The following is a 56,790-nucleotide window of genomic DNA, read 5'->3' as shown; positions in this document are numbered from 1 at the left end:
GGGCGCGAGGCAGCCCATGTGCAGGCGTACGGGCGAGCGCTCGGGGGTGGCCCCGCCCGGCCACCCGTAGACCGACATAATGGCCGACGTGTCGACAGCAACCCTGGAGCCGGCGAGCCGTTTTCACGGCCTCCCCAACCGGCCCTCGATGGTCAGCGTGGGGACGATCGTGTGGCTCGCGAGCGAGTTGATGTTCTTCGCCGCTCTCTTCGCCTCATACTTCACGATCCGGGCGGTTTCGCCCGACCTGTGGGCGCAGGAGACGGCCAAACTCAACGTCCCGTTCGCGTTCGTCAACACGACGGTGCTGGTGCTGTCGTCGGTGACCTGCCAGATGGGCGTCTTCGCCGCCGAGCGCGGCCAGGTGGGCCGCGAAGGCGGTGTTCTCAACGCCGCCAAGTGGGGCCTGCGGGAGTGGTTCGTCCTCACCTACCTGATGGGCGCGTTCTTCATCGGTGGTCAGGTGTACGAATACTCCGAGCTCATCGCCGAGGGCGTGACCCTGGCGTCGTCGGGCTACGGCTCGGTCTTCTACCTCACGACGGGCTTCCACGGGCTCCACGTCACGGGCGGGCTGCTGGCGTTCCTGCTGGTACTCGGCCGGACGTTCCTCGCCCGACGGTTCACCCACGAGCAGGCGGTCACCGCGATCGTCGTGTCGTACTACTGGCACTTCGTCGACGTCGTGTGGATCGGACTCTTCGCCACCATCTATCTCATCAAGTAGGGAGCGGGCCGAGGTGCCTTTTGGGGTCCGGGGTCGTCCCCGGGTAGATAGAGCGGGGTTCCGGGGTCGCTCCCGGGCACGTACTGCTGGGGTCCGGGGTCGTCCCCGGACAGAGAAGGCCGGGCTGCGGGGGTTCTCCCGGATCAGCAGCGCCCTGTCAGCGAGGCGGCGGCACCGCTTCGCCGGAATTGTCGTGGTGTTGTTCGCGCTGGGGCTTTTCGGCGGGCTCTACGCCGTGGCCTCGCCGTCGTCGAAGGCCGCCGAGGAGTCCGCCCAATCCACGCAGATCGAGCAGGGGCGGAAGCTCTTCGCGGTCAGCTGCTCGTCTTGCCACGGGCTCAATGCGGAGGGCACCGAACTAGCGCCTACCCTCATAGGTGTGGGTGCCGCCGCCGTCGACTTCCAGGTCGGCACCGGTCGGATGCCGGCGCAGCAGCCTGGGCCGCAGCTGCCGGCGAAGAAGCCTGTCTTCAACGACGAGGAGATCGCCGCGCTGTCGGCCTACGTCGCCTCGCTCGGCCCGGGTCCCGGCATTCCGGCCGCTGATGAGTACGCCACCGAAGACCTCTCCGATGCCGAGATGGCCGAGGGCGGCGAGCTCTTCCGTACCAACTGCGCGTCCTGCCACAACGTCATCGGCAAGGGTGGCGCCCTGACCTGGGGCAAGAACGCGCCCAGCCTCGACGGATCGACCTCGCGGCACATCTACGAAGCCATGCTCACGGGGCCGGCTCAGATGCCGGTGTTCTCCGACGCGGTGATCACGCCGGAGGACAAGAAGAAGATCATCGGCTACCTCGAGGCGGTCGAGAACGAACCCAGCCGGGGCGGCTTCAGCCTCGGCGGTCTGGGACCCGTTTCCGAGGGTCTGGCGGCTTGGCTCGTCGGGATCGGTTCGCTCGTCATCATCGCCGTGTGGATCGCCGCGAAGAGCGCCACCAGCGGCAGCAATGGCAGGGCCAAGTGAAGGGGAACTCAGGCGACATGAGCAGCGATCTCGAGTCCCGCGGCGAGGTCGTGGTGCCCGACGGCGCTGGGGCCGAGGGCGACCCGATCCCCAACCCCGGGGTTCCGCCGCACGAGCCGCGCATCACAGACGTCGACGAAGCAGCCGCCACCCGGGCCGAGCGCCAGATCGCGACGATGTTCGGCCTGGCGGCCCTGCTTGTCCTCGCGTTCGTCGTCGCGTACCTGGTCGTCCCCAAGCAGGCGGCGTTCCTCGGGTTCGGCGCGTCCAACCTCGCGCTCGGCATGACGCTCGGTCTCGCCCTGCTTCTGATCGGGCTCGGCGCGATCCAGTGGGCCCGCCGGCTCATGGACAGCCACGAGATCGTCGAGGAACGGCACCCCGCGCGCTCCTCCGACGAGGACCGCGCCGAAGCGATCGCGACTGTCCGTCTGGGCGGTGCGGAGAGCGGCATCGGCCGGCGCACCATGATCCGGCGTACGCTGATCGGCGCGATGGCCGCTCTCGGCCTCCCGGTGGTCATCCTGCTCGGCGACCTCGGGCCGCTGCCGGGAAGCCGGTCCGCCCACACGATCTGGCGGCGAGGCACCCGCATCGCCAACGACGTGACGTACAAGGTGCTGCGCCCTGAGGACCTCGAGCTCGGCCAACTCGTCAACGCCGTACCGGCCAACCTCGAAGACCTGCCCGAGGGCTCCGAACGCAACAACGCACGGGCGAAGGCCGCGGTGATCCTGGTCCGGATGGAGGAGGGCGACTTCCGTACGCTCCCTGGGCGACGGGACTGGAGCGTCGACGGCATCCTCTGCTACTCCAAGGTCTGCACCCACGTCGGCTGCCCGATCAACCTCTACGAGCAGGTGGCGCGCCAGGTCCTGTGTCCTTGCCACCAGTCGACGTTCGACCTTGCCGACAGCGGAAAGGTCGTCTTCGGCCCGGCTGCCCGGTCTCTGCCACAGCTGCCGATCATGGTCGACTCCGAGGGCTACCTCGTGGCGCAGAGCGACTTCACCGAACCCGTCGGCCCGAGCTACTGGGAGCGCGGATGAGTACCGGCACGACGCCCAAGGCGGTCAGCAAACCGCTGGAGTTCCTCGACGAGCGGGTGGGGCTTGCGAAGCTGGTCAAGAAGGAGCTCCGCAAGGTCTTCCCGGATCACTGGTCGTTCCTGTTGGGCGAGATCGCCCTCTACAGCTTCATCATCCTGCTGCTGTCCGGCACGTTCCTCACCCTGTGGTTCAAGCCGAGCATGCAGGAAGTCGTCTACAACGGCGCCTACGGGCCGCTCCAGGGCGTGCACATGTCCGAGGCGTTCGCGTCGACCGTCCACATCTCGTTCGACGTCCGCGGCGGCCTGCTGATGCGGCAGATCCACCACTGGGCGGCGATGCTGTTCATCGCCGCGATGACGGTCCACATGCTGCGGGTGTTCTTCACCGGTGCCTTCCGCAAACCACGGGAGATCAACTGGCTGATCGGCACCATCCTGCTGCAGCTTGGCCTGATCGAGGGCTTCACCGGCTACTCCCTCCCCGACGACCTGCTGTCCGGCACGGGGCTGCGCTTCGTGGAGGGCCTGATCCGGTCGATCCCGGTGGTCGGCACGTACGTGTCGTTCTTCACGTTCGGTGGTGAGTTCCCCGGCGACACGATCATCCCGAGGTTGTACGGCATCCACATCCTGCTGCTCCCCGGGCTGATCCTCGCGCTCATCGCCCTGCACATCGCGCTGGTGGTCTACCACAAGCACACGCAGTACCCCGGGCCGGGCCGGACCAACAAGAACGTTGTCGGCTACCCCCTGATGCCGGTCTACATGGCGAAGGCCGGTGGCTTCTTCTTCATCGTGTTCGGCGTCACGGCCCTCATGGGCGCGCTGCTCCAGCTCAACCCGGTGTGGAACTACGGGCCCTACAACCCGTCCCAGGTCGGGGCGGGCACCCAACCCGACTGGTACATGGGGTGGGTCGAGGGTGGCCTGCGGATCATGCCCAACTGGGAGACCCACATCGCCGGGTTCACCATCAGCTGGAACATTTTCATCCCGGGCTTCGGCCTGTTGGGACTGCTTGCGATCGTCCTCGCGATCTATCCGTTCATCGAACGCTGGGTGACCGGCGACGCCCGCGAGCACCATGTGCTGGACCGGCCCCGGAACCAGCCGACACGGACCGCCTTCGGGGCCGCGGGGATCACGTTCTACGGCCTGCTCTGGATCGGTGGCGGAAACGACATCATCGCCACCACCTTCCACATCGCGATCAATGACATCACCTGGTTCCTGCGGTTCGCCATCTTCATCGGTCCGGTGATCGCGTTCCTCGTGACGAAGCGGATCTGCATCGGACTACAGCGTCGCGACCGGGAGACACTCCTGCACGGCATGGAGGCTGGCATCATCATGCGGCTCCCGACGGGCGAGTTCATCGAGGTGCACAAGCCGGTCAGCCAGGATGACGCGTTCGTCCTCGCTTCCCACGAACGGCAGGAGCCGATCGAGGTCGGCGACGGCGTGGACGCCAACGGCGTCCAGGCGCCGAACCATCGGTTGCGGCGGCTCCGGGCCCGGGCGTCCCGCTTCTACTTCGGCGATGTCGTACAGAAGCCGACAAAGCCAGAGCTCGAGGCCGGGCATGACCATGAGCACGCACACAACGGCCACCGCGAGGTCAGCAGTCACGAGAGCAGCACCTCAGACCAGAAGCGGTAGGTAGGCCCTCCCAAGGCGCGCAAGAGGCGGCCTGAGCGGGTGTCCTGCAGAGATGGTGGCGGGGTACGCCGTCTCCCGTCTGGTGGTAAGGGATCGACCGCACATCGATGGGCCGGTGTATCCACTCCCGGAACTGGGAGGGCTACACCGGCCCATCGATCTGGTTGCTCCGACTCGGGCTCTCTTGCTCGGTAGCTGTCCGATATCTCTTGCTCGGTAGGTGTTTGGTCCGATCTAATCCGTGACTGTCCACGCCGGCAAACCACGACGCGGGTTCCAGCGTTCTGGTCGTGGTCTGCCCGACGCGTGCCAGGCCGGTGAGTACTCGGCGCGGGGCCTAGCGTCCGGCCTTCTCCTGCTTGGAGCCCGTGGCCGCCTTCACCGGTTGCGGCGCCAGGGCGCTGCCGGCCTTGTAGTCCTTCCAGGAGAAGTTCCAGTCGCCGAAGCCATTGCTCGGCTCCATGGCGCCTCCTTCCGGACTGTGCACCTCCACCGGGTCACCGACGTGCGAGACCCCCCAGAGCCAGCCGGAGTCGGCGCTGTTCATACCGATACATCCGTGGCTGACGTTGGCGCTCCCCTGCGATCCGGTGGACCAGGACGCGGTGTGGAGGAACTCGCCGCTCCAGGTGACCCGGAGGCCCCAGCGCGACAGGAGCCGGTAGTGTTCCGCCGCGCCGATCGCTTCGTTCCTGAACAGGATGTTCTCGCGCTTCTCCAGGATCACCTTGATGCCGTCCCGCGTCCGCCACCCTGGCTTGCCCCCGGTCACGGGAATCGTGCGACGAAGCTTGCCGTCGATGTAGACGCGGGCGTGGTGGTCGGCGAGGTTCACCTTGGTGATGACGGAGTTGGTGATGCTGAACCGCCGCACCTTGTCGTTCACGCCCCAGGCGCCGTTGTCGGCGCGTACGCCTCGCATGTGGGCCTTCACGGTGACCTTGGTGTGCGCCGGCCAGTACGACTTGGGTCGGTAGCGGACTTCCTCGTCGCTGAACCAGTGCCATGAGCCTTCGACCGGCTTCGACGTCTGGACTTCGAGCCGCTTCTCGACCGCCGCCCGGTTGGCTACCGGCTCGTCGAACTTCAGCGTGATCGGCATTGCGACGCCGACACTGCTGCCCTCCAGCGGCATGATGTCGGTGCCGAGTTCCTTCGCCGGCTTGAGCGTGCTGAAGGTCTGGATGACCTCCGTCGGCTCACCCTCGGCATTGAGGGCGGTTACCTCGACCTGGTAGACGGAATCTGCCGCGAGGGCGACGTTGGAGGACCACGCCGTCTTGCGATCGCTCAGCGTGCCCTTGACCTTCGCGCCGTTCGCGGCGGTAACAGCGATCTTGCTGAGCGTGCCACCGCTGACCGTGGCCTTGACCGCAGCGTCGAGCGGGACGTTCACCCGGTTGTCGGCCGGTGCGATCGTGACCTTGGCCGGTGGTGTCGGATCACCCACCTGTGCGGCAACGATGCCGCCCTCAGCAGAGCCTTCTCGCGTCTCGACCGAGCCGCCGCCCGACTGGCAGGCGAACAGCAGGGCTGTGGACATCATGACCGTAAGAAAACCGATGATTCGCGCTGGCGCCGAGCGCCCCCGTACTGCCATCTCGACTCCCCTGTGCCGATGACTTCGCCAAGCCCCGGCAATCCCCTCATGAAGGCACCCTTCGGGTATAAGGACGCCCACCGGCCCTGAGAAGTTGCCCGTCGATCAGTGCAACACAAAAGATTACCCAAACGGAAGGGCCAGCGACGCTTAGTGAGCGTGTTCACCACGGTAATACTCGAAGACCAGGCCCAGGACGGAGACGGTACCAAAGCCGGCACCGATGAGAAAAAGCCACCATCCGAACACGATCCCCAGCACGCAAATGGAAAGCGACAACCCGCAGAAGAGGGGCCACCAACTGTGTGGGCTGAAGAACCCGAGCTCACCGGCACCCTCGGCGATTTCGGCGTCCTTGCGGTCCTCGGGTCGCGGACCGATCCGGCGGGCCGTCAGCAGGGCGTAGAAGGCCACCAGGAGGGCGAGCAGGGTCGTCAGGACAAGCGCACTCGTGCCGGTCGGGTCGTAGGACAGAAACCAGTAGATCGGGGTGACGATGACGAAAAATATCCCGAGGATCGCAAAGATGATGCCTTCGACCTTCACGACCGATCCTCCGGCTTCTGTCCGCTTACTTCCTCGATGTGCTCGCGCCGTCCGGTGTCGTCCGGTGCGTCGACCACATGGTCCCCGCCTTCGAGCGTCGCCACGTCGAGCATCGCGATCTCGGGGTGATGCAGGTCGAACGCCGGGCTGTCCGAGCGGATCCGCGGCATCGACGTGAAGTTGTGCCGAGGCGGCGGGCAGGACGTGGCCCACTCCAGACTGCGCCCCCAGCCCCACGGGTCGTCGACGTCGACGCGGGGGTTCTTGCGCGACTGGATGACGTTGAGCAGGAAGGGCAGCGTCGACATGCCGAGCAGGAACGCACCGACCGTCGACACCATGTTGAGGGTCGTCCAACCGTCTGTGACCATGTAGTCGGCGTATCTACGTGGCATTCCTTCGATACCGAGCCAGTGCTGAATCATGAATGTCAGGTGGAAGCCGACGAACAATGTCCAGAAATGAATCTTTCCAAGGTGTTCGTCAAGCATTCGTCCGGTCATTTTCGGCCACCAGAAATAGAATCCGGCGAACATAGCGAAAACGACTGTGCCGAATACGACGTAATGGAAATGTGCGACCACGAAATAGGTATCGCTGACATGGAAGTCCAGCGGCGGGGCGGCCAGGATCACACCGGTGAGTCCGCCGAAGAGGAAGGTCACCAGGAATCCGATCGACCACAACATCGGCGTCTCGAAACTCAGGGACCCGCGCCACATGGTGCCGATCCAGTTGAAGAACTTGATCCCGGTCGGCACGGCGATGAGGAACGTCATGAACGAGAAGAACGGCAGGTTGACGTTCCCTGTCACGAACATGTGGTGGGCCCACACCGCGACTGAGAGCGCCGCGATGCTGAGCGTGGCGATGATCATGCCGACGTAGCCGAACAACGGCTTGCGGCTGAACACGGGAAGGATCTCGGTGATGATCCCGAAGAACGGCAACGCGATGATGTAGACCTCAGGATGGCCGAAGAACCAGAACAGGTGTTGCCACAACATCGGTCCGCCGCTGGCGGGATCGAAGACGTGCGCGCCGAACTGCCGGTCGGCCTCGAGCATCAGCAGAGCACCGGCGAGAATCGGGAACGCGATCAGCACCAGGATGCTCGTGACCAGGATGTTCCAGGTGAAGATCGGCATCCGGAACATCGTCATCCCAGGCGCCCGCATACAGAAGATCGTGGTGACGAAGTTGACGGCGCCGAGAATCGTGCCGAGACCGGCGATGTAGAGGCCCATCACCCACAGGTCGCCCCCGACGCCCGGCGAGCGCACGGCGTCCGACAGTGGCGCGTATCCGGTCCAGCCGAAGTTGGCGGCTCCACCGGGTGCGAGGAATCCCGAGAGTGTGATCAGCCCGCCGAACAGGAAGAGCCAGTAGCTGAACATGTTCAGCCGCGGGAACGCGACGTCGGGTGATCCGATCTGGAGCGGCATGACGACGTTGGCGAAGCCGACGAAGAGTGGAGTGGCGAACAGCAGCAGCATGATCGTGCCGTGCATGGTGAAGAGCTGGTTGAAGATCTCCTCACCCTTCTCTTCACCGAGGATCTGGACGCCTGGCCGGGCCAGCTCCGATCGCATGATGAGCGCCATCAGCCCGCCCACCAGGAAGAAGGCGAACGACGTGATGAGGTAGAGGTGGCCGATGACCTTGTGGTCGGTGGTCGTCAGCCACGACACGACCATGCTGCCGACCCGACGCTCGTGTTCCGGGGGCGTCACACGCTGGTCCGCCTGCGGGCGGTCACCGAGAATCGTCACTTGCTGGCTCCCTCAGGCTGTCCGGTCTCGACGCCCACCTGGGTCGATGTGTGCGCACCTCCGGTGTTCTCACCGGTCTGGCCCCTGGCCTCGAGTCCCTCGAGGTGCGCGATGTACTCCTCCTTGCTCACCACGTGCACCGTGAAGAGCATCCGGGCGTGGTAGGTGCCACACAGCTCGGCGCACTTGCCGGCGAACGTCCCCTCCTTGGTCGGGGTGAGCTCGAAGTAGTTCTCCTTGCCGGGAATGACGTCGAGCTTGAACAGGAACGCCGGGACGAAGAACGAGTGGATGACGTCCGGCGAGTTGAGCCTGAAGCCGACGGTCTCACCGACCGGGAGGTACAGGTGCGCGTTGCGGTCCGGCGTGCCGGCCTCCCAGACCGTCTCACCGATCTCGGGATTGTCGAGGTAGTTGAAGGTCCAGCCCCACTGTTGGCCGATGACGTTGACCGTGTTCGTCGGCGGCTTGTCCGGGTCGACCTCGAGGATGGCGTTCTGGTCGCGCACCGTGAAGATGAAGAGCACGGCGATGATGACGAACGGCACCGCTGAGTAGAGGATCTCGATCGGCAGGTGGTAGCGGGTCTGGGGCGGGACCGAGTCGTCGCGGCGGCGGTAGGCGATCACCGCCCAGATGATGAGACCCCAGACGATGACACCGACCGCGAGGGCGGCGATCCACGCGCCCTGCCACAGGCTCAGCACGTGGGTGGCCCGGTCGCTTGCCGGCGCCGGGAGGCCACCCCTCTTCCAGGTGTCGATGTCCGTGGCGGAGCACCCGCTTGCGGCGACCGCCACGAGCCCCAGGAGTGACGCCGCGCCGATCCTGCCCAGGACACGGCGCGGTCCACGATCACCAGCGTTCGACCTCACCGGATGCCCTTCTCCCTCTGACCCGAGCTCGCTCTGGACGCGAGCGACGCCACCGGCCCTGCTGAACACGCCCAACTCGGCCGGTACAACCTCGACATAGCAGCGACAGAACCCTACTCGGCGCCTCCTGCGGCCCGGTGAAGCCCCCCGCGCCCCGACGACCCGGCCGTCACACCGGCTCGGGCGTGACAATCGCCGCGGATCGCAGGAGGGGCTCGACCTCCGCCGCCGCCTCGTCGCCGTACGCCTGCGCCAGGCGGGTGAGAAAGGTGTCGGCGGCGAGCTGGTACTCCTGGGGCCCCGTGGTCTCGATCACGTGGGTGGCGAGCAGGCAGCCGACCTGGGCGGCGCGCTCCATCGACAATCCCCACGCGAGGCTGGCCAGGAAGCCTGCCCGGAACCCGTCGCCCACGCCGGTCGGGTCGACCTCGGCCCGCGCGGGTACGCAGGGCACATGCAGCGTCGGCTCACCGGCCCGGTCGATGCGTACGCCCTTCTCTCCCAGGGTGGTGATGCGCACCTGCACCCGGGTGAGGATCTCCGCCGGGCTCCAGCCGCTCTTCTGCTCGGCGAGCGCGGCTTCGTACTCGTTGGTGAACAGGTAGGTCGCTCCGTCGACGAGCGATCGGATCAGCTCGCCGTCGGACCACGCCAGCTGCTGGGAGGGATCCGCCGCGAAGGCGTACCCCCGGTCGCGGCACTCTTCGGTGTGGCGCACCATGGCCGCGGGGTCGTTGGCCCCGATGAGCACCAGGTCGAGGCCACCGACCCGCTCGGCCACCGGGGCGAGTTCGATCTCGCGGGCCTCCGCCATGGCGCCGGCGTAGAAGGTCGCGATCTGTGCCTGGGTGGTGTCGGTCGTACACACGAAGCGGGCCGTGTGCCTGAGCTCGGACACGTGGACGGAGTGGCAGTCGACACCGTGGCGCTCCAACCACGAACGGTAGTCGCCGAAGTCCTGACCGACGGCACCCACGAGCACCGGGCGGAGGCCGAGGCGGGACATCCCGAACGCGATGTTGGGTCCCACGCCGCCGCGCCGCACCTCGAGTTCGTCCGCCAGGAAGGACACCGAGATCTTGTCCAGCTGGTCGGCCACGAGGGAGTCGCGGAACTTGCCGTCGAAGGTCATGAGGTGGTCGGTCGCGATCGATCCGGTCACCGCGATACGCACGGAGAAGTCCCCTTCGGTCTGGCGGGCAGTAGTCGACGCCTGTACGAGGCACCTCTCGACCTCGCCCGCCGCCACGGGGGGCGAGCCGAGATACGCCACCCTACCCAGGCGGACACCCGTGCAGGTGTGACCGACTCCACCCATACCGGTCGCGTCGACGGGTTGGAACCGCTGTCCAGAGCCGGACGTCGGACCCGGGAGGTGTCCCGTCACAGCAGGTTCCGGCGAGGCACCGCCCCGTGATCCGGGAGGCACTGATGGGGACTCGCACCACGGCTATGGCCCGGGCCGCCGCACTCGTGGCCGCCGGCGTCCTGCTCACCGGTTGCGGTGGGACGTCGACGGTCGAGACCGAACCCAAGGCCGATGAGCCCACCGCCACGTCGAATCCGTCGCCCAAGCCGTCCAGGAAGAGCCAGGAGATGCCGCCGGCGAAGCCGCCGGACGACTCCACGTGGACGCCGTTGATCAGGATCGACAAGGTGGAGCGGGACGCCTCGGGCGGCACGCTCACGATCGGCTATACCCTGCCTACTCCCTGTACGCCTGATCTCCGTGAGGCCGAGGTCAGCCAGCGCGACGACGCGGTGACGGTCAAGCTGCACCGTCGCAAACCGCAACCGTCCGACGACAAGCTCGTGTGTACGCAGGTCATCCAGGAGAAGTCCGTCGCCGTCCACCTCGACGAACCCCTCGAGGATCGGCCGGTGGTCGACGGCTCATCGGGCAAGACGGTCAAGGTCACCGGTTGACACGGCCGAGCCGCTGGCCAAAGCCTCAGCCACCGGCGCCCGACCACTCCGGGCCGTCGGGGAAGCCGTAGCGGGCCAGCGCCTCCGGGCGCATCTCGGCCGAGAACCCCGGCGCGGTCGGCACGACGTAGGCACCGCGGCGGACGACCGCGGGTGTCAGAAAGTGCTCGTGCAGATGGTCGGCGAACTCCACCACCCGGTCCGCACGGTCACCACCCACCGCCACCGCGTCGAACGCCGCCAGGTGCTGCACGAGCTCGCAGAGGCCGACGCCACCCGCGTGCGGGCACACCGGTACGCCGAACTTCGCGGCCAGCAGCAGGATCGCGAGGTTCTCGTTGACACCGCCCACCCGGGTCGCGTCGAGCTGGAGAATGTCGACGGCCCCGGCCTGGAGCAGCTGCTTGACGATCACCCGGTTCTGGACGTGCTCCCCCGTCGCGACCTTGGTCGGCGCGATCCCCTCCCGGATGGACTTGTGGCCGAGGATGTCGTCGGGTGAGGTGGGCTCCTCCACCCACCAGAGATCGAACTCCCGTAGCGCGTCGACCCACGACACCGCCTCGGCGACATCCCAGCACTGGTTGGCGTCGACGGCGATCCTGATGTCGTCGCCGACCGCACGGCGGGCGATCGCGAGGCGCCGTCGGTCGTCGTCGAGGTCGCGCCCCACCTTGAGCTTGATCTGGCGGAACCCGTCGGCGACCGCCTGGCGGGCCAGGCGTTCGGCGGTGGCGTCGTCGTAGCCGAGCCAGCCCGGCGTCGTCGTGTAGGCCGGGATACCGTCCGACCGCAGCCGGCGTTCGCGTTCGGCTCGTCCGGGTTCGGCCTTCTTCAACAGGTCGAGCGCTTCGGCCGGGGTGAGGGCGTCGCTGAGGTAGCGCCAGTCGACGAGGGCGACGAGCTCCTCCGGCGTGAGGTCGGCGAGGAGCTTCCAGACCGGCTTGCCGGCCCGCTTGGCGGCAAGATCCCAGACCGCGTTGACGATCGCACCGATCGCCATGTGCATGATCCCCTTCTCGGGGCCGAGCCAGCGGAACTGCGAGTCGCCCACGAGCTCCCGATACACCACGCCGAGGTCGCCGCAGATCTCCTCGACGTCGCGGCCGATGAGAACCGGCGCGAGCGCCTGGATCGCCGCGCACTGGACCTCGTTGCCGCGCCCGATCGTGAAGACGAAGCCGTGACCATGTGGTCCTTCGTCCGTACGGAGGACCACGTAGGCGGCGGAGTAGTCGGGATCGGGGTTCATGGCGTCGGAACCGTGCCAGCCCGCGGAAGTGGGGAACCTCACATCATGGACGTCCACGGCAACGAGTTTGGTCACCCGCTGGCTCCCTTCCTCGGCGGCCCTCGGCGGTTCCGCACATGACCGAATCCGTCTGATGACTATTAGGATCCGAGCGTCAGCTTGCCATGAGGTCGGGCTGGCTCCTACGCCGAGCCGTACCTGGCTCACCAGTTCACAGGTGCGCGTGGTCACTGTCCGCGCGCTGGGAAAGCGATGCGAGGTAGGCATGACGAAGCGGGCAACCGAGCGGCGCACCCTGGGCCGGAGCGGGGTCGAGGTCACAGCGCTGGGACTGGGAACGGCGCCGCTGGGAGGGATGTTCAGCCATGTCGAGGATGCCACCGCGGCTGCGGTCGTGCACGCGGCGCTCGCCGCGGGCCTGACCTATGTCGACACGGCTCCGCTGTACGGCCACGGCATCGCGGAGCGGCGGATCGGCGCGGCACTGGCGGCCGCACCCGTGGCCGATGCCGGCCGCACGAGCTTCGTTCTCTCGACCAAAGTCGGCCGGCTGATTGTGGACAACCCCGACGGTGACTCCGACGGGTTCGTCGACGCTCCTCCGTCGGAGGCGATCTACGACTACTCCCCCGACGCCATCAGACGCTCGCTCGACGAGAGCTTCGACCGGCTGGGGCTGGACTCGGTGGACGTCGTCTACATCCACGACCCCGACGACCACGAGGAGCAGGCGCTGACGGTCGCCTATCCCGTCCTGCACGAGCTGCGGTCGCAGGGAGTCGTCAAGGCGATCGGCGTCGGCATGAACCAGTCCAGGATCCCGACCCGGTTCGTCCTGGAGACCGAGATCGACGCGGTCCTGCTGGCCGGTCGCTACACGCTGCTCGACCAGACCGGGGCGGCCGACGTGCTGCCCGCCTGCCTCGAACGCGGTGTCTCGATCGTCATCGGCGGCGTCTACAACTCCGGGCTGCTGGCCGACCCCCGCCCGGGCGCCACGTTCAACTACACGACGGCACCGCCGGATCTGGTCGCCCGGGCGCAGGAACTCGGCGCGGTCTGCGCACGCCACGACGTACCCCTCAAGGCGGCGGCGATCCAGTACCCGCTCGCGCACCCGGCCGTGGCGTCCATCCTCACCGGCGCCCGGACGGTCGCCGAGCTGGAGGAGAACCTCGCGATGATCGAGTACGACGTCCCTGAGGCGTTGTGGGACGACCTCGCCGCCGTCGGCGCGGTTCGCTACGGCCGGTGACGGCGATGGCGGCTGAGACACTCCGCGTCGACGCGCACCACCACGTCTGGGACCTCGCCGTCCGCGACGAACCCTGGATCGTCGGCGAGGCCATGGCACCGATCCGGCGCAGCTTCGGCCTCGACGACCTCGCGCCGCAGGCGCAGGCCAACGGCATCACGCGGACCGTCCTCGTGCAGACGCTCTCCGACACCGCGGAGACGCGGGACTTCCTCGCACTCGCCCAGACCAGTGAGCTGGTCGGTGCCGTCACAGGTTGGGTCGATCTCACCGCGGCCTCGGTCGCGGACGACCTGGCTGCGCTGCGGGACGCCCCTGGCGGCGGTTACCTGCGGGCGATCCGGCACGGCGTCCAGTCCGAGGAGGACCCGGCATGGCTGTGCCGACCGGACGTCCGCCGCGGCCTCGCCGCCGTCGGTGCCGCGGGACTGCGGTACGAACTGCTGACCATTCCGGTCCAGCTCCCGGCTGCCGTCGCGACGGTCGCCGAGCTGCCCGAGGTGGCGTTCGTTCTCGACCACTGCTCGAAGCCCGAGATCGCCGCCGGGCAGCGAGAGCCGTGGACCACGCAGATCCGCCAGCTCGCGGCCCATCCCCACGTCACCTGCAAACTGTCGGGCCTCGTCACCGAAGCCGACTGGGCGCGCTGGGACGTCGCCACGCTGAAGCCGTACGTCGACGAGGTGCTGGACGCGTTCGGCCCTGAGCGGGTGATGTTCGGATCCGACTGGCCGGTGTGCCTGCTCGCCACGTCGTACTCCGACTGGGTGGCCGCCGCGGAGGAGCTCACGGCGGACCTCACCGCCGACGAGCGCGTGGCCGTCTTCGGCGGCACCGCGCGACGGTTCTATGCGCTCACCTGAGGACGACCGCACCGCCGAAACACTTGTGGTGTTGACTTGCCGCCCATGAGCGAGAGCACCGGGACCTACCGCATCGGCATCGCCGGGATGTCCACCGAGTCGAGCACGTTCGCGCCGCACCGCACGACACTGGCCGACTTCCGCGTCGGCCGTGGCGACGAACTGGCCGACCGCTATCCGTTCCTGACCGACTGGCGGATCCCGGACGGACCGGAGGTCGAGTTCGTCCCGCTGCTCCAGGCGTCCGCGCTGCCGGGCGGTCAGGTGCTCCCTGAGGCGTACGACACGCTCGAGGCTGAGCTGCTCGACCGGCTCCGAGCCGCTCTCGACGAGGGCCCGATGCACGGGTTCTACTTCGACATCCACGGGGCGATGGCGGTGGAGGGACGCCGCGACGCCGAGGCCGGGCTGGCGGCGAAGATCCGTGCCCTGGTGGGCCCTGCGTGCCTGATGTCGGCGTCGATGGACCTCCACGGACAGGTGTCCCGCGAGCTTGCCGGCACCGTCGAACTCCTCACGGCGTACCGCACGGCGCCCCACATCGACTACGTCGAAACCCGCGAGCGCGCGGTCCGCACCCTCGTGCACTGCCTGGTCCAGGACGTCCGACCGGTACGCGCCTGGGTCCGGATCCCGGTCCTGCTCCCCGGCGAGAAGACGAGTACCCGCGTCGAACCCGCACAGTCGATCTACGCCTCGCTCGCCGACGCCGAACGCCGGGACGGCGTGCTCGACGCGTCCCTCTGGGTCGGGTACGCATGGGCCGACGAGCCACGCTCTGCCGCCACCGTCCTCGTGTCGGGCACTGACCGCAGCGCTGTCACCGGTGAGGCCACCCGGCTCGCACAGGCCTGGTGGGACGCCCGGGACGGCTTCGAGTTCTGTGCACCCGCAGGGCCTGCGGACTGGTGCATCGCCCAGGCGTTCGGCTCCGACCGGCGGCCGTTCTTCGTGAGCGACTCCGGTGACAACCCCACCGCAGGAGGGTCGAACGACGTCGCGTGGTTCCTCGGCCAGCTGCTCGCCACGCCTGCCCTGGTTTCCGGCGAGCGGTCGGCGATCTGGGCGAGCTGTGTCGCCTCCGCGGCCGTGCGTACCTGCGTGGATGCCGGCGTCGGTGCCGACGTGGAGGTGCGGGTCGGCGGCGAGTTCGGTGGCAGTGAGTCGGTGCCGCTCGCCGGCCGCGTCGCGCATGTGCAGCGGGACGACCGGACCGGAGGCGACATCGCGGTCGTGCGGACCGGCGGCATCTCGGCCATCCTCACGAGCCGCCGCAAGCCGTTCCACCATGTCGCCGACTTCACCGGCCTCGGCCTCGACCCGGCCACCCACGACCTGACCGCGGTCAAGATCGGCTACCTCCAGCCGGACCTGTACCGGGCGGCCCGAGGGTGGGTGCTGGCGCTGACGCCGGGCGGTGTCAACCAGGACCTGAACGGGCTGGACTACCAGCACGTCCTACGTCCCGTGCATCCGTTGGACGCCGACCTCGCGGAGCCCGACCTCACCCCGGTCCTGTTCGACTGATGATCCCGGACCCGCGCGGCGGCACGGACCTGCGCCGGCCAGCCGATCGGATGCTGCACAAGATCACCCTCGTCACCTAAGGTAGATCATCTATTTCGGCACTGTGACCAGGTGGGCGCGCTCGCGCACCGCGCCGGGACCGGCGGATCCGAGATCCGAGTGGCGGACGGGCAGCGCAGCCTTGTCCCCAGGGGGAGTGGCATGGTCGGACTACGACTGGAACGCCTCACGGTCGTAGGTGTGTGCACGAAGCTGAACCTCCAGGTGCGCGCCGGCAGTGTGCGGGCGGCGGTCGTACGAGACCAACCCTCGGTGGACGTCCTCGCCGACGTGATCGTGGGACTCCACAAGCCGTCCAACGGGCGGGTGTTCGTCGACGACACCGTGGTCAGCCAGCAGCACACCGACCACCGGCGGCATCGCAAACACCGGCTCAACCACCAGCAGAGCAGGCAGTGCGGGATCAGGCTGGTGCCGGCCGACGGCTGGCTCGAGCCGCAGCACACGGTCTTCGACCACATCCTGCAGGCGCAGTGCCCGACGGCGCCTGCGACTGAGGACGCCACGAAGACCGTCCAGGAAACCGTCTCCGCGTTCGGTCTCGAACCCATCGCCGAACGCCGACCGGAGCACCTCACCCCGACCGAACGCCAACTCCTCGGGCTGGCCAGGGCCATGTGCTGGAAGCCCTCCGCCGTCGTACTCGAGGACGCACCCGGACAGCCCACCTGGGACGCGGTCTTCGGGGACCGGCGTCGCCGGGTGCGGCGAACCGAGCACGTGGGCGTGCCCGATCCACCTGTCCCCCACCCCTTCGTGGCCATGCTGATCATCACGACCGACGCCGCGCGTGTACGGCAACTAGACGACGACCCCGTGGGCGTGGAGCCCGGTGGTGTCCGATGAACCCGCGTACGCATGCCGGCGACCGGGACGATGTCAGGTCGGCAGGCCCCCCGGCTCGCCTCAGCCGGCGAGGCCTGTTGCGCACGGCCGGCCTCCTGCCGCTCGCCGGCGGTGGCGCCGGCTGTTCGGCGGGCTATGACCTCGTACGACCGGACTCGGCGGTCCGCGTCGCGGTCGCATGGAGCGCCGCCGAGCTCGTGGCGTTCCGGCGGCTGATCGACCACCTGGACGACCTGCCCGGAATGCGGCCCAAGACGTACGCCGTCGAACCGGTACCGCTCGGCGACGACATCTCGACCGCACTGGCCGCGCGGGGAGCTGGCCGGGTCGACGTGGTCATGCTGCCCATGCCGGGCCTCGTGTGGGAGAACCGTGACGTCCTCGAGCCGCTGCCGAGGGACCTCCTGTCCTACGGCACCGTCGGCGACAACTACGACCTCGTGTGGCGGGACCTGTTGTTCGATCCCGAGGAGGGCAGCGACCCGGCGGCGTACGGTCTGCCCTTCAAGCTCGCCCACGAGTCGCTGGTGTGGTACCGCACCTGCGTGTTCGCGAAGTACGGCCTCGAGCCGCCGGGCACCTGGGAGGAATGGACCGACGTCAACGCCGAGCTCGTACGCCGAGGCGTCGCACCCCTCGCCGTCGCCGCAGCCGACGGGTGGATGCTGACGCTGTTCTTCGAGAACGTCCTGCTGGGGCACTCGCCCTGTGCGTACCGAGGACTCAAGGGCGGGTCACCACGACCGTGGGACCACCCCAAGGTGCGCGACACCCTCGTGTTGCTGGGTCAGATGTGGGGCGCGCCCGGAGCTCTGTCCGGCGGTGTGAAGAAGTCCCTGGTGCAGCAGTTCCCGGACGCCGTGCTCGAGGTGTTCCGGTACCACCGGGCGGCGATGGTGCTCGTCCCCGACTTCGCCGAGCCGTTCGTCCGTGACTTCGGTCGCCCGGAGGGCGACGGGTGTACCGACCACTGGGGAATCTTCGCCTTCCCTCGGGTGGACGCGCCGGATGCACCGCTGATCGCGGGCGGCGACGCGGCAGTGCTGACCCGGGCGGCGGTCGACGACGCGGCCGACCTGATCAGACGCCTGGCTCACCCGTCCGCGCCGGTGAACTGGATCGCGGGCCACGGCGGTTTCATCCCGGCCAACCGCAACACACCGCAGGGCAGCTACACGCCCAAGGTCGGGTCGTTCGCGCGGCAGCTGCACGAACGGCCCTATCAGTTCGACCTCTCGGACCAGATCGGCGCCATCGGTGGCCGCGAAGGACTGTGGAGGGTCCTGCAGGACTTGCTCGCCGAGGTAGGCAACGGCCACGCCGACCTGGCGCCGGCGGCCGCCGACCGGGCGATCGAACGGCTGATCGCCCTCGAGGACGAAGCCGGAGGACCCGACGTCGACCAGACGTCGCTGCACCTCAGGCGCCGCGCAGCGGCTGCGGCCATCGACGAGTGCATGGACCTCCAGGGTTTCTGATGGCGATCGTGTCGCATCGCGACCTCCGGCTGGAGGTCACCAGCCGCCCCATGAGCGGGCCGCTGGTGCCCGGCCGGCCGCCGGTCAAGGTCCTCGACTACGTCCTCGCCATCCCCGCGGCAATGGTCCTCGTCCTGCTCATCGTGCCCATGCTCGTGACCGTCGTCCAGGCGTTCGACGCCGACCGGTTCGGGTTCGGAAACTTCGCCGCCGTCCTCGGCGATACCGACGCACTCCGCGCCCTGTGGCACACGGCCCTCTGGATCGTCACCGCCCTGGCGTTGGTGGTGGTGAGCTTCGGCATCGCCATGCTCAGCAGGGCGGTCGACCGCTGGTGGCTGGCGTTCATGGGCGTCATCGTCCTGCCGTTCGGCGCCTCGGCCGTCGCCTCCGGCGCTGCCTTCCGGCTGATGTTCGATCCCGTCCCCGAGCGCGGGCTGGCAAGCGCGCTGGTGTTCGAGATCTTCGACCGGACACCGGTCTGGCTCGGCCCCGGTCTGATCTGGTTCGTACTCGTCTCGTCCTTCTGTTGGACGTGGCTGGGCTTCGCGGTGTCACTGTTCCGGGCGGGGCTCCGGGCAAGTCCCGAAGGGGTCATCCGCCGGGCGCGTGTCGAGGGGGCGGGCCGGCTCCGGCAGCTGAGCATCCGGGTGCAGATGCTCTGGCCAGTCGGGGCCACGATCATGCTGACGTTGGTGGCGGCGGCGGTCCGGCTGTTCGACCTCGTACTCGTCGCCACGCCCGGACCCATGCAGGACGACGTCGACACGGTGGCCGTCCACTGGTGGCGCCTCACGGCGAAGCCGTTGGAGGACCAGGGGCAACCCGCCGCTCTCGCGGTGATCCTGTTCGCCATGCTCGGCGTCGTGGCGCTCGTGCTCAGCCACGCCATGGGCCGGCCACGCAACGTATCGACAAGCCCGCCGCACTGGTGGCGGGAACGCGGTCGCGAGTCCGACGTACGCACCCGCGGCTGGAGCATCGTGGTCGGCAGCGGCATCTGCGTCCTCTGGGCGCTTCCGGTCATCTCCCTGGTCGCCACGGCACTTCGAGACCCGATCGACGCCGGGTCGACGGGCTGGTGGCGACGGGGCACGGAGGGCCTGTCGCTGCGGTCGCTCGAGATCTCCGCGCCCGGGCTCGTCGACTCGCTGTCGACCACGCTGACTGTCGCCCTCGGCGCCACCGTCCTGGTGGTCGGAACGGGAGTCTTCGCCGCCCGTGCCTTGGCTTTGAGCACCCGGCCCCGGCTGGCCCGGGTCGTCGTCGCCGCGCTCACTCTGCTCGCCGTCGCGCCGGTGCAGATGTACGCCGTACCGCTTCGCGAGGCCTTCACGGCATTGAGCCTCGCCGGCTCCGACTTCTCGTTGATCTTCGTCCACGCCGCAGCTGCCCTGCCGCTGGCGATCCTCATCCTTCGTGCGGCGCTCATCGCCGCGCCGGACAGCCCGGAGGTGGACGCCCTGCGCGGTCAGACACGTGCGGTCACCGCCGCAACCCGGCTCTGGGCCAACGCCGGACGCGCTGTGGTCGCCGTGGCGGTGATCGAGTTCGTCCAGGTCTGGAACGACTTCATCATCGCCCTGCTGGTGAGCGGACCGGGCTCCAGCCCGCTCACGCTCGTGCTCTGGGGTGAGGCGCGGCAGTTCGGCACGTCTGCCGGGACGGTTGCCGCCAGCGCTGCGGTGTCGGCCGTGGTCCCGGTCGTCGTCCTGCTCGCCACCTGGCGCCGGTGGGTGGTGCCGGGCCTCACCGGAGGTGTCCTTCGATGAGCGGACCAGACGACACCGCACCCGGCGGTCCGGCCGGCCCCGGCCGGCCGCCTGGCCCCGATCCCGGCCATGCGGCGGCGGCTGGCGGTGGCGCGGGAGCGCCGCCCTCCGGATCGGCGGCGTCACGCCTGGGCTTCCCCGACGCCGAATCGCCCAGAGAACCGGGCGCGGGCGTTCCCGCGCCCGTCGGGCAGGCACCGATCACACCGGCACCCATCACACCGGCACCGGTCGGGCAGGCACCGATCACGCCGGCACCGCCACCAGCCGCGCCACCCGCCGCCAAGATCGACGTCGAACCCCGGTGGGGTCCGGTCCGCAACGCCGCCGTCCTGGCCACGACGACGGTCGGCCTCTTCCTTCTGAGCGTTCTCTCCGACGCCCTCGGCAACATCCTCAGCGACCTGCGCTACGTCCTGGGCGTCGGTGGACTCTTCACCATCCTCTGGCTGACCCGGCGGGTGTTGGAGCGCAACCGGAACCGCTACCGCGACCTCGACAGCGACCTGGTGGCGCCCGGACCACCCCTGCGACCTGCGTGGTTTCGTACCCCCGCACCGCTCGCAGGCCGTGACAGCGACGTCTATCGGGGACTCGACATCGTCTGCCGCCGCGGTCTGCTCGCGGTGACAGGGCTCCCGGGCATCGGGAGCTCAGCCGTCGCCGAGGCTGTCGTCGCGGAACTCGTCGAGCGTGGCTACGTCGATGCCGCCGACACCGCGCCGTTCGACCTGCGTGGCTGGTCCACCCGATCTCCCGACGACGCACCGACGATCGCCGGGCGGCTCCTGTCGATGTTCGGTGCGGCCGAGCCGGCAAGCGGCGAGCCCCAGATCCTCGCCGACGCGGCCCTGCGGCTCCGTGACGAGCTGTCACGACGGCCCGCGGTCCTCTTCCTGGACAACGTCATCGACGCCGGCCAGGTCACCTGGCTCGTCGATCAGTGGACCACCGACGGCAGCCATCCGTACCTCGTCGTGGCCGGTCGGCCCACCATCGGCGCCGCGTTCCCCGCCGACTGTGTGGTGGCGCTCGGAGAGCTGGACGTCTCGAGCATGCGCACCGTCTGGTCCGCAGAACAACCACGGGACGGCGGGGAGCCGCATGACCCCGACTGGCTGGACGACGTACTCGCCGTGTGCGGCGGGCGGCCCGGGGCGGTCCGCGACCTGGCGCGGGAGATGGGCCGCCCGGAGAGCCACTGGAGCCCGGCCGAGCTGACCACCCGCCTGTGGCGCCACATGACGTCCGACCAGGATCCGCGCGAGCGCGTCTGGCTGGCGATTCTGGAACGCACCGGTGTCAGCATGTCTCGCAAGGCCCGCCACCTGGCGCGCGCCCTTGCCGACCTTCCCGTCGCGGAACTCACGGTCGAGGCGATGGAGGCGGCGCGCCGCGGCATCGATGCCCTGGACGCGATGGAGTCCGGTAGACCTGCGACGTCGCACGATCTCGGTCGCCCCACCCCTCCACGACTCGACGACATCGACCTCGTCGACCCCATCCAGGAACTCTGCAACCGGAATCTCGTCCGCCGCTCGCCGGTCGGCAGGTATCGCATGCCGCTCGAGGTACGCCAGGCGGTCAGGGCGACCGAACCTGACAGCGAACGCATGACCGCTGTCCGCGCCGCTCTGTCCTCGCTCGTCCATCGTTACGCCGATCTCGCCGAACGGTGGAGCATCCTGCTGGACAGCGTGGACTACGCCAGGTCGGCCGTCCTGTGGTTCCAAGCCGAGGAGCCGTTGCTCCGGGCACTGCTCACCGCCAGCTACGCGGACACGCCCACCGAGGACTATCCCGAGGGCGAGTTGCTCGCGCTGACTCTCGATGACCTCGCCCGGCTCGCGGACGCGGTCGACGTCTGGTACGTCCGCCAGCAGCAGGTGTTCGGTGCTCGCCTCGTCCAGGAGAACCTCGTCAAGCTCGCCTACACCGCCGGCCGGCACGACCTGGACCGCCTCGCCGCGGTCCGGATGGCGGCGGTCTACCGATCCGCGGGCATGTTCGACGACGCCGCCGCCATGTTGAGCCAGGCCGGCGTACCCGTGCCGGCCGACAGGTGGTCCTGGCTGCCGTGGCGACGACCCACCGCCTGGGATCTGGGTGCGTGGCACCATCACGAGCGGGCCCTACTCCACCTCGCCCGCGCCGAGAGCGCGACCGACCCCATGTTGGCCGCCGTCGAGCTGGCCGGCGCCGAACTCGAGCTCCAGCGCGTCTGGCAGCGCCTTCCGCGAAAGAACGTGAAGGGTGAGGTCACCACGTTGTTGACGATGGGCGTCGTCTACCTCCACCAGGGTCGGCCCGACCGTGCGCTCGACCGCCTCGACCTGGCGGAGAGCCGGTCCGGCGAGTGTGGCGACTCCGCGGGGCAGGCACACGCCGCGGAGCTTCGGGGCGTCGCCGCCTGGATGCAGGGCCGAGCGACGGTCGCGGCCGCCCTGTGGCAACACGCCCTGACGGAGTTCCGCAAGCTCGCCGACCACCAGGGCGAGGGGCGGTGCCTCCAGCACCTGGGATCGGCCGTTCTCGTCGCACCCGAGCTCGCAGGCCTCCTTCTCGGCGAGGACCGGCGAACCGTCACCGAGGTCACGGCGATCCAGCACGCACATGTCTGGCTGGAGCTGAGCAGGCGACTACGTGCCGGCCAGCCGGTGTCACCCATCGCCGACGGCTACCTACGGCTGGCGCGGAGCCGGGCCGGTCGGTCGCACAGTCCGTACGACCCGGACCTGGCCGGCAGCGAGCCCGCCGGGCGCGAGGTTGGTCGCCAGTCACAAGGCGACGCTATGGCCGTTCGTCTGATCCGCCGATTTCGACGCTGGTGGGGCCCGTGACGAAGGAGGGCCCATACTCGACCGGATGAGCTTCTCCGCGAATACCGATGCCGTGGGTGGCGGCGACGAGACCGTGGTCCTGGAGGGCAGGTTCGAGATCGGCGCGCAGGACTGGGTCTACCTGCCGGTCGACGTACCCGAAGGCGTCCGCGAAATCGCCGTCGCCTACGGCTACGACCGGCCGGAGCCGCCCGCCGGACTGCCGGGTAATGCGCTCGACATCGGCATCTTCGACGAACGCGGCCATGGCGTGCCTGACGGCCCCGGCTTCCGCGGATGGTCCGGAGGCGCCCGCGACTCCTTCGTGATCGGACGTACGCAGGCCACCCCCGGCTACGTCCCCGGCCCGGTCAACGCCGGCACTTGGCACATCCTGCTGGGCCCGTACACCGTGGCGCCGCAGGGCATGACCTATCGCGTCGAGGTCACGCTGCGACGGGATACGCCGCAGTCGGGTCGTACGGAATCAGGTCGTACGGACGCAGACTTCGTACCCTGTCCAGCTCCCGCGCGGGCGCACGGTCGAGGTCCCTCGTGGTACCGCGGCGACCTGCACATGCACACGGTCCACTCGGACGGGCAGCTGGAGCCCGCCGAGCTCGCGGCCGCCGCCCGGGACGCCGGTCTGGACTTCATCGTCTCCACGGAGCACAACACCTGCAGCGCGGCCGGGATCTGGGGCCACCACGCCAGCGACGACCTGCTGATCATTGTGGGTGAGGAGGTGACGACCCGCAACGGGCACCTCGTCGCCGCGGGTCTCACGGAGGGTTCGTGGATCGACTGGCGCTTCCGCGCGGCCGACGGCCTGCTCCCCGCCACGGTCGGCGAGATCCACCGCCAGGGAGGCATCGCGATCGCCGCACATCCGTTCGCGCCGTGTCTGGGCTGCGCGTGGAAGTACGGCTTCGACGACGTCGACGCGATCGAGGTGTGGAACGGCGACTGGACACCCGACGACGAGGTGTCGCTCCGCGCCTGGGACGCCGCTCTGGTGGCCGCCGGCCGCGCGGGCCGGTGGCTCCCCGCGGTCGGCAGCAGCGACTTCCACGGTGGCGAGGACAGGGTGGGCCTCGGCCAGACAGTCGTCCGCGCGGAGGCGCTGACCCGGGAAGCGATCCTCGCTGGGGTGCGCGCGGGGCACAGCTATCTCACGGGGTCATCAGAGGTCGAGATGGAGTTCTCCGCGCGTGGTGCGGGGCACGTCGCGGGGATCGGTGGCCGACTCTGCCTCCCCTGGGACGCCCCGGTGACACTCGACGTGGCCGTCAGGGGCGCGCCGGAGGGATTCGTCCGGTTCGTCACGGACAAGGGAGCGGTCGCCCAGCTGGAGACCGGTGGGGAGGGGACCGCGACCTGGACCACGACCGCCGCGGCCTCGCACTACGTCAGGGTCGAAGTGCGCCGACCGCACGCCGCGATGACGCACTTCGAGCCGATGGTGGCGCTGACGAACCCGATCTTCCTCGACACCGGAGCCTGACAGCGCCGGGCACGGAGGAGTCCAGGGCTCAGGGAATGCTCAGAGCTCAGTGGAACGAGTCGCCGCAGGCGCAGGAGCTGGTGGCGCTCGGGTTGTCGATCGTGAAGCCCTGCTTCTCGATCGTGTCCACGAAGTCGATCACCGCACCCTGAAGGTATGGCGCGCTCATCCGGTCGACGATCACGCCGACGTTGCCGAACTCCTTGACGACGTCGCCGTCGAGTTCGCGCTCGTCGAAGAACAACTGGTAGCGCAGGCCGGAGCAGCCACCCGGCTGGACCGCGAGTCGAAGCCGGAGGTCGTCACGGCCCTCCTGGTCGAGGAGGTTCTTGACCTTGCTCGCTGCCGCGTCGGTGAGCACGACGCCGTCGGCCTGCTGCTCCTGGGTCAGGTCGCCCTGAATGGTCATAGATCGGACTCCCGTGATCATCTGGTCGCGGTCATGTCTGCTGGCTGCAACATCCGCGGCAGCTCAGCCATTCCGGTGCTCAGCGATCCCGATGTACGGGACATCCCCGGGAGCACCGCCACCATGCTTGCACAGCTCACCGGCGGGTGCGCTCAGCGGGACCAAGTCCTGGCCACGCGTTCGGCGAGGGCGACGAGGCTGTCTCTGGCCTGGCCGAGCGCACGGTCCCGGCCGACCAGGTCGACCAGGGAGTACGCCGACTCCACGCCCATCGTGCGCATCTCCCGGGAACCGACCAGCACGTCGCCCGCGAGGACCACGCAGGGCCGCAGGACCTCCGCCGCGACGGCCGCGACGCCGGATACCACTTTGCCGCTTTTGGACTGGAAGTCGAAGGCGCCCTCGCCGGTCACGATGACGTCGGCCTTGCGGGCCCGCTCGGTCAGGCGTACGGCGTCGATGATCGTCTCGATGCCAGGTACCCGCCGGCCGCCGAGCAGCAGCAGTGCGTAGCCGAGGCCACCGGCAGCACCCGCACCCTTGGCGTCCGCGAGCGGGCGATCGGCCAGATCGGCGAAGCGCTCGAGGGCGGCGTCCAGGGCGACCAGCTCGTCCTTTCCGACACCCTTCTGCGGGCCGAAGATGTTGGTGGCCCCCCGCAGACCGAGCAGGGGGTTGTCGACGTCGCTCGCCGCCAGGATCTCGACGCCGGCCACGCGTTCTCGTGCCGCGGCCAGGTCGAGGTGGGTGAGGTCGGCAAGGGTCGCGCCACCGGACGTGAGCCCCCCGGACGGCTCCGCGGTGGCGCCGAGTGCGGCCAAGAGGCCCGCTCCCCCGTCGTTGGTCCCGCTCCCCCCGAGGCCCACGACCAACCGGCGCGCGCCCGCATCGATCGCGGCCGCCACCATCTCGCCCACACCGAACGTGGTGGCCCGGTGTGGATCGCGCCTTTGCTCCGGCACCAGCGCCAGCCCGCACGCCTGCGACGACTCGAGATAGGCCGTGTCGCCGGTACGAAGGAGGGTGGCGGGCGTCGGTTCACCGAGCGGACCCGTGACCGTCACGGCATCCAACTCGCCGCCCGAGGCCGCGTGCAGGACGTCGACGAATCCGGGCCCACCGTCGGACATCGGCACCGTGACCACGTCGTCGGCTGGAGCCTGCCGGCGCCAGCCCTCGGCCATCGCTTCGGCCGCCTCGACCGCGGTCAGAGTCCCGGCGAACTTGTCAGGAGCAATCAGCACGCGCACGCCCGACATCCTGGCGCGTGACGGGCGGGTGCGCACGCGCGGGGTCCCGGCATAGGGTCACTTCGTGCTGATCCGCCCCATGCGCGATGACGACATCGTGGCCGCCAGAGCACTCACCCACGCGGCGTTGGAGCTGGTCCGGGCGACTCGCCCCACCGGCACCTCGCCGCCGCCCGGGCCGGCGTCGCCGGAGTGGAGTTCGCTGTGGGCGCGCCGGGCCAAGCACTTCCTGCGCCATGACCCCGAGGGTTGCTGGGTCGCCGACGCCGATGGCGACGTGGTGGGCGTCACGATGGCGTTGCGGAGGGAGAAGCTCTGGGGGTTGTCGGCGTACTTCGTCCATCCGAACCACCAGAGCGCCGGGATCGGCTCGGCTTTGCTCGACGCGGTGCTGGGCTACAGCCAGGGGTGCCTGCGCGGGATCATCATCTCGACGTCCGACCCGCGGGCGGCGCGTCGCTACCGGCTCGCCGGATTCACGCTGCACCCGACCATCCGGATCACCGGCACGGTCAACCGGGCAGCTCTGCCGGTGGTCGACGGGATCCGCGAGGGTGGCCCGGGAGACCGGGACCTGTGCGACTCGGTCGACCGCCAGATCCGCGGAGCGGCGCACGGGGTGGACCACGAGTTCCTGTGTGCCGAGTTCGGACTGCTCGTGTGCGACACACTGACGGGGAGCGGCTACTGCTTCGTCGACGCCTCGGGTACACCGGTCCTGCTGGCCGCCACGACCCGCAAGATCGCGCAGCGGCTGCTCTGGTCGGCCCTGGCCCGCGCGCCCGAGGGAGCGCTGACCCGGATCGACTTCCTCACCGCCGCGCAGGAGTGGGCCGTGGACGTCGCACTGGCGGCCGGTCTGTCCCTGCGTACGGAGGGCTACCTGTGCCTGCGGCACATGCGTCCGCCCGCGCCCTACCTTCCCTCCGGTGCGTTTCTGTGAGCGGCATTCCGTACGACAACGACACCACCGAACAAGAGCCGGACCTCATCGAACGTATGACCGCCGGCAATCCGGCCCGGCGTTCCGCGCGCACAACGACCGGCGTTCCGCGCGCACAAGGACCGGCGCCGCCTCACAGGCCCGGCGCACCCCACACGGGGAACCAGCGGGACAGGTCGTCCTCGACCCGCAGATCATTGGTGACGAGGCCCCGGATCTGCAGCTCGAGCGCGTTGTCGCGGCGTTCGCCGGTCTGCGGAGCGAACGGATAGAAGCTCCCGCGCTTGTACAGATAGACCAGTGCCAGCTTGCGGCCGCCGGTGTCGCGGAACGTCAGCAGTGAGCAGAGCAGGAACGGCCCGAACCCGGACGCCTCCAGCGCACTGTTGACCGCATGCAGGTCGGTCACGAGTCCAGAGGCATCGGACGGGTCGTGCTTGCACACGAGCCAGGTGAAGCCGTAGCTGTCCTGGGTGCGCTCGACTGCAGGTGCTCCCCCACCCCCCCCTGCGTCGGCGTCCAGCAGCTGCTGCACATCGGCCTGGGTGGCGGCGAAGGCACCGCCCTCGGCGGCCCGGTAGCACACCGAACCCACGCCGGTCGGCCGAAAGTCCGTCGCCGCCTCCAGGGTCAGCGCCGCCTGGGGCAGCCCGAACAGCTGGTCGAGGTCCGGCTTCTTGGGCTGGCTACGCCCGAGCAACGCGTCGAGGAACTTCATCCCGGCAGCCTCTCAGATCGTCTCGATCATCGCGAGGTGGTTGGTCGTCGTGCGCACTCGATGTGCTCGCCCGGGGAGAACCTGGTCGACGTGCACCCCCGGGCGGGCGCCCATGATCATGAAGGAAAAGCGGCCATAGACCCCGAAATCCCTCGTGATCACGATCATGATCACGAGGTTGTCGGGGCGCGGGTGGCGGCGTGGTCATGTCGTCAGGGGCGCTGGGTCTAGGCCATCGGCTTGCCGAGCTCGGCGCTCACCTGGGCGAGGCGTTCGAGCCGCTTCTCGGTCGGCGGGTGGGTGGAGAGCAGGCCACCGAGCGTCTTGCCCACAGCCGCGGGCGCGAAGAAGAATGCCTGCGCCGGCTGGGCCTTGCGGAGGTCGCGGGTCGGGATCTGCGCCATGTCGCCGGAGATCTTGGTCAGGGCCGACGCCAGCGCCGACGGCTGACCGGTGAGGTAGGCGCCGGCCCGGTCGGCCGCGAACTCGCGGTAGCGGGACAACGCCCGGGTGAGCATGAAGCTGATCACGTAGACCGCGATGCTGCCGAGCCACACGACGGCGAAGATGACCGCGGTGTTGTCCCGGCTGCGGCCGAGGCCGGAGTACATCCCGAACCGTGCCACCAGGCCGGCGAGCACGCCGAGGAACGACGCGATCGTCATGACGGCGACGTCGCGGTGGGCGACGTGGGACAGTTCGTGCGCCAGCACGCCTCTCAGCTCGTCGGTGTCGAGTTTCCTCATCAGACCGGTGGTCACGCAGACGACCGCCTTCTTCGGGTTTCGGCCGGTCGCGAACGCGTTCGGCAGGTCGGTGTCGGCGATCGCAACCCGCGGCTTCGGCATGTCCGCCAGTGCGCACAGGCGGTCGATCACGCCGTGGAGCTCGGCCGCCATCCGGCCGTCTTCTGGTGACACCTCGTGGGCACCCATCGCGGCGAGCGCGATCTTGTCGGAGAAGAACCACTGCGCGACCAGGAAACCGGTAGCGATGATCAGCACCAGGGCAACGTCGAAACCCGCGGCGATCAGCCCCGCCATCGCCGCGACGTAGAGCAGACCGAGCAGGAACATGACCAGAACCATTCGCGACGTAAGGCCCCGGTCGGGCAGAAATCGTGTGCGAGCCATCGTTTTCATCGCTCCTCGAGAGTCACTTCATAGGACGACGCGGGAGCGCCCAAATGTTCCCGGCGTGGTGTCGTTCCAGCCCCGAGAGAGCTTCGCTAGGCAGCATCCGCCGCACCCGTCACGGGCGCGGCGGATGAGGCGGATGAGTTCGACCACCGTCATGGCGGTCTTCTCGAGTTCCACTATCCGGGGATGAGACCTTCCTCGCCGAGGAGTTCCTTGACCTCGTCGACCGTGGCGTCCTCCGGCGGGAGGAAGAGGTCGGAATCTTCCAGCGAGTCGTCAGGGAGCTTGGTCCCGACCGCGCGAACCTTTTCCAGCAGCGCCTGCAGCGCCGCCCGGAAGGCCGCCTCGTCGCCAGCGTTGACCGCAGACTCGAGCCTGCTGTCGAGCTCGTTGAGGGCTTGAAGGTGCTTGTCGGCGACCTTGACCTGCCCCTCTCCGAGAATGCGGACGATCACGATTCACTCACCTTGCCTCTGTGGCTGTTCCGGCGCCGCCTGGGACTTCGGGCTGGCCGGAGACGCGGCCTGATCGCCCTCGGCGGCCTGGCCCTCGATCTGCTTGGGGGCCTCGGCGCTGCCGCCACCGATCTGTGCCTTCATCGCCGCGAGCTCGCTCTCGACGTCGTTGCCGGACGCCATGCGTTCGAGCTCGAGCGAAATGTCGTCCTTGCCCGTGCCGGTCACGTCGTCGAGCGCACCCGAGGCGAGCAACTCGTCGATGGCGCCGGAACGTGCCTGGAGCTCGGCCGTCTTGTCCTCGGCACGCTGCACGGCCATGCCGACGTCGCCCATCTCCTCGGAGATGCCGGTGAACGCCTCGCCGACCCTGGTCTGCGCCTCGGCGGCGGTGTAGGTCGCCTTGATGGTCTCCTTCTTGGTGCGGAAGGCCTCCACCTTGGCCTGCAGGCGCTGGGCGGCGAGCGTGAGCTTCTCCTCCTCGCCCTGCAGGGTCGCGTGCTGGGTGCTGAGATCCGTGAGCTGCTGCTCGATACCGGACCGCCGGGTCAGCGCCTCGCGGGCGAGGTCCTCCCGGCCCATGCCGAGCGCCTTCTGCGCCTGGTCCTTGAGCTTGCCGGACTGCTGCTGCAACTGATTCATCTGCAGTTCGAGACGCTTCCGGCTGGTGGCGACGTCGGCGACTCCGCGCCGGACCTTCTGGAGCATCTCCAGCTGTTTCTGGTACGAGTAGTCAAGGGTCTCGCGCGGATCTTCAGCGCGGTCCAACGCCTTGTTGGCCTTCGCGCGGAAGATCATCGCGAAGCGGTTGAGGATACCCATCGAGGTCGGCCGCCCCCTTCGTCTCCAGGCCGGTCGTCATAAGTCGGGCGCCACGGCGGCACCGGACAGCAGTTTGCCTGCGATCACCCTATGCCCGCGAAGCGAACAAGAGCGACCCCGCCCGCCCCGCAGTTACCACGCGTGCCCAGGTCGGGCGGCGAGAACGCACCTTCGTAGCTGCATGCCCCGTCTTCACCTACGCCACGCTGGCGATGGGCGAAGCCCTGGAAGCCGAATTCGTCCGGTGTCCGCCCGAAACGGCCCGGAATCCACCGGCGCGGTGCGCCCGGTGTCCACGACAGGATGCGCGCGTGGCGCTCAGCGGCCTCCGCGGCCGGTGAGCGTGGTCGAGCCGATACCCTGTCGATCGTGTTCCGACGCCGTACGACCGAAGAGGCGCCGCCGCCGTCCGAGGCTGCCGCCGAGACCGCTCCTGCTCGACCGGGCAGCAAGGGTCGGCCCACCCCCAAGCGCCGCGATGCCGAACAGGCACGCAAGGCACGCGTGTCGGCACCGCGTGACCGCAAGGAAGCCATCCGCCAGCAGCGGGAGAAGGCCCGCGCCGAGCGGGCGAAGGTCCAGCAGGCGATGGTGACCGGCGACGACCGCTACCTCCCGGCACGCGACAAGGGCCCGGTGAAGAGGTTCTGCCGCGACTTCGTCGACTCCAGGCGTACTCCCGCGGAGTATCTCCTGCCCTACTTCCTGGTGATCTTCATCGTCATGACGATCCCCATGCCGCAGGTACAGATCGTCGCCACCTACCTGTGGCTGGTCGCGATCATCGTCGTACCGATCGACCTGATCTTCATGGGACGCCGGCTGAAGCGGCAGTTGCGCGAACGCTTCCCGGACGAGAGTCACCGGGGTGCCGTCGCCTACGGCGTCATGCGGGCCACCCAGATCCGCCGGCTCCGCATGCCCAAGCCGCTCGTGAAGCCCGGCGAGACGATCTGAACGACGCCGCGACCGACGCGTCCGGCGAGGTGGTGCGAGCTAGTCGGCGGGATGCAGGCTCATCGGCCCGTAGACCTCGCGCCCCGACTCGAGCAGCACCACCTGGTCGACGCCCACGGCGACGAGATCACGCCAGCACTCACCGACCCAGCTCTCCGCGTCGCTCTGCGAAGGGAATTCGCTGCGCGCCAACTCGCCAGCGTCCACAGGGTTGCCCTCGGCGTCCTCGAGCCGCCACGTCCACGTCATGGCAGGTGAGCCTAGTGGAGGCCCCCACCCTCCTTTGACTTCCGGGTGCGGGCGTGAGACCGTCCGTCCAGCACTACCGCCATGGGGTTGTGGTCGAAAAGGCCACCACCAGCAGGGGAAGCCGGTCCGAGTCCGGCGCTGACCCGCAACCGTAGGCCGCGTGCCAGGTCGCTCGATCCACTGGCTCGATCCAGGGGTTCGACACCAGGTGCCCGCGGCAAGCCGGAGCACCTGACCATGGCGGCCGGCTCCACACCACCCGTCGAGGTCTGCGGGCGGAGCCCGGGTCAGACACCCGAGCCCGCCCTCGGCTCCAGGCGTACGCCGCCTGCGTTGCCGGGGGCATCTCTCGTGTGTGGTCCGGTTCCCGCATCGACCGTGACCGAACACCGTGAGAGGACATCGATGCGGTCCGAGATCCGCCGCCGTCGTCGCGCCGGCCTGCTGTACGCCACGCTGGCCGTTCCGTTCTTCGTCGTACTCTGTGCCGCTGTACTCGCGGCCGTACTCGCCGCTGGCACCGGCACCGCCCACGCGGATGCGTACCGCTTCTGGGGCTTCTACCAGTGGCAGGACGACGCCTGGGCACTTGCAAAGTCCGGCCCTTCCGGCGTCACCCCGAAGGACGGTGCCGTGGAGGGATGGCGGCTCGCCGTCTCGGGCGAGAAGACACCGCCGCGCCTGCCGCGGGCCGCCGGAGACTTCGATCAGATCTGCGGGTCGACACCAGCCGAGACAGGCAAGAAGCGCGTCGCCGTCGTCGTCGACTACGGCCTCGCCGGCGAGGCCGAGGGCGAGCCGGAGCCACCGGACGCCCGCGGTGCATGCGCGGTGGTCGACGCGAAAGCCAGTTCCGCGCAGGTGCTCGCCGCCATCGGTGAGGTACGCGAGCAGAAAGGGCTGGTCTGCGCCATCGACGACTTCCCAGCAACCGGGTGCGGCGACGCCGTCGACTCGGTGCCGGAGTTCCCCACGCCCGAGCCGAGCGTCTCTCTCGCGCTGCCCGCGGCAGCCGCTCCCGCCGGGGACTCCAGCCCAGCTGAGTCTTCAGAAACCGCCGCGAGCGCGGACGCCGAGTCGGATGGGTTCCCAGTCCTGCCGGTGGCAGCCGTCGCGGTCGTGGTCGTGCTGATTGTCGGTGGGTTCATGATCCGGCGTCAGCGCAACGCCGACGCCGGCTCGGCGGGCTGACGGGCCGACCCGTGCGTGCAGCCCATCGCCCCTCCTTCGCCCGGAACCTGCACCCGGGCGCGTGGTGGCTGTGGGCGCTCGGGCTCGCCACCGCCGCCAGCCGGACGACGAACCCGCTGCTGCTCGCCTTGCTGCTGGCGGTTGCGGGTTACGTCGTGGCGGCCAGGCGATCGACCGCGCCGTGGGCCAACTCCTATGCGGCGTTTCTCAAGCTCGGGTTGGCGGTCATCGTGATCCGCGTCGTGTTCCAGGCGGTGTTCGGCGCCGCCGTCGCCGGCCGGACGGTCCTCTTCACCCTGCCCGAGCTGCCCCTGCCGGAGTGGGTCGACGGCATCCGGATCGGCGGCCAGGTCACCGCGGAGGCGCTGGCATCGGCGGTGTACGACGGACTGCGGCTCGCCGCGATACTCGGCTGCGTCGGGGCGGCGAACGCGCTCGCCAACCCCAAGCGCCTGCTCACGCACGTGCCTGGAGCGCTCTACGAGCTGGGTGTCGCGGTCGTGGTCGCGATGACGTTCGCACCCCAGCTCGTCGCCGACACGGCGCGGGCACGGGCGGCCCGCCGGCTGCGCGGCCAGCCGGACCGTGGCCTGCGCTCGGTCCGTGCCACTGCCGTACCCGTCCTGGAGGGAGCTTTGGAACGCTCCCTCGCGCTGGCGGCGGCGATGGACTCACGGGGATACGGCCGGCTCGGCAACGTGACCCGGCGGGCCCGCCTGCTCACCTCCGGCCTCGTCCTCGGGGGCCTGATGGGTATCTGCGTCGGCGTCTACGGGCTCCTCGACGCCGGTGCCACCCGAACCCTCGCCCTGCCCGCTCTCGGCGCGGGGCTCGTCACCGCGTGCGCCGGGTTGATGCTCGGTGGCCGGCGCACGGTCCGGACGAGGTACCGGCCAGATCCGTGGGCCCTGCCGGAATGGCTGGTCACCGCCAGCGGCGTTGCCGTCGCCGCTAGCTTCTTGTGGGCATCCATCGCGGGGGGCGGCGACCTCGTCGCCAGTACCGTGCCGCTCACGGTGCCCGAGCTGCCGATGATCCCCACCGTGGCCGCGCTCATCGGCCTCCTGCCCGCGTGGTTGGCTCCACCTCCGCCCCGACCGGTGAGCGACGAGGCGCCGGCCGACCAGCAGGCGGACGACGAAGAGACAGACGACCAGCGGGCGGGCGACGAACAGGCAAAGCACCAGCGGGCGGGCGACCAACGGGGGAAGGTGCAGGCGTCATGATCCGGTTCGAGTCGGTGTCGATGCGCTACCCCGGGAGCGCGAGCCCGGTCCTGCGCGACGTGACGTTCGAGATCGCCGAGGGCGAACTGTGCCTCGTCGTCGGCCAGACCGGCAGTGGCAAGACCACCCTGCTGCGCGCCATCAACGGCCTGGTCCCCCACTTCACCGGCGGCACGCTGGGCGGCCGCGTGGTCGTCGACGGGCGCGAGACCCGTACGCACCATCCGCGAGACCTCGCCGACGTCGTGGGCGTGGTCGGTCAGGACCCGTTGGCCGGGTTCGTCACCGACACCGTCGAGGACGAGCTGGCCTACGGCATGGAGTCGCTGGCCCTGGCACCCGACGTCATGCGTACCAGGGTGGAAGAGACGCTGGACCTGCTCGGACTCACCGGCGTACGGTCCCGGCCCATCGCCACGCTCTCCGGTGGTCAACAGCAGCGGGTCGCGATCGGCTCCGTCCTCACCAGCCATCCGCGGGTACTCGTGCTGGACGAGCCCACCTCCGCTCTCGACCCGGCGGCCGCCGAGGACGTACTCGCCGCATTGCACCGGCTCGTCCACGACCTCGGCGTCACGGTGGTCGTCGCCGAACATCGGCTAGAACGAGTCGTGCAGTACGCCGACCGGATCGTCCTCGTGCCCGGTGACGGCCAGGCGCTCGCGGTGGGACCGCCGGCAGCCGTCATGGCCGACTCGACGGTGGCGCCACCGGTCGTGGAACTCGGCCGGCTCGCCGGCTGGGACCCGCTGCCGTTGACGGTGCGCGACGCGCGCGCGTTGGCCGGGCCGTTGCGGGAGCGGCTCGCCACCGTCGCACCGCCGACCCCGCGATCGACCCCGCCATCGACCCCGCCATCGACCCCGCGATCGGCGCCGCCAACTCCGGCGCCAGCGGGTGCGCAAGGCAGCGTTGACAGTACGCCCGGCTCCGGCGCACGCCCGGTCGCGTCCGTACGCCACCTGCTCGTGCGCTACGGACCACGGCGGGCTGCGACTCGGCCGGCGCTGCACGACATCGACCTTGACGTCGCACCGGGTGAGGTCATCGCCCTGATGGGGCGGAACGGCGCGGGCAAGTCGTCCCTGCTCAATGCCCTGGTGGGACTCACGAAGCCGGCAGGCGGCACGGTCCGGCTAGGCGACCTCGACCCGACCGGCGCCAGGCCCGCCGTCATCGCGAAGGCCGCCGGTCTCGTGCCGCAGGAGCCTGGTGCGCTGCTGTACGCCGAGACAGTGGCGCAGGAGTGCCGGCAGGCCGACGCCGACTTCGGGGCCCCGGCAGGTCGGTGCGCGGCCATCCTCGGCCGGTTGGCTCCAGGCGTACCCTCCGATCGGCATCCCCGAGACCTGTCCGAAGGGCAGCGGCTCTGTCTGGCGCTGGCCGTCGTCCTCACCGCCGAACCGCCCTTGCTGCTGCTCGACGAACCCACCCGTGGCCTGGACTACCTCGCGAAGGGACGCCTGGCCGGGATCCTGCGCGAGCTCGCGGGCGGAGGCCGTGGGATCGCCCACGGGATCGTCGTCGCGACGCATGACGTCGAGCTGGTCGCCGAGATCGCCACGAGGGTGGTGGTCCTCGCCGACGGGGAGATCGTCGCGGACGGCCCCGTCGCACACGTGGTGGCGGCGTCGCCGACCTTCGCGCCGCAGGTGGCGAAGATCCTGCGTCCGTTGCCGTGGCTCACCGTCGGGCAGGTGGCCGCCTCGCTCGAGCCGGCGTCGTGACGCGCGCACTTCGTGCGCGGTCGCTCGTCGCGCTGGTCCTGGCGACGCTCGTTGGTGCGGCGGGGTTCGGCTGGCCGTTCCTGGCCGACGTCGGGAGTACGGCGAGCGGGGACTCCGCCGCCGCGACGTACCTCTTCGTCCTGCTCCTCCCCCTCGTCGTGGCTGTCGTCCTCGCCGAACTCGCCGACGGCGGCATGGACGCCAAGGCGATCGCGATGCTCGGGGTGCTGGCGGCTGCCGGCGTCGCCCTGCGGGCGCTCAGCCCGGGTACGGGCGGGTTCGAGCCGACGCTGTTCCTGCTGGTCGTCGCGGGCCGGGTCTTCGGCGCCGGCTTCGGCTTCGCGCTTGGCTCGGTGATGCTGCTCGCCAGCGCGCTCGCGACCGGGGGTGTCGGGCCGTGGATGCCGTTCCAGATGGTGGGGCTCGCGTGGGTGGGGCTGTTCGCCGGCCTTCTGCCACGGGCGTCCGGCCGGGTCGAGCGGTGGCTGCTCGCGGGCTACGCGGGGGTGGCGGGCTTCGCGTATGGCGCGCTGCTGAACCTGTCGTTCTGGCCGTTCTCCAGCTCGCTGCCGGTCGGGATGGCGTACGCACCAGGCGACTCCGCCCTCGCGAACGTCGGACACTATGCGGCGTTCTACGTCACGACGTCGTTCGGCTGGGACGGCGTACGCGCCCTCGTCAACGCCGCGTTGGTGCTCCTCGCGGGACGTCCGGTCCTCGCGACTCTGCGCCGTGCCGCCCGCCGGGCGGCCTGGGACCGGCCACCCTCGCCCGACCCGGGTGGGCCTGTTCAGGGCGCGGACGCCTCCCGCTCGCCCGGACCCACCAGCCGGTTGACGAGTCCGTAGCCGACGGCCTCCTCCGCTGTGAGGAACCGGCCCTTACGCAGGTCCGTAGCGATCGCGTCGGCCTGGCGTCCGGTCGCGGCGGCGAGAAGCTCGATCACTGCGTCGCGCATGCGGAGGTGCTCGCGGGCGTACGTGTCGACCTCGGACGCGGTACCGCTGATCTCGGGCGACTTCGGCTCGTCGAGGGCGAAGCGTGCGTGCGGGTAGGCGAGCCGCATGGGCGCGGCGGCGAAGGCGGCGACAGCGACGCCGCTCACCTCGCCGACCGCGACGGCCGTGAGATCGACGCCCAGCATGTGGATCGTGTCGACCATGCTGAGCACCGCCCCCAACTCGCCGCCGCGACAGCCGAGGTGGAGCCGGATCGGCTGGTCGGCAAGGGCCTCCAGAGTGAGCAGCTGGGCGGCGGTCCGGGTGGCGAGCTGGTCGTCGAGGAAGCCCTGCGCGAGAACGACCCGGCGTTCGAAGAGCTGCTCCTGGATGTACGTGTCGAACGTCATCACGCGGTCGTCTGCCATGCGTCTCTCCCTGTCGCTTGCCGCATCCTCAGGTGCCACGTCCGGATGCCCCCTCCTACTTCCTTGGTGGGCGTACGCCGGTGGCGAGCCGGACTTCGACCTGGCGGCCCACCGCGGATGCGTACCGCTCCAAGGTCGACAGCCGGACGTCCACGGCGCCGGCCTCGATCCGGGCGACGGCGGACTGCGACGTGCCCATCCGCGCGGCCACCTGGGTCTGGGAGAGCCCGGACCGTTTGCGGAGTTCGACCAGTTCCGTGGCGAGCCGGCGACGCCTGACGGCCATCTCCCGAAAGCCCGGCATCACCGGCAGGTTGTCCTGGTCCTCCGCTCCCATACCTGCGACGCTATCTCGAAAATGAGATGACCGGGAGGTGGTTACGCCGTGGGCGCGGTGTCAACGAAGAGAAGTGTCCACGAAGGGTGGGCGGCGGACGACGAAAGGCTCACGGCGGCCTCTGACGTCCACCGCGACCTCGGCGCCATCCTCCACTCCGGAAGCCAGCAGCGCCAGGCCGACACCGACCCGTCGGGTCGGGGAGAACGTCCCACTCGTCACCGCACCGAGCGGCTCGCCGGCCTCGTCGACCACCGACATGCCCGGCCTCGGGATCCCCCTGCCCTGTGCTTCGAGACCGCGCAGCCGCCGCGCCGGACCGGCCGCGCGCTCCTCCGACAGCACCGCCCTCCCCCAGAACGCCGGCTTCTTCCAGCCCACCGCCCAACCGAGGCGCGCCTGTACCGGCGTGACGTCGAGCGAGATGTCCTGACCGTGCAGCGGGTAGCCCATCTCGGTCCGCAGCGTGTCGCGGGCACCAAGCCCGCACGGCATCACGTCGAGGGCCGGACCAGCCTCGAACAACGCGTCCCACACCGTCCCCGCCGCGTCAACGGGGATCACCAACTCGTAGCCGCGCTCCCCGGTGTAGCCCGTGCGCGCCACGGTCAGCGTGGTGCCGCGCCAGGGCGCCTCGACGAACGACATGTACGCATGACCCGCCGGCAGCCCCGCCGCTGCCAGCAGGTCGTCGCTGCGCGGGCCCTGGACGGCGAGGACGGCGTACGCCTCGTGCAGGTCGGTCACCTCGACCCGAGACGGCGCCTCGGCCGCGAGCCGGCGTACGACCTCCGCGGTGTTCGCGGCGTTGGGGACGAGGAACATCTCCTCCGGCCCGACGAAGTAGGCGATCAGGTCGTCCACGATGCCGCCGGTCGCGTCGTCGCAACAGAGCGTGTACTGCGCCTGCCCGGGCGCGATCTTGTCGAGTGCGTTGGTCAGGGTGGCGTCGACGTAGGCCGCCGCGCCGGGGCCGTGCAGGCGCGCCTTGCCCAGGTGGCTCACGTCGAAGACACCGACGCCGGTGCGGACCGCCCGGTGTTCGGCGAGAACGCCGCCACCGGGATACTCGAGCGGCATCTCCCAACCACCGAACGGAGCGAGCTTCGCACCCAGCGCGAGGTGCCGGTCGTGAAGTGGCGAACGCATCATGTCCGCGAACCTATCTGCTGGCCGTACGCCGCCGAGGCGTACCATCCGCGCGGCCCCGTGCCCCGACGGCGTAGCATCCGCGCGAGCCCGAAATCCAGCCGCACCCCAGCACACCCGCCGCTCCGACCGACGAGGAGACGATCAAGCGTGAGCGCCTCGAACCCGACCATCTCCGTTCGCAAAGCTTCAGCTGCGACGGTCAAGGCAGACGCTGTGGTCATCGGTGTCGTACCAGCCGACGGGAGCGGCCTCACGCTCGCGCCTGGGGCGGGCGAGGTCGACGGAGCCCTCGGCGGGACCCTCGTCCGGACGCTGCAGACCCTCGGCGCCAAGGGCAAGGCCGATGAGGTCACCCTCGTGCCCTCCGGTGGCGCCGTCGCCGCACCAGTGATCGCCGCGGTCGGCCTCGGCAAAGTCAAGAACGGCAAGGAGGCGGCCACTCTCGAGGCGCTCCGGAGGGCGGCGGGTGCCGCCGTCCGCCGGCTGACCGGCAAGGCCGGCACGGTCGCCTTCGCTCTTACGGCCGACGACGCGGCCGACATCGGTGCCGTCGCCGAGGGCGCCCTTCTGGGTGCGTACTCCTACGAGCGCTACCGCTCGGCACACAACGGTGACCGCCCCAAGCCGATCTCGAACCTGACCGTCCTCACCGACAAGTCCCGCGACAAGGCCGTCAAGAACGCCTTGACACGCGCCCAGGCCGTGGCGCGCGCGGTCAACCTCACCCGCGACTGGGTCAATGCCGCACCGTCGGACCTCTACCCCGCGGCGTTCGCCGACCAGGCGAAGGCCGAGGCCAAGAAGGCGAAGCTCGCCGTCGAGGTGCTCGACAAGAAGGCCCTCGCGACCGGTGGCTACGGCGGGATCATCGGCGTCGGCCAGGGCTCGGAGCGGCCGCCACGGCTGGTGCGGCTGGCCTACCGTCCGGCGCGCGCCAAGAAGCACCTGGCCCTCGTGGGCAAGGGAATCACGTTCGACACCGGCGGCATCTCACTCAAGCCCGCCGACAGCATGGTCACGATGAAGTGCGACATGGGCGGTGCCGCCGCGGTCCTCGCCGCGACCACCGCGATCGCCGAGTTGGGACTGCCGGTGGCGGTGACGGCATACGCACCGATGGCCGAGAACATGCCGTCGGGTTCGGCGCAGCGGCCGTCCGACGTCCTGACGATGTACGGCGGCAAGACCGTCGAGGTGCTCAACACCGACGCGGAGGGCCGGCTGGTGTTGGCCGACGCGATCGTCCGGGCCGGCGAGGACAAGCCCGACCTCATCGTCGACGTCGCCACCCTTACGGGTGCGTGCATGGTCGCGCTGGGCGCCCGGACGTTCGGGATCCTGGCCAACGACGACGACCTGGCGACGACCATCCGGTCCATCGCGAACCGCGCCGGTGAGGACGGTTGGCCGTTGCCGATCCCGGAAGGCACCCGCGAACGTCTCGACTCCAAGGTGGCCGACCTCGCCAACATCGCCACCCAGCGGCTCGGCGGCGCTCTCGTGGCAGGGGCGTTTCTGCAGGAGTTCGTCGCCGACGGAGTCTCGTGGGCGCACCTCGACATCGCCGGTCCATCGTTCAACGAGGGCGGTCCGTTCGGCTACACACCGAGCGGCGGCACCGGATCGGCCGTACGCACACTGATCGGGATCGCCGAAGCAGCTGCCGAGGGCGAGTTGTAGGGCACGTCTGCCTCACCGGTAGGCACAGGCCCGCAGGTCGTACAGCTCGGCGTAGAGCCCGTGCCGGCGCCTCGGTACCTCGCGGTTGCCGTACTCCGGGTCGCGTTGGTCCCGCCGGGGGCCGTGGGAATGATTTTCCTCACGTGCTGGCTTCGCCGGCCTTGCCCAGAATGTCCTTCTGTGCGGCCGCCTGGCGGCTGGTCCAGTCCCGCATGCGCTGCGGGTAGCCGACCACCTGCGCGTCGTAGCTGGGGACGCCGAGCTTGTTGGCGAACTCATGGGCGAATGCCGCGTCCGGGACCCGCCTCCGGGTCCACTCGCCGTCCGACGCGACCAGCAGCAGGGTCATGTCGGTCACGGCCGTCCGCGGCTCGACGAAGCCCTCGACCCCTCGCCGCGTGCGCGCGAAGGTCTCCAGGTGGGTCTTGTCCTCGGCCGACCAACCGCGCCGGCCGGCGCCCGATCCGCCGCCCGAGCGACCCTTGCGGGGGCGTCGCCGGAACCACCGCAGCATCTGCCGACCTCCTACGTCCACGGGCACGAGAAATCACGACATTCGTTCGTCCGCCGAACGGCTCAAGTGTCGCGTAGGTTCCGCGTGGACGCATAACGAGCTTGGCCCTCTCGGCCCATCCCGGCCCCGCCGAGGCGGACCGTTTGGCAGGTATCGCGGCGGGAGTGCAAGGATGACTGTGACGTGACGGTCGCGTGCCCCCTGCTCGACGAGGTGGATTGGCCCCGGCGAGGTGGAAGGTCACGAGATCGTCGACACCACGTTCTCGATCAACGCACGCGGAGGACCCCGTGGCGGACAACGCCGGCACCGCTTTCGACCTTGTGATCCTCGGTGGAGGCAGCGGTGGGTACGCATGCGCGCTACGCGCAGCCGAGCTCGACCTGAACGTCGCCCTCATCGAGCGGGACAAACTGGGTGGCACCTGCCTGCACCGGGGGTGCATCCCGACCAAGGCGCTTCTGCACGCCGCCGAAGTCGCGGACAACGCGCGCGACGGCGGCGACTTCGGCATCCTGTCGACGTTCGAAGGCGTCGACATGGCCGGTGTCAACAAGTACAAGGACGGCGTAGTCAACCGCGCCTTCCGGGGCGTCACCGGCCTGCTCAAGTCGGCCGGCGTCACCGTCATCGAAGGCGAGGGCCGGCTCGTCGCGCGAGACGCGGTCGAGGTCAACGGCACCCGCTACACCGCGACGAACATCCTGCTGTCCACCGGTTCGTACTCCAAGACACTGCCCGGCCTCGACATCGACGGCGAACGTGTCATCACCAGTGAGCACGCCCTCCTCCTCGACGACGTGCCGAAATCGGTCATCGTCCTCGGCGGTGGCGTGATCGGGGTCGAGTTCGCCAGTGTGTGGCGGTCCTTCGGCGCAGAGGTCACGATCATCGAGGCACTGCCACGGCTGATCGCGCTCGAGGACGAAGCCTCCTCCCAGATGGTCGAGCGGGCCTTCCGGCGGCGCGGGATCACGACCAAGACCAACACCTCGTACAAGGCCGTCGAACGCACGGACTCCGGCGTACGCCTGACCGTCGAGTCCGGTGAGTCCTACGAAGCCGACCTCCTCCTTGTGTCCGTCGGGCGCGGCCCGACCACCGCGGGCATCGGCTACGAGGACGTCGGCATCGCCATGGACCGCGGCTTCGTCCTCACCGACGAACGTCTTCGTACGAACGTCCCCGGCGTCCGCGCGGCCGGCGACATCGTGCCCGGCTACCAACTCGCCCACCGCGGCTTCCAGCAGGGCATCTTCATCGCCGAGGACATCGCCGGCCTCGAGCCCGCCGTCATCGACGAGACAGGCATCCCCCGGGTCACCTACTGCGATCCCGAGGTCGCCTCGATGGGGCTCAACGAAGCGGCGGCCGCGGAGAAGTACGGCGCCGACGGCATCACGACCTTCACCTACGACCTGGCGGGCAACCCCAAGAGCCAGATCCTTCGTACGCGCGGGTTCGTCAAGGTGATCCGGGCCAAGGACGGTCCGGTCGTCGGCATCCACATGGTGGGTGCACGGGTCGGCGAGCTCGTCTCTGAGGCGCAGCTCATCTACAACTGGGAGGCGTTCCCCGAGGAGGTCGCCCAGCTCGTGCACATGCACCCCACGCAGAGTGAAGCGATCGGTGAGGCTCACATGGCCCTCGCCGGCAAACCGCTGCACAGCCACAGCTGACCGGCCGGGTCCACCGTTCGCCCCTCAGGATTCGCGGCCGCCCCGGGTGTAGGACACGTCAGACTCAGCACACGCCAGACTTCGGACATCCCAGACTTCGGACATCCCAGACTTCGAACATCCAGGACAAGGAGCAACGATGCCGGTCTCCGTCACTCTCCCCGCCCTCGGCGAGAGCGTCACCGAGGGAACCGTGACGCGGTGGCTCAAGCAGGTAGGCGACACCGTGCAGGCCGACGAGCCACTGCTCGAGGTCTCCACCGACAAGGTAGACACCGAGATCCCCGCACCTGCCTCCGGCACACTGACCCAGATCACCGTCGGCGAGGACGAGACCGTCTCCATCGGCGCCGAGCTCGGCGTCATCGGTTCTGAGGTCGAGGCAGCCGGTGGCGAGGAGCCGGCACCCGCCGGGCCGGAAGAGCAACCCGCCCAGGAGGCGGCCGCCCCACCGGCGCCACCGCGGGAGGAGGCCCAGCAACCGGCCCAGCCCGAACCTCAGGCAGCCGAAGTGCCCGCGGAACCCGCACCGGTGGCCGCCGAGTCCGGCAACGGGCAGGGGACCTCCGTCACTCTCCCCGCCCTCGGCGAGAGCGTCACCGAGGGAACCGTGACGCGGTGGCTCAAGCAGGTAGGCGACACCGTGCAGGCCGACGAGCCACTGCTCGAGGTCTCCACCGACAAGGTAGACACCGAGATCCCCGCACCTGCCTCCGGCACGCTGGCTCAGATCACCGTCGGCGAGGACGAGACCGTCTCCGTCGGCGCCGAGCTCGGCATCATCGCCGGCGAGCAGGCGGCACCACGCCCCCGCCACGCCGCACCAACACCGGCGCCCGCAGAAGCGCCTCCCACTCCTGAGCCCGAGCCGACGCCAGCTCCGGCACCCGCGCCTGAGCCCGCCGGAGCTACGCCGACCCAGGTGCCCCCTTCTCCTGCGGGAGGCGGAGCCGCGGCTGGTGGCACTGACGGAGCGACGACCCAGTACGTCACGCCGCTCGTCCGCAAGCTCGCCGCTGAGAACCAGATCGACCTGGCCAACGTCCAGGGCACCGGCGTCGGTGGCCGGATTCGCAAGCAGGACGTCCTCGCCGCGGCGAAGGCCCGCGAGGAGGCGGCGATCCGCACCAGTCAGCAGGCTGAAGCCGCGTCCGGGCTGCCTGGCGCTGCCCCCTCGGCTCCGTCCGTCCCCGCACAACCCAGCCCCCTCCGCGGGACCACGGAGAAGCTGAGCCGCGCCCGCCGGGTCATTGCCCAGCGGGTCCACGAGTCCCTCCAGAGCACCGCCCAGCTCACCACGGTCGTCGAGGTCGACGTCACGGCGATCGCGAAGGTGCGCGACCGGGTGAAGGGGACGTTCGCCCAACGCGAGGGCGTGAAGCTGTCGTTCCTGCCGTTCTTCGCCAAGGCGACTCTGGAAGCGCTCAAGGAACATCCGAAGCTCAACGCCACCATCGACGTCGACAAGGGCGAGGTCACCTATCACGGCACCGAGAACCTTGTCATCGCCGTCGACACCGACCGCGGCCTCATGGTCCCGGTCATCCACGACGCCGGTGACCTCAACGTCACCGGGCTGGCCAGGCGGATCACCGACCTCGCCGAACGCACCCGCATCAACAAGATCACGCCCGACGAGATCTCCGGCGGAACGTTCACCCTCACCAACACCGGCAGCCGCGGTGCACTGTTCGACACGCCGATCTTCTTCCAGCCCCAGGTCGCCATCCTCGGGACGGGAACAGTGGTCAAACGCCCCGTCGTGGTCACCACGCCGCTCGGCGACACGATCGCCATCCGGCACATGGTCTACCTCGCCCTGAGCTACGACCACCGGCTGATCGACGGCGCCGACGCGGCGCGCTTCCTGGGCGCGGTCAAGCGGCGCCTGGAGGATGGCAGCGTCGCCGCCGAGTTCGGGAGCTGAGTCCGCTCGAGGACTGACTCGGTTCGGACACTCACGGCTCGGCAACGGGGGGACTGGTTCGTCATGCGGTACGTACTCGCCGGCGCGTCGGGGTTTCTTGGGCGCGCGCTCCACGCCGACCTCGCCCGCGCCGGCCATGACGTGATCCGGCTCGTGCGCCGCACTCCCCAGTCGCCGCACGAGTCCCAGTGGGATCCCGCGCACGACCAGGTCGATCCGGGGGTGCTCGCCGACGCCGATGCGGTGGTCAACCTCGCCGGCGCCAACATCGGCCGGATCCCGTGGACGGCCGCCTACCGCCAGACCATCCGCACGAGCCGGATCACCACCACCAGCACCCTGGCAAACGTGCTGGCCGGCCTCCCCGAGCCGCCGGTGTTCGTTGCGCAGAGCGCCATCCGCTACTACGGCGAGGGCCGGGGCGACGAGGAGCTCACCGAGGACTCCCTGCCGGGACTCGGGTTCCTCGCGGGAGTCGTACGCGAGTGGGAGGAGGCGACAAGCCCGGCGGAACGCGCCGGCGTCAGGGTGGTGCGCCTTCGTACCGGCGTCGTCGTCGACCGCTCCGGCGGAGCGTTCCCGCTCATCGCCGCGCCCTTCCGGCTGGGGCTCGGTGGACGGCTGGGGTCCGGCCAGCAGTACATGGGCATGATCTCCCTCACCGACTGGCTGGCCGCGGTACGTTTCGTCGTCGAACGCCCCGGCTGTCAGGGTGCCTACAACCTGACGTTGCCCGAACCTCCCACGAACGCCGAGTTCACCCAGGCGCTCGGGGCGGCGCTGAAGCGGCCAACCCCCGCGCCGGTACCTGCGTTCGTCCTGCGTACGGTCCTCGGCGGGTTCTCCATCGAACTCCTGGACGGCCTGCGGATCCTGCCCAGTCGGTTGCTCGAAGCTGGCTTCACCTTCACCGCGCCAGATGTCGCCTCAGCGGTCGCTGCCGCGCTGCATCGGTCCTGAACCGCAGTGACCCGCGGCCAGCAGGACGATCTTCAGCGAGCGACGATCCGGGCGATCCGCCAGTCGCCGACGTTGGACCTGTCGAGCGTGATCCGTCGGGTCGTCACCTCGCCGGCCGGCCGGTCGGTCCGCTCACCCGAGTCGGCCACCACGGTGTAGGCCTGAAGCTGGTCCATCACCTCGAGCACCACCTGACCGTCGCCGGACGACACGACCCGCAGGCGCTTGATGTCGAACCTCAGCCCTTCGATGTGGCAACCCGCCGTGGCGCACTTGTCGATCTCGGCGCGGTCCTTGGCGAGCAGGTCGGAGTCGGTGGCGTAGACCTCGCCCAGCAGGGCGGGATCGGACTCGGCGAACGCCTCGGCGCGCTGGCGGTCGAGCGCGGCCAGAATCGACTGCCAGGTGGCCTCGCCTCCGCTGCCCGACCCGCCGGGTGCGGCCGGCGGCTTGGGTGCGTGGGAGGCCTTGGGTGAGTTCTCCGGTCGGGGTGGGACCGAGGCTCCGTCATCCGTACGGCCACGCCCGGTGGCACCGTCCGGGGTGTCCTTGCCGCGACCCGGTGCGGCTGCCGCCGCTCCGGTGCCTTCTCGCGCGATGCCGGCGTCACGGGCCGCAGCCGGATCGGCTGGGCGAGCTCGCTGCGCCCAGGCGATCCCGCCCACCACGGCACCGGCAAGCAGAAGGAACGAAAGCCCGCTCGCGACGATCAGACCGATCCGGCGACCGTCCTTCTCGTCGTCGTCCGCGGCCGCGGCCTCTGGCGCCATCGCGGGTCCGGGTGCGGGAAACCCGGCAGCGGCGAAGGGGTCACGAGCCGGCGGACCGTCCGGCGCGGGGCCCATGTCTGGCGCCGCTCCCGGCGTCTGGACGGCGCCCGACGTCGGGAAGGAGCCGGGCGTCGAGGAAGAGCCGGGCATCGGCGCGGCCGGATGCCGCGGCTGGCTGGACGGCGTGCCGGTCCCGGAACCTGCTCCTGGGGACGACTCCCCCAACGCCGCGGCGATGTCCGAGTCGCTCAGCACCAGTCCGATCGGGAACCGCACCGGTGCGGCCGGGCAGGCGGCATAGACAAGGTCGGCGAACTGAGCCGCGTCAGGACGCCGCGCCGGTAGCGGCTGCAGACCCGCACTGACGGCGTGGACGAGCTCGGTGGGCAGGCCGGGAACCGCTTCGGACAGCTCGGGCCGTGACTGGCCGGGCCGAGGCGCCACGCCCGTCAGCGCGGTGTAGCAGACCGCCGCCAGGCCGTAGACGTCGCCGGCCGGCGTGGGACCGCCCTCTCCGGTGCCCATCGGGTCGGAGTAGCCGTGCGTCCCAAGGGCCTCACCACCCTCGACCAGCTTCAGGACCCCCAGGTCGGCGAGCAACGGGCGGCCGTCAGAGGTGAACAGGATCGCCTCAGGTGTCATGTCCCCATGGACCAGACCGTGCTGGTGCGCACCGGCGAGGGCCTCCGCGATCGGCGCGACCGTCGTCACGACCTCACCCGGATCGAGGCCGCCCCGACCGCTCAGGAGATGGTCGAGGCTGCCACCGTCGGCATGGTCGAGAACCAGGACGACCTCGTCGCCGTCGGGCAGCACCTCGCGGATGCGTACGACGTGCGGGTGGTCGATCAGGCCGAGCAACGAGACGACCTGACCCACGCCTTCGCGGGCGGCGGCGTCGCGCAGGCGCAGCCGCTTGAGGGCCACCCGGTCGCCTGAGCCCTGCGCGCGGGCGAGCCACATCTCGCCACTCGCGCTGGCGCCCAACAATGTCTCGAGGTCGTAGCCGCGTACCCGGAACTCACCGCGCATGGTCGCCAAGCCTGGCAGAACCGGCGGCCGGCGTGACGAACGTTGTCCACAAGTCGGCCGCGTGCCTGTCTCGGCGAGAACCTGTCCGAGCCGCTATGCGGGACCGATCTCCTTGCTCCCCGCGATGAGCCAGCCGCCCGAGCCGTCGGGCTCGAGAGTCATCCGGAACCGCCTGGGTTCGCCGCCATCGTGGGGATAGAGCTGACCGTCGACCTCCAGGCTGTACGGCTGGAGCTGGCTCACCGCATCGACGACCACCCGGTCGGGACTCTCGGAGACGACCTCGAGTGACTGGATCGGCGTACTCAGGCCCTCCACACTTGTGACGCCCTTGCTGGCGTGCACGCGCATGGTGTCCAACTCCTCCTGCAGCGCCCTGGAGCCGGGTTTGTAGACCTGGGAAAGCCCGTCCTGGTCCAACTTTCGCCACGCCTCCGCTCGGCGCTCGTCGAGCGCGGTGAGGACCTGCGTCCAGCGCGCCTCAGCTTCCGTACGCGGCGAACTCGACGGCGCCGCCGACCCCGTGGACGGCGATGACGAGGCCGTGGGTGGAGTCTCGGTGGGAGATGGCTTTGGCCCGGCGAGTGCCTGCCAGCCGAGAACGCCGAGGGCGGCGACACCCGCCAGCGCGACGGGTACGCCGACGAGTGCGGCGATCAGCACGCCTCGCCCCTTCCGGAAACGTCCGTCGTCCTCGTCCTCCGCGTCGCCAACGACCGCGTCCCTGGGAGCAGACGGGGCCAGGCCGGCGAACGCGTCCGGCTGATCCGACGCGACCGGTCCGGGCCCGGGAGCAGCGCCCCGCAGCGGATCCCCCACCGCCGATCCGCCCGGCTCGGCGTCCGAGGCCTGGGTACCGCTCATCCCCCGCCACGGGTCGGCCGAACGACCGCTCCCCCGAAGATCGCCAGTACCCGACGTCGGCCCGAACGATGCCGGGCTCGGCTCCTCGAAGGAGGGTGCCCCCGAGGACGAGGCAAGACCATCCGGGAACCGCACCGGAACGGCGGGGCAGGCGCTGGCGAGCTGCGCCCCGAACTGTGCGGCGTTCGGGCGTTGGTCGGGCTGGCCCGCGAGGCCGGCCTCCACGACGTGGGCGAGGGCGGGTGGGACCCCGGGCGCCACCTGGTGCAGTGGACGCCGGCCCTGCCCCGGTTCGGGTGGCGTACCGGCGAGTGCGGTGTAGCAGACCGCGGCCAACCCGTAGATGTCGGCAGCCGGTACGGGCTCGGCGCCAGGGCGCTGGCCAGGGTCGGCGTACCCGAGGGTGCCCAGCTCCGCGCCCCCCTCGACCAGGCCGAGAAGGCCTGCATCGGCCAGCAGTGGCCGCGCATCAGCGGAGAAAAGTACGTTCTCGGGGGTGACGTCGGTGTGGACCAGCCCGCGCTCGTGCAGCGCCGTCAGCGCCCCCGCGATCGCGGTCGCCATCGTGACCACTTCGCCCGGGTCGAGGGTCGTCCGGGCGAGCAGAAGCTGGCCGAGACTCCCACCCTCGGCGTAGTCGCAGACAAAGACGAGCGCGTCGCCGACCGGCAACATCTCGCTGATCCGCAGCACGTGCGGGTGCGCTACGGAGTCGAGCACCGACACGATCCGCCGCGCCTCGTCGTGGGCGGCGCTGTTGCGTGGATGCACGCGTTTGAGAGCAACCTGGGAGCCTGCGGCAACGTCCCGAGCGAGCCATACCTCACCAGCGGGGCCCGCGCCCAGCAGGCCCTCGATGTCGTACCCATCGACCCGGAAGTCGCCCTGCATCCACCCAAGCCTTCCCACCGACGCGCCGTCGGATGTCTGAAAGCTGCACAGTAGCGAGTGGTACGCAGGCCGCCGGCCGCACCCCGCGGCCCCCTGGTCACCCGGCGGGCTTGCTCCCGTCGCAGATCTCCAGGTCCGGAGTATCGGGTCCGCCGACCTGCCACTCGCGGCTGATCCGCCAGGCGGTGCTGCCCTGGAGCGGAACGATCTCGATCCGCACCTTCTTCAGCGGGCCGGCGGGGCACTTGTGCCGCTGACCGTTGTTCATGACGACGGTGTAGGCCTGCTGCATGCGTACGACCTCGAAGACGATGGCACGCGGCTGGCGGGACTCCGTGGTGAGGGTGATCATCGATCGATTGAGGTCCAGAACCTTCGCGGCGTCGTTCTGGGCCAGTTCGGCCATGAGCTTGCGATTCTCCTTGTACGCCTGCGAGTCCGGTGCGTACAGCTGGTTCAGCAGCTCCGGATCGCGGTTGGCGTAGGCGTTGGCACGCCGATCGTCGAAGAGTTCGAAGTTCTTGAACCACTGGAGGGAGAACGGATCCGTCGGCGGTGTCGGTGTGGGTGTCGGCTTCGGCTTCGGTTTCGCCGTGCTGGTCTGCTCGGCGATCGGCGTCGTGTCCGTCGACATCCGCCACAGGACGACCGTGGTGATGACTCCGATGACGGCGATCAGGACGGCGCCGATCACGACAAGCTGCCGCGTGTGGGAAGACTCCTGGTCAGGACCGTCGTCGTCGGCGCCGTCCCGAACGCGCGGCGCCGGCGGCCGCACCTGCGCCGCCGGTCCTCCTGTGCCGTGCTGAGCACTGAACGGCGGCTGGCCGCTGAAGTGCTGCTGCTGTCCGGAATACTGCTGCTGCCCGCTCGACGGCGGCTGGCCGGTGAACGGGAGCTGACCACTGAACGGCTGCTGACCGGCGAACGGGGGCTGACCGGCGAACGGGGGCTGCTGTCCCGTCGTGGATCGTGGCGCCTCGGGCGGCCTCTCCCCCGCCGACTTCGGCGGTGGCGCGAAAGGCGGCGTCGCGCGGTCGGTTCGGTGCCCCTGCTCGGTTGGCACCGCCGGAGGCGGGGACCCGCCGGCGCGGGTGGTCGGTCCGGTCGCCGGGCGGTAGCCGCCGGAGGACTCGAACGACGCCAGCGTCTGCGTGGGCGCGTCGACCGGGCCGGCATCGGCCGGCGGCCCTTCGAAGTCGGGCGTGGGAAGGCCGAAGTCCGGCGCCGCGGACTCGGCACGCGACATGGAGTCCGGCAGCCGGACCGGCGCGCGCCGGGCGGCAGCGTCCAGGAGCGCGCCGAACTGACCCATGTGCGGCCGCATGTCCCACGCCGGCTGCAGACCGGCCTGGATCGCGTGCGCGATACCCGGCGGGACGCCCGGGGCGACCTGGTGCACGGGACGCTGCGGCTCGCCGGGGCGCGGCACCAGGCCGGTCAGGGCGGCGTAGCAGATCGCGGCCAGGCTGTAGACGTCACCGGCGGGTGTGGGGTCGGCATCCTCGGGTTCGGCCGGGTCGGCGTAGGGCCGTGCCAGCTCGTCGACCGGCTGCGCGGCGATCCGCCCGAACCCGATGTCGGTGACCAGTGGCGTGCCGTCTGTCGTGAAGAGGATGTCCTCCGGCCGCAGGTCACCGTGGACCAGGCCACGCTCATGCGCGGCCGTGAGGGCGCTGGAAACGGTTGCCGCCATGGTGACGAGCTCGCCCGGATCAAGAGTGCCGCGCACGAGCAGCAGTTGTTCGAGACTGCCGCCCTCGATGTGGTCGAGGACGAAGACGAGTTCGTCGTCGAACGGCAGCAGCTCGCGGATCCGGCGTACGCGTGGATGGTTGAGGGCGTTCAGTCTCTCGACCAGGCGGCGGGCATGGTCGAGCGCGTCAGCGTCACGGGGCTGGACCCGATGCAGCGCGACCTCTGCCCCTGAGGCGCTTTCGCGGGCGAGCCAGGTCTCGCCGGTGGGTCCGGCACCCAGCAAACCCTCGATCTCGTACCCATCCACATCGAAGTGGCTCCGCACGGTTTCCAAGCCTTCCAGACCTACGATCGACGGTACGGCTGACTGCGGGCGTCACTTCTCATGGTCGCCCATCCCACACGGCGACAGCAACGAATGGATCATGCTAGCGATGCCCCGACAGCGGCCCTTTGGGCCTCCCCAGACTGTGCGACCCCACACCACGGCGCGGCCCCCGCGGTGCCCTGTCGCCGCACACTCTAGGGTGTGAGGATATGGCCTCACCTCGGTTCATCCGGGCCGGGTTCGGCGCGGATGCCGTCGACTACGCGGCCGGGTGGTCCCGGCAGCGCGAGCTTCATGCCGAACGCGTCGCCGACCAGATCCCGGACTCGGTACTCCTGCTCGAACACCAGCCCGTCTATACCGCGGGAAAACGTACCGACCCCACCGAACGGCCAGTCGACGGCACCCCCGTCATCGACGTCGACCGGGGCGGCAAGATCACCTGGCACGGGCCGGGGCAGTTGGTCGGCTATCCGATCGTCAAGTTGCCCGAGCCGATCGACGTCGTGGCGTTCGTACGCCGGCTGGAAGACGTCCTCATCGAGGTGTGTGCCGGCGCCGGACTCGCCACCGCACGGATCGATGGCCGCAGCGGGGTGTGGGTGCCGGCCGATGGTCGTGGCCCCGACCGCAAGGTCGCGGCGATCGGACTCCGGGTCGCCCAGGGCGTGACGATGCACGGGTTCGCCCTCAACTGCGACTGTGACCTCGGCGCCTTCGGGCGGATCGTGCCGTGCGGTCTCCCCGACGCGGGCGTGACCTCGCTCTCAGCCGAACTCGGCCGCCTGGTCAGCGTCGACGACATCCTCGAACCCACCGAGCAGGCCCTCGCGGCGATGCTCGAGGCATCGAGGGACCCGGTCACGACTCCCGTCGGTACAACGCGACAACCGGGATGACCCGCGACGTCTTCTCCTGGTACTCACCGAAGACCGGAGCCACCTTCACCTGCCGGGCGTAGAGCTCGTCGTGTTCCTCACCCTGGATGTCAACGGCGGTCGCGGCGTAGGTCTCGGTGCCGAACTCGACGGTGACCTCCGGGTTGGCCAGCACGTTGTGGTACCAGGCGGGGTGGCGAGTGCCTCCCGCGTTGGAGCCGAAGACCAGCAGCCGGTCACCGTCCCGCAACGCGGCGAGCGGTGACGTACGCCGCCGGCCGGACTTCGCACCCGTGGTGGTCAACAACAGCAGCGTCGACCCGGCGAAGTAGCCGCCGACCTTGCCGTCGTTCGCCCTGAACTCCTCGATGACCTGCCGGTTCCAGTCGTCGATGCTCTGTTCCGGTTCAGACATTGCCGGCATCCCCTCCCACGCTGATGTCAGGTCGGGCGGCCTGCTGGCTACCCCACGGACTCCAACGTCGGCTGGTGGCCGGGATATGCCGGGAAGCTCAAGCCGGCATTGCGGAACGGGACAAGGGCCAGCACGGTCGCGTGGGCGTAGTAGGCCACTCGGTCGATCACCCCGCCGGTCAGCGGGCCGACCGTGCCGGTGCTCTTCTTGGTGTCCGTCCCGCCGAACACCTCGTCGGTGGCGGCACCGAGCTCCACGCCCGCGCGGACCAGGCTGGCGATCTCCGTGGGCAGGACGAACGTGGCCGTCCGGCTCTCGCCCCTGATCGGCTCGCCGGTCGGCCCGGTGCCGAGCACGACGACCCACGCCAGGCACTCGAGCGTGCCGTCCCGCTCGATGACACCACCCTCGAGCCCGACGCACAGGTCCGCCTCGGGCGCGATCAGCCGGGCCGCCTCGGCACGGTTGCGGGCGCCGGCAAGGGTCTGCTCGTCACCGACCGGCTGGGCGGGTACGCCGGAGTCCACCTCGACGGCCTGGCACTGCACGTCGTCGATGCCCAGGGCGACACGTACGGCTTCGAGCGTTGCGCGCCGTTTGACCGGGTTCATCGAGGCAATGGCAATTCGTAAGGACACAGCCGACAACCTAACCCGGCGGCCCTGACGGGGCCCAACCCGGCGCCTCCTCCGGCGGACCGGGCGCTGCCCGACCCCGCCGCGGCGCCGTAGGCTGTGAGCCGTGACTGCCGTGGTTCCGGAAGGACGCAAGCTGCTGCGCCTCGAGGTGCGCAACAGCCAGACGCCGATCGAAAAGAAGCCGTCGTGGATCAAGACCCGGGCCAAGATGGGTCCGGAGTACACCCAGATGCGGGCGCTGGTCCAGCGCGAGGGGCTCCACACCGTCTGCCAGGAGGCGGGCTGTCCCAACATCTTCGAGTGTTGGGAGGACCGCGAGGCGACGTTCCTCATCGGCGGCGACCAGTGCACCCGGCGGTGTGACTTCTGCCAGATCGACACCGGCAAGCCGGTCGCTCTCGACCGCGACGAGCCGCGGCGGGTCGCCGAGAGCGTCCAGACGATGGGACTGCGCTACGCCACGGTCACCGGCGTCTGCCGTGACGATCTCGACGACGAAGGCGTGTGGATCTACGCCGAGACCGTACGCCAGATCCACGCCATGAACCCCGGCTGCGGCGTCGAGCTGCTCGCGCCCGACTTCTCCGGACGCCCGGATCTGCTGGCACAGGTGTTCGAGTCCGCGCCCGAGGTGTTCGCCCACAACATCGAGACCGTGCCACGGATCTTCCGCAGCATCCGGCCGGGCTTCCGCTACTCCCGGTCCCTCGACGTGTTGCGCCAGGCCCGCGCGTACGGCCTGGTCACGAAGTCCAACCTCATCCTGGGTATGGGTGAGGAACGTGCCGAGATCAGCGGCGCGATGCGTGACCTGCTCGAGGCAGGGTGCGAGCTGTTGACGATCACGCAGTACCTCCGTCCATCCGTACGCCACCACCCGGTGGAGCGCTGGGTGCGCCCGGAGGAGTTCGTCGAGCTGCGCGACGAGGCGCTCGCGATGGGCTTCGTGGGCGTGATGTCCGGGCCGCTCGTCCGGTCGTCGTACCGTGCCGGCCGCCTCTACCGCCAGGCGCTCGAGTCGCGCGAGGAACCCGCCGCGACACCCCTGAGCCAGTCCACCACCACTGCATGACCCGAGGAAGGAACACAGGCGCCACCCATGGCAAAGCGTGAGGTCACCGACGACAGCAAGCCAGGCCGGATCGCCCAGGTCCGTGCCGCCTACCGCATCACCAAGGAGGCGCAACCTCGGATCGGGCTGCTGCTCGCGGGGATCTTCCTCGGAGTGGTCGCCGTCTTCGGCGGGCTCGGATTCCTTCTCGGCAACCCGATCCTGTGGGGGCTCACCGGTCTCCCGTTCGGCTTCCTCGTCACGATGATCATCTTCGGCCGCCGCGTGGAGAAGGCCGCGTACTCCCGGCTGGAGGGCCAGCTCGGCGCCGGCGCCAACGCCCTGTCGACGTTGCGCAAGGGCTGGACCGTCGACCCGGCCGTGGCCGTCACCCGCAACCAGGACGTCGTGCACCGCGTCGTCGGTCGACCCGGGATCGTGCTGGTCGGCGAGGGCGCTCACAACCGGGTGGGCAACCTGCTCGCGAACGAGAAGCGCAAGCACGCCCGGGTGGCGCCCGACACGCCGATCTACGACGTCGTGGTCGGCGACGGCAAGGACCAGGTGCCGCTCCGCCGGCTCTCCAAGCACGTCATGAAGCTGCCCCGGAACCTCCGTCCGGCGGAGGTCACCGAGTTGCTTCACCGGCTCAAGGCGTTGTCGGCCAACCGGCAGCAGCTGCCCATCCCCAAGGGGCCGCTGCCGAAGAACGTCAAGCTCCCACCAGGCGCGCCCCGCCCTCGCTGACCCGCGGCATCAGGTCGTACGAAGCCCGGGCGAATCGCTCGCGGCGCGGCTGCGGCGAGATCGTTCAGCGGGCCCGGACCAGCGCCGTGCCGGCCAGCCGGTCGTGTAGGCCCCGGCCGTCACGGTCGACGATCAGTGGCGGCAGGACGAGCAGGATCAACGCCGTACGCACGAACGCCCGCACCACCCCGACAGGTGCACCGTCCAGCCGGACGACGACCAGGTGACGGAGCCGCTGACCGACGCTGGCCCCGACAAATGCCGTCATCAGCCAGACCTCCAGGGCAAACACGGCGAGCGGCACCAAATCCCGCCCGGTGGCGGGCGCCTGCCAGATCCCGGCGTCGCGTACGAGCGCGAAGGCGGCCAGATTCGCCAGGAACCAGTCGAGGATCAGTGCGGTGATCCGGGTACCCCAGCCGGCGAGCGAACCGCGGCCATTCTCGGGAAGGCCCAGTCGTTGACCTGCGTAGCCGCGCCCGGTTGACTGCTCAGCCATCCGTGAAGATTATCCGGCGGGCGTGGCCTCGCAGGCTGCCCTCGCGGTGACCCTGCGGGTGGGCCACACTGGTCCCGTAACACAGGCGCAACATAGGCGTCATGGCGGAGAAACGGCTGACTTCTACCGTCCGTGGCAAGACTTCGAGGAGGGTGGATGTTCCAAAACGCCGACGACCTGCTGGCCTTCGTCCGTGATCAGGGCGTGGAGTTCATCGACGTACGGTTCTGTGACCTACCGGGCATCATGCAGCACTTCAACGTGCCTGCGTCGTCGTTCGACGCGGACGCGTTCGCGGAGGGGCTGATGTTCGACGGATCGTCGATCCGAGGCTTCCAGGCGATCCACGAGTCCGACATGAAGCTGATCCCGGACCCGGCGACGGCGTTCGTCGATCCGTTCCGGGACCGCAAGACGCTGGCGTTGAACTTCTCGATCGTCGATCCGTTCACCAGCGAGGCCTACAGCCGGGACCCGCGCAACGTCGCGGGCAAGGCGGAGGCCTACCTCAAGAGCAGCAACCTCGCCGACACGGCGTACTTCGGGCCGGAGGCCGAGTTCTACGTCTTCGATGACGTCCGCTTCGAGACGAAGCAGAACGCCGGCTACTACTTCATCAACTCGATCGAGGGCGCCTGGAACACCGGCGCCGAGCAGGATGGCGGCAACAAGGGGTACAAGCCGCGCTACAAGGGCGGTTACTTCCCGGTCTCTCCCAACGACCACTTCGCCGACCTGCGCGACAAGATGGTCGCCCAACTTCTCGAGTCGGGTATCCAGGTCGAGCGCGCCCACCACGAGGTCGGCACGGCGGGCCAGGCGGAGATCAACTACAAGTTCGACTCCCTGCTCCACGCGGCCGACTCCCTGATGCTGTTCAAGTACATCATCAAGAACGTCGCGTGGAAGGCCGGCCACACGGCCACCTTCATGCCGAAGCCGCTCTTCGGTGACAACGGTTCGGGCATGCACTGCCACCAGAGCCTGTGGAAGGACGGCCAGCCGCTCTTCTACGACGAGCTGGGCTACGGCGGCCTGTCCGACACGGGCCGGTGGTACATCGGTGGCCTGCTCAAGCACGCGCCGAGCCTGCTCGCGTTCACCAACCCGACGGTCAACTCCTACCACCGCCTGGTCCCGGGCTTCGAGGCGCCGGTCAACCTGGTCTACAGCCAGCGCAACCGGTCGGCCGCGGTGCGGATCCCGGTGACGGGTACGAGCCCCAAGGCGAAGCGGATCGAGTTCCGGGTGCCAGACCCGTCGTGCAACCCGTACCTCGCGTTCGCGGCGATGGTGATGGCAGGTGTCGACGGCATCCGCAACAAGGTCGAGCCGCCCGAGCCGATCGACAAGGACCTCTACGAGCTGCCGCCGGACGAGCACGCGCAGGTCCAGCAGGTGCCCGGCTCGCTCCCGGAGGTGCTCGATGCCCTCGAGGCCGACCACGAGTACCTGCTCGAGGGTGGAGTCTTCACACCCGACCTGATCGAGACCTGGGTCGACTGGAAGCGCTCCAACGAGATCGACCCCGTGCGCCTGCGTCCCCACCCGCACGAGTTCGAGCTCTACTTCGACATTTAGCAACACCGCAGGTCAGCGGGCTTAACCGGCCATCTGGGCCGTCTCGGGGCCGTCGTCGGTGCTTCCGCCTTGCCGGAAAGCGTCGTCGACGGCCCTTCGCGTACGTGCCTGACTACGTGGCATCCGATGTATGTAGGTCCGCAGCATGCACCCGGGATCGGCGTGGCCGAGGTACTCGGCGAGTGCCTTGATGCGCTC

General features: G+C 69.6%; 51 protein-coding genes and 1 riboswitch. Of the genes, 27 read left to right on the top strand and 24 right to left on the bottom strand.

The window, feature by feature from the left end; genetic code table 11:
* Positions 1-79: 79 nt before the first annotated feature.
* From ctaE to qcrB, 4 genes are all read left to right on the top strand, one after another.
* Positions 80-727, top strand: coding sequence for an aa3-type cytochrome oxidase subunit III (ctaE, locus tag ABNF93_RS11140; RefSeq protein ID WP_502877576.1), 648 nt, complete (start codon positions 80-82; stop codon positions 725-727).
* Positions 728-869: 142 nt separating this feature from the next.
* On the top strand, positions 870-1,694 hold the full coding sequence (qcrC, locus tag ABNF93_RS11135) for a cytochrome bc1 complex diheme cytochrome c subunit (protein WP_349328115.1): 825 nt from the start codon (positions 870-872) through the stop codon (positions 1,692-1,694).
* 17 nt (positions 1,695-1,711) lie between these two features.
* On the top strand, positions 1,712-2,743 hold the full coding sequence (gene qcrA, locus ABNF93_RS11130; protein WP_349327861.1) for a cytochrome bc1 complex Rieske iron-sulfur subunit: 1,032 nt from the start codon (positions 1,712-1,714) through the stop codon (positions 2,741-2,743).
* A complete protein-coding gene (qcrB, locus tag ABNF93_RS11125) occupies positions 2,740-4,404 on the top strand; it encodes a cytochrome bc1 complex cytochrome b subunit (RefSeq protein WP_349327860.1) in 1,665 nt (554 codons plus the stop codon). The genes qcrA and qcrB overlap by 4 nt, the downstream gene beginning before the upstream one ends.
* A gap of 337 nt (positions 4,405-4,741) precedes the next feature.
* On the opposite strand, the gene ABNF93_RS11120 is transcribed toward qcrB, so the two are convergent.
* The 5 genes from ABNF93_RS11120 to ABNF93_RS11100 all read right to left on the bottom strand — a co-directional run bounded on the left by ABNF93_RS11120 (position 4,742) and on the right by ABNF93_RS11100 (position 10,371).
* On the bottom strand, positions 4,742-5,950 hold the full coding sequence (locus ABNF93_RS11120) for a L,D-transpeptidase (protein WP_349327859.1): 1,209 nt from the start codon (positions 5,948-5,950) through the stop codon (positions 4,742-4,744).
* A gap of 204 nt (positions 5,951-6,154) precedes the next feature.
* The gene (locus ABNF93_RS11115; protein ID WP_349327858.1) at positions 6,155-6,550 is read right to left on the bottom strand and encodes a cytochrome c oxidase subunit 4; all 396 of its coding nucleotides are present in this window, start codon (positions 6,548-6,550) and stop codon (positions 6,155-6,157) included.
* Positions 6,547-8,247 (bottom strand): aa3-type cytochrome oxidase subunit I, encoded by a 1,701-nt coding sequence (gene ctaD, locus ABNF93_RS11110; protein ID WP_349328114.1) that lies wholly within the window; start codon positions 8,245-8,247, stop codon positions 6,547-6,549. Before ctaD ends, ABNF93_RS11115 begins: the two co-directional genes overlap by 4 nt.
* 71 nt (positions 8,248-8,318) lie before the next feature.
* Complete coding sequence (gene ctaC / locus ABNF93_RS11105) at positions 8,319-9,197, bottom strand: aa3-type cytochrome oxidase subunit II (protein ID WP_349327857.1); 879 nt, start codon at positions 9,195-9,197, stop codon at positions 8,319-8,321.
* A gap of 169 nt (positions 9,198-9,366) precedes the next feature.
* A complete protein-coding gene (locus ABNF93_RS11100) occupies positions 9,367-10,371 on the bottom strand; it encodes a carbohydrate kinase family protein (protein ID WP_349327856.1) in 1,005 nt (334 codons plus the stop codon).
* Between the two features lie 257 nt (positions 10,372-10,628).
* Here ABNF93_RS11100 and ABNF93_RS11095 point away from each other — a divergent pair, with 257 nt between their 5' ends.
* Positions 10,629-11,123 carry a hypothetical protein gene (locus ABNF93_RS11095; protein WP_349327855.1) on the top strand — a complete coding sequence of 165 codons (495 nt, stop codon included), beginning with the start codon at positions 10,629-10,631 and terminating at the stop codon, positions 11,121-11,123.
* A gap of 25 nt (positions 11,124-11,148) precedes the next feature.
* On the opposite strand, the gene ABNF93_RS11090 is transcribed toward ABNF93_RS11095, so the two are convergent.
* Positions 11,149-12,450, bottom strand: coding sequence for an enolase C-terminal domain-like protein (locus ABNF93_RS11090; protein WP_349327854.1), 1,302 nt, complete (start codon positions 12,448-12,450; stop codon positions 11,149-11,151).
* Between the two features lie 190 nt (positions 12,451-12,640).
* Between ABNF93_RS11090 and ABNF93_RS11085 the strand changes: the two genes are divergently transcribed.
* From ABNF93_RS11085 to ABNF93_RS11050, 8 genes are all read left to right on the top strand, one after another.
* Entirely contained in the window at positions 12,641-13,630 is a 990-nt protein-coding gene (locus ABNF93_RS11085; RefSeq protein WP_349327853.1) for an aldo/keto reductase, read from the top strand.
* Positions 13,631-13,635: 5 nt separating this feature from the next.
* Entirely contained in the window at positions 13,636-14,493 is an 858-nt protein-coding gene (locus ABNF93_RS11080; protein ID WP_349327852.1) for an amidohydrolase family protein, read from the top strand.
* 45 nt (positions 14,494-14,538) lie between these two features.
* On the top strand, positions 14,539-16,020 hold the full coding sequence (locus ABNF93_RS11075) for a M81 family metallopeptidase (RefSeq protein ID WP_349327851.1): 1,482 nt from the start codon (positions 14,539-14,541) through the stop codon (positions 16,018-16,020).
* 201 nt (positions 16,021-16,221) lie between these two features.
* Positions 16,222-16,926, top strand: coding sequence for an ATP-binding cassette domain-containing protein (locus tag ABNF93_RS11070; RefSeq protein WP_349327850.1), 705 nt, complete (start codon positions 16,222-16,224; stop codon positions 16,924-16,926).
* Positions 16,927-17,003: 77 nt separating this feature from the next.
* Complete coding sequence (locus ABNF93_RS11065; RefSeq protein WP_349327849.1) at positions 17,004-18,404, top strand: ABC transporter substrate-binding protein; 1,401 nt, start codon at positions 17,004-17,006, stop codon at positions 18,402-18,404.
* Positions 18,405-18,412: 8 nt separating this feature from the next.
* Positions 18,413-20,176 (top strand): sugar ABC transporter permease, encoded by a 1,764-nt coding sequence (locus ABNF93_RS11060; RefSeq protein WP_349327848.1) that lies wholly within the window; start codon positions 18,413-18,415, stop codon positions 20,174-20,176.
* Entirely contained in the window at positions 20,173-23,016 is a 2,844-nt protein-coding gene (locus tag ABNF93_RS11055) for a hypothetical protein (protein ID WP_349327847.1), read from the top strand. Before ABNF93_RS11060 ends, ABNF93_RS11055 begins: the two co-directional genes overlap by 4 nt.
* 25 nt (positions 23,017-23,041) lie before the next feature.
* Positions 23,042-24,499: a CehA/McbA family metallohydrolase gene (locus tag ABNF93_RS11050; RefSeq protein WP_349327846.1), complete on the top strand. Its 1,458-nt coding sequence runs from the start codon at positions 23,042-23,044 to the stop codon at positions 24,497-24,499.
* 46 nt (positions 24,500-24,545) lie between these two features.
* On the opposite strand, the gene ABNF93_RS11045 is transcribed toward ABNF93_RS11050, so the two are convergent.
* The gene (locus tag ABNF93_RS11045) at positions 24,546-24,908 is read right to left on the bottom strand and encodes a HesB/IscA family protein (RefSeq protein ID WP_349327845.1); all 363 of its coding nucleotides are present in this window, start codon (positions 24,906-24,908) and stop codon (positions 24,546-24,548) included.
* Between the two features lie 152 nt (positions 24,909-25,060).
* On the bottom strand, positions 25,061-26,167 hold the full coding sequence (locus ABNF93_RS11040; protein ID WP_349328113.1) for a glycerate kinase family protein: 1,107 nt from the start codon (positions 26,165-26,167) through the stop codon (positions 25,061-25,063).
* 55 nt (positions 26,168-26,222) lie between these two features.
* Between ABNF93_RS11040 and ABNF93_RS11035 the strand changes: the two genes are divergently transcribed.
* Positions 26,223-27,101: a GNAT family N-acetyltransferase gene (locus tag ABNF93_RS11035; RefSeq protein WP_349327844.1), complete on the top strand. Its 879-nt coding sequence runs from the start codon at positions 26,223-26,225 to the stop codon at positions 27,099-27,101.
* A 133-nt stretch (positions 27,102-27,234) separates the two neighbouring features.
* Here ABNF93_RS11035 and pspAB read toward each other — a convergent pair whose 3' ends face one another.
* The 5 genes from pspAB to ABNF93_RS11010 form a co-directional block, all read right to left on the bottom strand.
* Positions 27,235-27,819, bottom strand: a complete 585-nt coding sequence (gene pspAB / locus ABNF93_RS11030; protein WP_349327843.1) for a PspA-associated protein PspAB — start codon at positions 27,817-27,819, stop codon at positions 27,235-27,237.
* A 12-nt stretch (positions 27,820-27,831) separates the two neighbouring features.
* Entirely contained in the window at positions 27,832-27,987 is a 156-nt protein-coding gene (locus ABNF93_RS11025) for a hypothetical protein (RefSeq protein WP_349327842.1), read from the bottom strand.
* A 59-nt stretch (positions 27,988-28,046) separates the two neighbouring features.
* A complete protein-coding gene (gene htpX / locus ABNF93_RS11020; RefSeq protein ID WP_349327841.1) occupies positions 28,047-28,952 on the bottom strand; it encodes a zinc metalloprotease HtpX in 906 nt (301 codons plus the stop codon).
* Positions 28,953-29,134: 182 nt separating this feature from the next.
* Complete coding sequence (gene pspAA / locus ABNF93_RS11015; protein WP_349327840.1) at positions 29,135-29,413, bottom strand: PspA-associated protein PspAA; 279 nt, start codon at positions 29,411-29,413, stop codon at positions 29,135-29,137.
* 3 nt (positions 29,414-29,416) lie between these two features.
* Positions 29,417-30,235: a PspA/IM30 family protein gene (locus ABNF93_RS11010; RefSeq protein WP_349327839.1), complete on the bottom strand. Its 819-nt coding sequence runs from the start codon at positions 30,233-30,235 to the stop codon at positions 29,417-29,419.
* Positions 30,236-30,604: 369 nt separating this feature from the next.
* Between ABNF93_RS11010 and ABNF93_RS11005 the strand changes: the two genes are divergently transcribed.
* Complete coding sequence (locus ABNF93_RS11005) at positions 30,605-31,192, top strand: DUF3043 domain-containing protein (RefSeq protein ID WP_349327838.1); 588 nt, start codon at positions 30,605-30,607, stop codon at positions 31,190-31,192.
* A gap of 39 nt (positions 31,193-31,231) precedes the next feature.
* Here ABNF93_RS11005 and ABNF93_RS11000 read toward each other — a convergent pair whose 3' ends face one another.
* Positions 31,232-31,441 (bottom strand): hypothetical protein, encoded by a 210-nt coding sequence (locus tag ABNF93_RS11000; RefSeq protein ID WP_349327837.1) that lies wholly within the window; start codon positions 31,439-31,441, stop codon positions 31,232-31,234.
* Between the two features lie 65 nt (positions 31,442-31,506).
* Positions 31,507-31,695, top strand: a riboswitch (cobalamin riboswitch).
* Positions 31,696-31,846: 151 nt separating this feature from the next.
* Between ABNF93_RS11000 and ABNF93_RS10995 the strand changes: the two genes are divergently transcribed.
* The 4 genes from ABNF93_RS10995 to ABNF93_RS10980 are packed head-to-tail and all read left to right on the top strand — an operon-like array spanning position 31,847 to position 36,433.
* Positions 31,847-32,632: an SCO2322 family protein gene (locus ABNF93_RS10995; RefSeq protein ID WP_349327836.1), complete on the top strand. Its 786-nt coding sequence runs from the start codon at positions 31,847-31,849 to the stop codon at positions 32,630-32,632.
* Positions 32,633-32,643: 11 nt separating this feature from the next.
* Positions 32,644-33,858, top strand: a complete 1,215-nt coding sequence (locus tag ABNF93_RS10990) for an energy-coupling factor transporter transmembrane component T family protein (protein ID WP_349327835.1) — start codon at positions 32,644-32,646, stop codon at positions 33,856-33,858.
* Positions 33,855-35,585: an ABC transporter ATP-binding protein gene (locus tag ABNF93_RS10985; RefSeq protein WP_349327834.1), complete on the top strand. Its 1,731-nt coding sequence runs from the start codon at positions 33,855-33,857 to the stop codon at positions 35,583-35,585. The genes ABNF93_RS10990 and ABNF93_RS10985 overlap by 4 nt, the downstream gene beginning before the upstream one ends.
* Entirely contained in the window at positions 35,582-36,433 is an 852-nt protein-coding gene (locus tag ABNF93_RS10980; RefSeq protein WP_349327833.1) for an ECF transporter S component, read from the top strand. The genes ABNF93_RS10985 and ABNF93_RS10980 overlap by 4 nt, the downstream gene beginning before the upstream one ends.
* Here the strand turns inward: ABNF93_RS10980 and ABNF93_RS10975 are convergent.
* Genes ABNF93_RS10975 through gcvT form a run of 3 tightly spaced genes read right to left on the bottom strand, consistent with a single transcriptional unit; the run spans position 36,376 to position 38,440 of the window.
* On the bottom strand, positions 36,376-36,951 hold the full coding sequence (locus ABNF93_RS10975) for an ATP-dependent Clp protease proteolytic subunit (RefSeq protein ID WP_349327832.1): 576 nt from the start codon (positions 36,949-36,951) through the stop codon (positions 36,376-36,378). The two genes, ABNF93_RS10980 and ABNF93_RS10975, sit on opposite strands and share 58 nt — an antisense overlap.
* 55 nt (positions 36,952-37,006) lie before the next feature.
* Positions 37,007-37,288: a helix-turn-helix domain-containing protein gene (locus tag ABNF93_RS10970; protein WP_349327831.1), complete on the bottom strand. Its 282-nt coding sequence runs from the start codon at positions 37,286-37,288 to the stop codon at positions 37,007-37,009.
* A gap of 60 nt (positions 37,289-37,348) precedes the next feature.
* On the bottom strand, positions 37,349-38,440 hold the full coding sequence (gene gcvT / locus ABNF93_RS10965; RefSeq protein WP_349327830.1) for a glycine cleavage system aminomethyltransferase GcvT: 1,092 nt from the start codon (positions 38,438-38,440) through the stop codon (positions 37,349-37,351).
* Positions 38,441-38,587: 147 nt separating this feature from the next.
* Here gcvT and ABNF93_RS10960 point away from each other — a divergent pair, with 147 nt between their 5' ends.
* Complete coding sequence (locus tag ABNF93_RS10960; protein WP_349327829.1) at positions 38,588-40,120, top strand: leucyl aminopeptidase; 1,533 nt, start codon at positions 38,588-38,590, stop codon at positions 40,118-40,120.
* 139 nt (positions 40,121-40,259) lie between these two features.
* Here ABNF93_RS10960 and ABNF93_RS10955 read toward each other — a convergent pair whose 3' ends face one another.
* A complete protein-coding gene (locus ABNF93_RS10955) occupies positions 40,260-40,634 on the bottom strand; it encodes a hypothetical protein (RefSeq protein WP_349327828.1) in 375 nt (124 codons plus the stop codon).
* A 290-nt stretch (positions 40,635-40,924) separates the two neighbouring features.
* Between ABNF93_RS10955 and lpdA the strand changes: the two genes are divergently transcribed.
* The 3 genes from lpdA (at position 40,925) to ABNF93_RS10940 (ending at position 45,200) form a co-directional block, all read left to right on the top strand.
* Positions 40,925-42,313, top strand: a complete 1,389-nt coding sequence (gene lpdA / locus ABNF93_RS10950) for a dihydrolipoyl dehydrogenase (RefSeq protein ID WP_349327827.1) — start codon at positions 40,925-40,927, stop codon at positions 42,311-42,313.
* A 139-nt stretch (positions 42,314-42,452) separates the two neighbouring features.
* Positions 42,453-44,240: a 2-oxoglutarate dehydrogenase, E2 component, dihydrolipoamide succinyltransferase gene (gene sucB / locus ABNF93_RS10945; RefSeq protein WP_349327826.1), complete on the top strand. Its 1,788-nt coding sequence runs from the start codon at positions 42,453-42,455 to the stop codon at positions 44,238-44,240.
* A gap of 63 nt (positions 44,241-44,303) precedes the next feature.
* Positions 44,304-45,200: a TIGR01777 family oxidoreductase gene (locus tag ABNF93_RS10940; protein WP_349327825.1), complete on the top strand. Its 897-nt coding sequence runs from the start codon at positions 44,304-44,306 to the stop codon at positions 45,198-45,200.
* A 32-nt stretch (positions 45,201-45,232) separates the two neighbouring features.
* On the opposite strand, the gene ABNF93_RS10935 is transcribed toward ABNF93_RS10940, so the two are convergent.
* The 3 genes from ABNF93_RS10935 to ABNF93_RS10925 all read right to left on the bottom strand — a co-directional run bounded on the left by ABNF93_RS10935 (position 45,233) and on the right by ABNF93_RS10925 (position 50,780).
* Positions 45,233-47,002: a serine/threonine protein kinase gene (locus ABNF93_RS10935; RefSeq protein ID WP_349327824.1), complete on the bottom strand. Its 1,770-nt coding sequence runs from the start codon at positions 47,000-47,002 to the stop codon at positions 45,233-45,235.
* Positions 47,003-47,095: 93 nt separating this feature from the next.
* Positions 47,096-48,757 carry a serine/threonine protein kinase gene (locus ABNF93_RS10930; protein ID WP_349327823.1) on the bottom strand — a complete coding sequence of 554 codons (1,662 nt, stop codon included), beginning with the start codon at positions 48,755-48,757 and terminating at the stop codon, positions 47,096-47,098.
* Positions 48,758-48,854: 97 nt separating this feature from the next.
* Positions 48,855-50,780, bottom strand: a complete 1,926-nt coding sequence (locus ABNF93_RS10925) for a serine/threonine protein kinase (protein WP_349327822.1) — start codon at positions 50,778-50,780, stop codon at positions 48,855-48,857.
* Positions 50,781-50,992: 212 nt separating this feature from the next.
* Between ABNF93_RS10925 and lipB the strand changes: the two genes are divergently transcribed.
* Positions 50,993-51,682, top strand: a complete 690-nt coding sequence (lipB, locus tag ABNF93_RS10920) for a lipoyl(octanoyl) transferase LipB (RefSeq protein WP_349327821.1) — start codon at positions 50,993-50,995, stop codon at positions 51,680-51,682.
* Here lipB and ABNF93_RS10915 read toward each other — a convergent pair.
* Together ABNF93_RS10915 and ABNF93_RS10910 are read right to left on the bottom strand one after the other, a co-directional pair.
* Positions 51,645-52,076 carry a nitroreductase family deazaflavin-dependent oxidoreductase gene (locus ABNF93_RS10915; RefSeq protein WP_349327820.1) on the bottom strand — a complete coding sequence of 144 codons (432 nt, stop codon included), beginning with the start codon at positions 52,074-52,076 and terminating at the stop codon, positions 51,645-51,647. The two genes, lipB and ABNF93_RS10915, sit on opposite strands and share 38 nt — an antisense overlap.
* 47 nt (positions 52,077-52,123) lie before the next feature.
* A complete protein-coding gene (locus ABNF93_RS10910) occupies positions 52,124-52,714 on the bottom strand; it encodes a DUF84 family protein (protein ID WP_502877575.1) in 591 nt (196 codons plus the stop codon).
* Positions 52,715-52,817: 103 nt separating this feature from the next.
* Between ABNF93_RS10910 and lipA the strand changes: the two genes are divergently transcribed.
* Positions 52,818-53,786, top strand: a complete 969-nt coding sequence (lipA, locus tag ABNF93_RS10905; RefSeq protein ID WP_349327818.1) for a lipoyl synthase — start codon at positions 52,818-52,820, stop codon at positions 53,784-53,786.
* A gap of 27 nt (positions 53,787-53,813) precedes the next feature.
* Positions 53,814-54,512 carry a DUF4191 domain-containing protein gene (locus tag ABNF93_RS10900; protein WP_349327817.1) on the top strand — a complete coding sequence of 233 codons (699 nt, stop codon included), beginning with the start codon at positions 53,814-53,816 and terminating at the stop codon, positions 54,510-54,512.
* Between the two features lie 64 nt (positions 54,513-54,576).
* On the opposite strand, the gene ABNF93_RS10895 is transcribed toward ABNF93_RS10900, so the two are convergent.
* Entirely contained in the window at positions 54,577-55,011 is a 435-nt protein-coding gene (locus ABNF93_RS10895) for an RDD family protein (RefSeq protein WP_349327816.1), read from the bottom strand.
* Between the two features lie 156 nt (positions 55,012-55,167).
* Between ABNF93_RS10895 and glnA the strand changes: the two genes are divergently transcribed.
* Positions 55,168-56,592 carry a type I glutamate--ammonia ligase gene (glnA, locus tag ABNF93_RS10890; protein ID WP_349327815.1) on the top strand — a complete coding sequence of 475 codons (1,425 nt, stop codon included), beginning with the start codon at positions 55,168-55,170 and terminating at the stop codon, positions 56,590-56,592.
* The last annotated feature ends 198 nt before the right edge of the window (positions 56,593-56,790 follow it).

The organism is Actinopolymorpha sp. B9G3 (genome assembly GCF_040120725.1).
Classification (GTDB): Bacteria; Actinomycetota; Actinomycetes; order Propionibacteriales; family Actinopolymorphaceae; genus Thermasporomyces.
This window is presented reverse-complemented; position numbering and strand designations above follow the sequence as displayed.

Excerpts from the sequence above, each read along its gene's own strand:
- ctaE (WP_502877576.1), top strand. The coding sequence starts at position 80 with ATGGCCGACGTGTCGACAGCAACCCTGGAGCCGGCGAGCCGTTTTCAC.
- qcrA (WP_349327861.1), top strand. The coding sequence starts at position 1,712 with ATGAGCAGCGATCTCGAGTCCCGCGGCGAGGTCGTGGTGCCCGACGGC.
- qcrB (WP_349327860.1), top strand. The coding sequence starts at position 2,740 with ATGAGTACCGGCACGACGCCCAAGGCGGTCAGCAAACCGCTGGAGTTC.
- ABNF93_RS11120 (WP_349327859.1), bottom strand. The coding sequence starts at position 5,950 with ATGATGTCCACAGCCCTGCTGTTCGCCTGCCAGTCGGGCGGCGGCTCG.
- ctaD (WP_349328114.1), bottom strand. The coding sequence starts at position 8,247 with ATGGTCGTGTCGTGGCTGACGACCACCGACCACAAGGTCATCGGCCAC.
- ABNF93_RS11095 (WP_349327855.1), top strand. The coding sequence starts at position 10,629 with ATGGGGACTCGCACCACGGCTATGGCCCGGGCCGCCGCACTCGTGGCC.
- ABNF93_RS11085 (WP_349327853.1), top strand. The coding sequence starts at position 12,641 with ATGACGAAGCGGGCAACCGAGCGGCGCACCCTGGGCCGGAGCGGGGTC.
- ABNF93_RS11080 (WP_349327852.1), top strand. The coding sequence starts at position 13,636 with ATGGCGGCTGAGACACTCCGCGTCGACGCGCACCACCACGTCTGGGAC.
- ABNF93_RS11075 (WP_349327851.1), top strand. The coding sequence starts at position 14,539 with ATGAGCGAGAGCACCGGGACCTACCGCATCGGCATCGCCGGGATGTCC.
- ABNF93_RS11070 (WP_349327850.1), top strand. The coding sequence starts at position 16,222 with ATGGTCGGACTACGACTGGAACGCCTCACGGTCGTAGGTGTGTGCACG.
- ABNF93_RS11055 (WP_349327847.1), top strand. The coding sequence starts at position 20,173 with ATGAGCGGACCAGACGACACCGCACCCGGCGGTCCGGCCGGCCCCGGC.
- ABNF93_RS11050 (WP_349327846.1), top strand. The coding sequence starts at position 23,042 with ATGAGCTTCTCCGCGAATACCGATGCCGTGGGTGGCGGCGACGAGACC.
- ABNF93_RS11045 (WP_349327845.1), bottom strand. The coding sequence starts at position 24,908 with ATGACCATTCAGGGCGACCTGACCCAGGAGCAGCAGGCCGACGGCGTC.
- ABNF93_RS11040 (WP_349328113.1), bottom strand. The coding sequence starts at position 26,167 with ATGTCGGGCGTGCGCGTGCTGATTGCTCCTGACAAGTTCGCCGGGACT.
- pspAB (WP_349327843.1), bottom strand. The coding sequence starts at position 27,819 with ATGAAGTTCCTCGACGCGTTGCTCGGGCGTAGCCAGCCCAAGAAGCCG.
- ABNF93_RS11025 (WP_349327842.1), bottom strand. The coding sequence starts at position 27,987 with ATGATCGTGATCACGAGGGATTTCGGGGTCTATGGCCGCTTTTCCTTC.
- htpX (WP_349327841.1), bottom strand. The coding sequence starts at position 28,952 with ATGGCTCGCACACGATTTCTGCCCGACCGGGGCCTTACGTCGCGAATG.
- ABNF93_RS11010 (WP_349327839.1), bottom strand. The coding sequence starts at position 30,235 with ATGGGTATCCTCAACCGCTTCGCGATGATCTTCCGCGCGAAGGCCAAC.
- ABNF93_RS11000 (WP_349327837.1), bottom strand. The coding sequence starts at position 31,441 with ATGACGTGGACGTGGCGGCTCGAGGACGCCGAGGGCAACCCTGTGGAC.
- ABNF93_RS10995 (WP_349327836.1), top strand. The coding sequence starts at position 31,847 with ATGCGGTCCGAGATCCGCCGCCGTCGTCGCGCCGGCCTGCTGTACGCC.
- ABNF93_RS10985 (WP_349327834.1), top strand. The coding sequence starts at position 33,855 with ATGATCCGGTTCGAGTCGGTGTCGATGCGCTACCCCGGGAGCGCGAGC.
- ABNF93_RS10975 (WP_349327832.1), bottom strand. The coding sequence starts at position 36,951 with ATGGCAGACGACCGCGTGATGACGTTCGACACGTACATCCAGGAGCAG.
- ABNF93_RS10970 (WP_349327831.1), bottom strand. The coding sequence starts at position 37,288 with ATGGGAGCGGAGGACCAGGACAACCTGCCGGTGATGCCGGGCTTTCGG.
- gcvT (WP_349327830.1), bottom strand. The coding sequence starts at position 38,440 with ATGATGCGTTCGCCACTTCACGACCGGCACCTCGCGCTGGGTGCGAAG.
- ABNF93_RS10955 (WP_349327828.1), bottom strand. The coding sequence starts at position 40,634 with ATGCTGCGGTGGTTCCGGCGACGCCCCCGCAAGGGTCGCTCGGGCGGC.
- sucB (WP_349327826.1), top strand. The coding sequence starts at position 42,453 with ATGCCGGTCTCCGTCACTCTCCCCGCCCTCGGCGAGAGCGTCACCGAG.
- ABNF93_RS10940 (WP_349327825.1), top strand. The coding sequence starts at position 44,304 with ATGCGGTACGTACTCGCCGGCGCGTCGGGGTTTCTTGGGCGCGCGCTC.
- ABNF93_RS10935 (WP_349327824.1), bottom strand. The coding sequence starts at position 47,002 with ATGCGCGGTGAGTTCCGGGTACGCGGCTACGACCTCGAGACATTGTTG.
- ABNF93_RS10930 (WP_349327823.1), bottom strand. The coding sequence starts at position 48,757 with ATGCAGGGCGACTTCCGGGTCGATGGGTACGACATCGAGGGCCTGCTG.
- lipB (WP_349327821.1), top strand. The coding sequence starts at position 50,993 with ATGGCCTCACCTCGGTTCATCCGGGCCGGGTTCGGCGCGGATGCCGTC.
- ABNF93_RS10915 (WP_349327820.1), bottom strand. The coding sequence starts at position 52,076 with ATGTCTGAACCGGAACAGAGCATCGACGACTGGAACCGGCAGGTCATC.
- ABNF93_RS10900 (WP_349327817.1), top strand. The coding sequence starts at position 53,814 with ATGGCAAAGCGTGAGGTCACCGACGACAGCAAGCCAGGCCGGATCGCC.
- ABNF93_RS10895 (WP_349327816.1), bottom strand. The coding sequence starts at position 55,011 with ATGGCTGAGCAGTCAACCGGGCGCGGCTACGCAGGTCAACGACTGGGC.
- glnA (WP_349327815.1), top strand. The coding sequence starts at position 55,168 with ATGTTCCAAAACGCCGACGACCTGCTGGCCTTCGTCCGTGATCAGGGC.